Here is a 57,671-nt window from a genome sequence, read left to right on the forward strand (position 1 = left end):
CATTGTCGTGATCGAAAATATCTCCCGCTATTTAGAACAAGGGGATAAACCGCTGGTTGCGGCATTAAAAGGCGCGGGGGAAATTGGTTTTACCATCATATCCCTAACCTTCTCTCTTGTTGCTGTGTTAATTCCGCTGTTATTTATGGGGGATATTGTTGGCCGCTTATTCCGTGAATTTGCCATTACCCTTGCTGTTGCCATTTTGATTTCAGCGGTGGTATCCCTCACACTCACCCCAATGATGTGTGCGCGGTTATTAAAACCAGAATCGCAGCATAAACATAACCGTTTTGAGTTAGCATGTGAGCGATTCTTTGACCGCATGGTGGCAGGTTATGCCATTTGGCTGAAGCGAATTTTAAACCACCAGTGGCTCACGCTGTCCGTTGCGCTTGGTACTATGGTACTCACCGTCTTGTTATATATGTGGATCCCAAAAGGCTTCTTCCCATTACAAGACAGCGGCATTATTCAAGGCTCCATTGAAAGTCGGCAATCCATTTCGTTTTCTGCGATGGCACAAAAGCAGCAAGAAGTCGCGAACAAGCTCCTCGCCGACCCTGCCGTTGATAACGTCACCACCTACGTCGGCGTCGATGGCACAAACGCAACACTGAATAATGCGCGCCTTCAGATTACCTTAAAACCCCTTGATGAGCGTGAAGATCGCGTCGTTGCTATTATTGCTCGTCTGCAACAATCCGTAGATAACATTGCGGGAGTGAATTTATACCTACAACCAATGCAAGATTTAACCATTGATACGCAAGTGGCTCGTACTCAATATCAATTCACCTTGCAAGCAAGTACCCTTGATGAGTTATCGACTTGGGTGCCTAAGTTGATGAGTGAGTTAGAGCAGCAACCTGAGTTAACGGATGTGAGTAGTGATTGGCAAAATAAAGGGTTAGTCGCTTATGTGAATGTTAACCGCGATACAGCAAGCCGTTTTGGCATTACCATGTCATCCATCGATAACGCGCTGTACAATGCCTTTGGTCAGCGCATGATTTCAACCATTTATACCCAATCGAATCAATATCGCGTCATTTTAGAGCATGATACGCAAACCCGCGATGGTATGGATGCCCTGAACGATATTCGCTTAAAAGGTACCGATGGCGCTATAGTGCCACTCAGTACCTTAGTGAACATTCAAGAAGGCTATGGCCCATTGGCGATTAATCACCTTGATCAATTCCCTGCCGTGACCTTCTCATTTAATGTGGCCGATGGCGCATCCTTAGAATCCGCAGTCAATGCGGTTAAGCACGCGGAATCACAAATTTCGATGCCAAAATCCATTACTACGCAATTCCAAGGCGCGACGTTAGCCTTTGAAGCTGCATTAAGCAGCACCATTTGGCTAATCGCAGCCGCGATTGTGGCGATGTACATCGTGCTAGGTATTTTATATGAGAGCTTTATTCACCCCATTACCATTCTTTCGACCTTACCCACGGCGGGCGTGGGTGCACTGCTCGCCTTAATGATGGCAGGAAAAGACCTCGATGTTATCGCGGTAATAGGGATTATCTTATTGATTGGTATCGTGAAAAAGAACGCCATCATGATGATTGACTTTGCTCTAGCCGCAGAGCGAGAACAAGGCATGTCACCGTATGATGCCATCTATCAAGCTTGTTTATTACGTTTTCGCCCAATATTGATGACAACAATGGCTGCATTGCTAGGTGCATTGCCGTTAATGCTCAGTACGGGTGTAGGTGCCGAGTTGCGCCAACCGCTGGGGATTTGTATGGTAGGGGGCTTGATTATGAGCCAGATATTAACGTTATTCACGACCCCTGTGATTTATTTGTTATTTGACCGTTTGTCACATTACCTAAAAGCACGCCGTCAAATAAATAAGGCGCAGGTATCGTAATGAAACGCTTTTTCGCCCTGTTTATTAGCCGCCCCGTTGCCACCACACTGATTAGTGTAGCGATCACCTTGTGCGGTGCATTAAGTTTTCTCTTTTTACCTGTCGCGCCGCTTCCCCAAGTGGACTACCCTGTGATTAACGTGACAGCGTCACTTCCTGGCGCATCTCCTGAAACCATGGCATCTTCCGTTGCAACGCCTTTAGAGCGTTCATTAGGCAGCATAGCAGGGATTAGTGAGATGACTTCAAGCAGCGCACTGGGTCGCACCACAATCACCCTCGAATTTAATCTTGATAAAGATATCAATAACGCGGCGCGGGAAGTCCAAGCCGCCATTAATGCCGCCCAAACCCTGCTGCCTAGCGGTATGCCCAGTCGCCCACGCTACTACAAATCGAATCCATCCGATGCGCCAATCATGATTTTAACCATGACATCGCAAACCTTAGGAACAGGGGAAATTTATGATATCGCCTCGACACGCCTTGCCCAACGTATTGCACAAATTGAAGGCGTTAGTGAGGTTTCTGTAGGCGGTGGTTCACTTCCCGCAGTGCGTGTGGAATTAAACCCAACAGCGTTATTCAACCAAGGCGTATCCCTTGATGCCGTGCGCTCAGCCATCAGTAGCGCTAACGTGCGCCAACCCCAAGGCTACATTAACGATGACAAAAAACGGTATCAGGTACAAACCAACGATGAGTTAAAAAAAGCGGCAGATTACCGGCCAATTATTGTGCACTATAAGGCAGGCAATGCAGTTAAGCTCAGTGACGTTGCCAATGTCAAAGATTCTATTGAGAATGTCCGTGCAGCTGGAATGGCAGATGGCAAGCCCGCCATCTTGATTGTGATCCGCCGTGAGGCGGGTGCCAATATTATTGAAACCGTCAATCGCATACGGGCTGAAATCCCTGAATTTAGGGACATGATCCCTGCCGCCATTGACCTCAAAGTCGCACAAGATAGAACGCCGACCATTCGCGCTTCCCTTGCAGAAGTGGAACGTGCCCTGTTAATCGCCGTCGCATTGGTTATTTTGGTGGTACTGCTATTCCTACGTTCTGGACGTGCTACCTTAATTCCCGCTATTGCCGTACCTGTTTCGCTAATTGGTACTTTTACTGCCATGTATTTATGTGGCTTTAGTCTTAACAACTTATCATTGATGGCATTGACCGTTGCTACGGGCTTTGTGGTCGATGATGCCATTGTGGTTTTGGAGAATATTTCCCGTCATATTGAAAATGGCATGAAGCCCTTTATGGCTGCAGTCAAAGGGGTGCATGAAGTCGGCTTTACTGTCGTCTCCATGAGTATATCCTTGGTTGCAGTGTTTATCCCTCTCCTCTTGATGGATGGGCTGGTTGGTCGGCTTTTTCGTGAGTTTGCCATTACCCTTGCAACCGCAATTGGGATTTCATTAATTGTTTCCCTCACTCTGACCCCCATGATGTGCGCATATTTGCTTAAAAAACGGGGAAAAAATAGTAAAGCCAAACACCGTGGCTTTGGTCGTATCTTACTGTGGGTTCAAGAACGCTATGGTATTGCACTAAACTGGGTGTTAAACCACCGCCGTAGCGTATTAGCGATTTTGTTTGCCACTATTGGGCTTAATGTTTATTTATATATTACTGTTCCTAAAGCATTTTTTCCTGAACAAGATACAGGCCGTGTATTGGGCTTTGTCCGTGCCGACCAAAGTATCTCGTTCCAATCAATGAAAGAAAAAATGACCCGCTTTATGGAACAGGTTAAAGAAGACCCCGCTATCGATAATGTAACGGGGTTTACGGGCGGCAGCCGCGTTAACAGTGGTTTTATGTATATCTCCCTGAAACCACTTGGGGAGCGCACTGAAAATTCAGCGACCGTTATTAACCGTTTACGCACCAAGCTTGCCAACGAGCCAGGGGCAAACTTGTTTATGATGCCAGTACAAGATATCCGTGTTGGCGGTCGCCAGGCAAATGCCAGCTACCAATTTACCTTGCTTGCTGATGAGCTTAATGCGCTAAGAGATTGGGAGCCCGCCATCCGTAAAGCATTAGGTGAGCTTCCACAATTAACGGATGTGAACTCTGATAAAGAAGACAAAGGCGCAGAAATGGCCATCACCTATGACAGAGACCTAATGGCACAATTAGGAATAGATGTACGTGAAGCCAACAGTTTACTGAATAACGCCTTTGGTCAGCGTCAAGTTTCGACGATTTATGAAGCCATGAACCAATATAAAGTGGTGATGGAAGTCGCGCCTGAATATACCCAAGATGTGAGCGCCCTTGATAACATGTTTGTAATTAACAAAACAGGGCAAGCAATCCCCCTTTCCTATTTTGCTCGCTGGCAACCTGCCAACGCGCCACTTAGTGTGAATCACCAAGGGTTATCAGCCGCGTCCACGATCGGTTTTAACGTGGCGGATGGCTATACGCTAAATGATGCAATGGTGGAAATTGAAAAAACAATGACAGCTCTTGGAGTGCCTTCTACTGTACGGGGGACTTTTGCAGGCACCGCGCAGGTTTTCCAAGAAACCTTGAAATCACAGCTATTTTTAATTTTAGCAGCTATCGTCACAGTCTATTTAGTGCTCGGTATTTTGTATGAAAGCTACATTCACCCACTGACAATTTTGTCCACCCTACCGTCTGCAGGGGTCGGTGCATTATTAGCCTTAGAATTATTTGATACGCCATTTAGTTTAATCGCCTTAATTGGCATTATGTTGCTCATTGGCATCGTGAAGAAAAACGCCATCATCATGGTGGACTTTGCTATTCAAGCACAACGAACTGCGGGTTTAACGGCTCGAGAAGCCATTTTTCGCGCCAGTTTATTGCGCTTTCGCCCCATTTTGATGACCACACTAGCAGCGATTTTCGGTGCTTTACCCTTAGTTTTAGGCAGTGGTGATGGTGCAGAATTACGCCAACCGCTGGGGATCACCATCGTTGGCGGTTTAATCATGAGCCAGCTGCTCACACTATTCACCACGCCAGTGGTCTATTTAAGCTTTGATAGCTTGAGGCAACGTTGGGCAAGCAAAAAGGCAGCGTCACGCCTTAAAACGGAGAAACACCATGAAGCTTAGGTTTAACAGTGTGAGTACCCGCTTGTTTCTGGCTATCTTCGCCACCTGCTTGCTGCTTGTGGTGATCATGCACCAAGGCGTACGCATGAGTTTTCAACACGGCTTTGTTGATTATATTAAAGAAAATGATCAACAGCGGGTGGAACAAGTCTCTGCCGCCCTTGCGGAGCAATATCAAGAAATGGGCAATTGGCGCTTTTTATTAGGTGATGAGCGGACTTTTTTCCGCATTTTGCGCACTGTTGAGCACCAACAACATCGAGGCCCGATGCGCCAGCGATGGAGAACAATATTTTGGGTTTATGACACGCAAGATAGACTAATTTTTGGTAAGGACACCCCGCTGCCAAGCAAAGTAATCCGTGAGCCAATTATCACCGATGATGGCAACACCGTTGGTTGGCTTGTTGCCAGCTATGAAGATGGTATTAGCAGCGCGCTTGACCGTCGCTTTGACAGCAAACAACTGTATACTAGTTGGGTGATCGCAGGGCTTTCCCTATTTGTGGCACTGATAGCCACTATTTTTCTGGCTCGGAGTTTTTTAAAACCCATCAAACGGTTACTCGAAGGCACGAATCAGTTAGCACGTGGTGACTTTACCACCCGTGTACCTGAAGAAGGCCGCGACGAACTTGGTCAATTAGCGAAAGATTTCAACCACCTCGCCTCTACCCTTGAAAAAAATGAGCAAATGCGCCGTGATTATATGGCAGATATTTCTCACGAGTTACGCACGCCGTTATCCGTTTTACGCGGTGAATTAGAGGCGGTACAAGATGGCGTGCGCCAAGCAACACCCGAAACAATTAATTCCCTACTCAATGAAACTCACACGCTAATCAAATTAGTAAATGATTTACATCAACTATCGCTTTCTGACCGTGGTTCACTGATCTATCGCAAACACCCCATTGATATTATTCCCTTATTGGATATGGTCATCGGGCAATCTCGCTGGCGTATTGAAGACCAACAATTAACCGTTTCACGCCACTTTAGCGAACAAGCCATTGTATTTGCTGACCCAGACCGTATTAACCAATTATTCTATAATTTGATGGAAAATAGCCTTCGCTATACTGATTCAGGTGGGAAAATTGCCATTGATGTCACAGAGCAACACCATCAGCTGTCTATTGTTTGGCAAGATAGCGCCCCAGGTCTGAGCGCGCTGCAGTGCCAACATATTTTTGAGCGATTTTACCGTGCTGAAGGCTCCCGTAACCGCGCCAGTGGCGGCTCTGGTTTAGGGTTAGCCATTTGCTATAATATTGTTGAAGCGCATAATGGTTCTATCACCGCAGAGCCTTCATCCCTCGGCGGTGTCAAAATTACCATCACTTTACCGCTACAATTTCAGGAAAAAGGGATTTAACCATGGCAGAAAATCACAATGCACATGTTTTGATTGTGGAAGATGAGCCCAAGTTAGGCCAACTTTTGTTTGATTACTTGCAAGCAGCAAATTACCTCCCTACCTTATTAAGCCGTGGTGATGAGGTCATTCCTTATGTGCAAAATAACCACACTGACCTGATTTTATTAGATTTAATGCTGCCTGGCTTAGATGGATTATCGGTTTGCCGTGAATTACGCAAATTCAGTGATGTTCCCATTGTGATGGTGACGGCAAAAACGGAGGAAATCGACCGCTTATTAGGGCTAGAAATTGGTGCTGATGACTATATTTGTAAGCCGTTTAGCCCGCGGGAAGTGGTTGCTCGTGTTAAAACCATTTTGCGCCGTTGCCAAGTTGCCAATGAGCCATCTCAATCCCATCATTCAACGCAATTGATTATTGACGAAAATGCGTTCCAAGTGCGCTATGGCACAAAATTACTTGAGCTCACCCCTGCTGAGTTTCGGTTGCTTAAATTTCTTTCCGATAATGCAGGCACCGTGTTCTCCCGTGATCAACTCCTCGACATTCTCTACGATGACCATCGTGTCGTCACAGACCGCACAATCGACAGCCACGTAAAAAATTTACGCCGAAAACTAGAATCATTAGATAACGAAAAAACCTTTATTCGTTCAATTTATGGACTAGGTTATCGTTGGGATGATGTTTAAAGGCTAAATAGACGTACTTTTATTAAGGGATATTTGGTTTTTGGCGCAATTAGCGTTAAAATCACCGCCCTTAATACGCCATTTCCACGGAAATGGTGCTGACTTGATATCAGATAGAGACAAACCATGTTTACACCAGAACTTTTATCCCCTGCTGGTTCATTAAAAAATATGCGCTATGCATTCGCTTATGGTGCCGATGCCGTTTATGCAGGGCAACCCCGTTATAGCCTACGCGTTCGTAACAATGAGTTTAACCACGAAAACCTCGCTAAAGGCATTCAAGAAGCCCATGAGCTGGGCAAGAAATTTTATGTGGTGGTCAATATTGCACCACACAATGCCAAGTTAAAAACCTTTATTCGTGACTTAACACCTGTTATCGAAATGGGCCCTGATGCGCTAATTATGTCTGACCCAGGTCTGATTATGATGGTGCGTGAAGCCTTCCCTGACATGGATATTCACTTATCTGTTCAAGCAAATGCGGTTAACTGGGCATCGGTAAAATTCTGGAAACAAATGGGATTGACTCGTGTGATTTTGTCCCGTGAATTGTCTTTGGAAGAAATTGCAGAAATCCGCCAGCACGTGCCTGACATGGAATTGGAAGTGTTCGTCCACGGAGCACTCTGTATGGCGTATTCAGGCCGTTGCCTGCTATCAGGTTATATTAATAAACGTGACCCGAACCAAGGTACCTGCACTAATGCATGCCGTTGGGAATATAAAGTGGAAGAAGGTAAAGAAGATGATGTGGGCAATATTGTTCATGTTCATGAGCCCATTCCCGTGCAAAACATCGCCCCAACATTAGGGGCTGGCGCGCCAACGGATAAAGTGTTTATGATTGAGGAAGCCAAACGCCCGGGCGAATATATGACCGCGTTTGAAGATGAACACGGCACGTACATCATGAACTCTAAAGACCTTCGTGCGATTGAACATGTTGAAAACCTAACTAAAATGGGTGTTCATTCACTGAAAATCGAAGGCCGCACTAAATCTTTCTATTATTGTGCTCGTACTGCGCAGGTCTATCGCCGTGCGATTGACGACGCTGTCGCAGGTAAACCATTCGACCCAACGTTGCTATCCACCTTAGAAGGGTTAGCTCACCGTGGTTATACCGAAGGTTTTTTACGTCGTCATACTCATGATGCATACCAAACTTACGAATACGGCTATTCTGTGTCAGATACTCAGCAGTTTGTGGGTGAATTTACGGGTAAGCGTGTCAATGGCCTTGCGGAAGTGGATGTAAAAAATAAATTTAGCGTGGGCGATAGCTTAGAAATGATGACACCTGCAGGTAACATTGTGTTTATGCTCGATGCATTAACGAACCGTAAAGGTGAAGCCATTGATGTCGCACCAGGTAACGGCCATGTAGTATACCTGCCTATTCCTGAAGACGTTGATGTCAATTTTGGTTTGTTGATCCGTAACCTTGCAGGAACAACAACCCGCGACCCGCACCAAACTCAGTCAGAAAACCCCATTGCAAGCTAACGCTTAACGATAATTTTCGATAAAAATATATGATGACCTAGCCAAGAATTCATAATTTAGTTATTTGAATTTTTGGCTTTTTTATCGGTAATCGATAAACCAATTTCACTTTAAGTGCCATTTCGTATTTGAGAATCATTCTCGTTATTGACATTTTCTTTGAACAGTGCACTTAATATCCAATTTTATGCAACAGATCACATCAATTGGTTATTCAATATCGTATAGTCACTATCGAAAACGAAGAACTAGAAAGTCATAAAATAAGACTAGGAACCACCTCCTTGGCTGGCTCAATCTCCCTTGAGCTAGCCATTTCTTTTATCTAAACCTTTTCTCTTCCTGACCCACTCTTCTGTAAAAAAGATAAAACATTTCCTTTCTTAAATGAAATCCCCTTATACTCATTTTAGATAATAAACCCTATGGATGAGTATTTATGATTAAATATCAGTCAGCTATGATTATCCTCAACGGCAAGCAATCAAATAACCCTGATCTGCGTAAAGCCATCGCCCATTTGCGCCAAGAAAATTATTTAATAACAGTGCGGATTCCATGGGAAATACAAGACACTCATGATTTTATTGCCGATGCCATAGCGAATAATATTGCCACTGTCATTGCTGCTGGCGGAGATGGCACAATCAATGCAGTTGCAAGTACACTCATGCAATTTCCTGCTGAAAAGCGCCCTACTTTAGGTATTCTCCCTATGGGCACCGCAAATGATTTTGCAACGAGTGCAAATATTCCCTTAGATATTGAATCTGCACTCTCCCTCGCAGTGAAAGGCAAAGCCGTTTCCATTGATATTGCTCAGGTTAATGAAAAATACTTTTTTATTAATATGGCAACGGGGGGTTTTGGCACACGGATCACCACAGAAACGCCAGAAGCACTTAAATCTGCACTTGGTGGTGCGGCTTATGTGATAAATGGCCTTTTACGCCCAGATACCCTAAAAACAGATATCTGCCGTATTGAATCAGACAATTTTACTTGGGAAGGTGAAACACTGGTTATCGCAATTGGCAATGGGAAACAGGCGGGTGGAGGCCAACAACTTACCCCTCATGCACTTATCAATGATGGCAAACTTGATTTACTGATAGTCCCTTCAAGAGACGTACTACCCGCTTTATTAAGCAATTTATTTTCAACGGATAAAAATGAGCATTTAATTGAAAAGAGCTTAACCTGGGTAAAAATTTCTTCCCCTCACACGATGGTGTTAAACCTAGATGGAGAACCGTTATCAGGGGATTCCTTTACCTTTCATGTTCAAACAAATGCCATACAATGCAGACTACCACCACAATGCCACTTGTTAGCCTAAACGGTCTAATATCAGGAAACCTGACTCGAGTTTCCTGATATTCGTTTTGTTACCACCATGCATGGAAATGATGAACAGGCCCGATCCCTTGCCCCACTTCCAAGCTATCAGCTTGTTCTAGCGCAGCTTGCAGATAGGCTTTTGCCTCACTCACCGTCGACTGCCAATCAAGATGACGTGGGCGCAATGCCGCTAATGCCGCAGACAACGTACAGCCCGTACCGTGTGTATTTTTTGTGTTAATACGTACAGAAGTAAAGCGCCACTCCCCTTGTGGGGTAATTAGCCAGTCAGGGCTTTGCGCATCTGTCAGGTGCCCCCCCTTCATCAGAACAGCTTGGCAGCCTTTTTCAAGGAGCTTATAGCCTTGTGCCAACATTTCACCTTCTGTTTGCGCCACTTTTTCATCTAATAATACCGCCGCTTCAGGTAAATTTGGGGTAATTAATGAGACTAATGGTAATAATTGCTGGCGCAGAGCATCAACCGCCTCTGGCAACAGTAAGGGATCACCACTTTTTGCAACCATCACGGTATCTAACACCACAAACGGAATAGGATATTGTTTCAATGCGTTCGAGACAATCTCCACATTGGCTTGATTAAATAACATGCCAATTTTAGCAGTATCGATGCGCACATCACTGAGAACGGAATCAAGCTGCGCAGCAACAAATTGTGCAGGTAAATCCTGAACAGATTGTACGCCACGCGTATTTTGCGCCACTAATGCTGTCATCACGCTGGTTCCATAAGCCCCAAGTGCCGAGAACGTTTTTAAATCCGCTTGGACACCTGCACCACCTGATGGGTCTGTTCCAGCAATGGTTAACGCATTAATACGCATGAGTGACTCCCCTTTCTAATTAGAAAATACGTCAATATCATCGATGTAAGATATGGTTTATAACAAACAATAAAACCGCGTTAATTGTCTCATAACATTTAACAAATGCCAGCGGTTACTGACTGAAATTTAATGAGTTAGTGAATTAAAACCGTATTTTTATATCAGAAGGGTCAGCTTGTCTTATAAATAAACATTCGGTAAATGAATATTTTCAACACCGCGCGCGCGCAACTGAGCCGCAAACGCCTCCACTTCAGTTTGCGTGGCAGCGAGCCAATTTGCCGCTTCATTTTTAACACCGTGCTGCTGAAATGCGTTAATTTTTATTCGTGTTGCTGATGGCAATGTGTTGATGAATTCCGCCAACACATCGATGTGTTCTTGATAGTCCGTTTGCTGCGGAATATACAATAAGCGCAGTTCGTATAATTTTCCTGCATTTGCTAATAATTGAATTGTTTCAAAAACGCGCTGATTATCTTTCCCTGTTAATCGTAATGCACATTCATCGCTCCAGGCCTTTAAATCCACCATCACTCCATCGGTGTAGTCTATCACCCGTGCCCACCCCGCTTTTGCAAGATGACCATTGGTATCAATAAAACAGGTTAAATGATTTAGTAATGGTGATGCTTTAATGGCTTTAAACAAATCAATAATAAAGGGAAGCTGGGTTGTCGCTTCCCCACCACTGATCGTAACGCCATTTAAAAACATCACATTTTTATTCAAGCTGCTGATGGCCTCGCTCACGCTCAATGGTATTGTCATTGGGCTTGAGTTTTTTGTACAGGTTTGCAGGCACGTATCACAAAGCTGGCATGCCACATTGTCCCAAATGACTTTACCATCCACCATGGATAGACCACCATGGGGACAGGTAGCGACACAATCCCCACAGTCATCACACAACGCCATGGTGTATGGGTTATGGCAATTTAGGCAACGCAAATTGCAACCTTGCAAGAAAATAACTTGCCGATTACCAGGCCCATCAACACACGAGAAGGGAATGATTTTATTCAGTGTAGCGCATCGATTGCTCATGGCTAATCACTCGCTGTTGCCTTGCCGTAATTTTGCAATTTTTTGTCGCTTCCTCCCCTAACCATGTGGTATTACTTCTCGACCCTTCTGTTTTGAATTTTTCAATATCGGACAAACGTACCATATACCCCGTAACGCGCACTAAATCATTGCTAGCCACATTTGCCGTAAACTCACGCATTCCACAGCTAAATGCCCCTTTACACAACTGCAAGAGCGCTTGCGGATTTTGCTTGATAGTTTCATCGATCGTTAAGATGTCGCTGATCCCAGATAGGTAGTGTTTATGATGCGGCGCGACGGCTTGAATGTGTGAAACGGGGTCTGGTTCTTCCCCATAAGGCAACCGCGCTCCTGGCGTGGTGCCAATATCTGAACTGATCCCAGATTGAGCATGCAGCATCGCCCGCTGTTTATAACCATATTTAACGGGGGTCGACTCAACATAATCAGCAAGTTGTTCACTGATTTGATAAGATAACGGCAACGCGGGTGAATTTGGCTCATATTGGCCTTTTCGCCCATCTTTTTCCATTAACAGATTGACGGCTTCTGCTAAACCAAAAATACCAAACATCGGCGCAAAACGCCGTGGCTCAATCAATCCTTCGTGCACAAGGAAGCTAGTTTGGAAGAAGTTAGACTCTTCAAATAAAAACGCACTGCGCGTTTCGATGAGCTCCATTTGTAAATCGCAATATTTTTTCAGTTGATTTTGTAAGAAATCATCGGAGTTTTGGCTGCGTAAAGCCACTTCACGCAGGTTGATTCGCACCAATGTGCTCCCCCCACCCGCAACAGGCAAAGAGTTATAGCAACTGACAATACCATAACCTTGCTCATCGAATGCTGCACTATGCACAAGGTCATTGGCAATATGCGGCTTACTGCATTCACAAATGTTCTCAATGGCTTGTAAAAAAAGCGATTCAGGGGTTCTTTGCGGGTGATAAACAAACGTTAAATTTGGCGCAACCTGCTTTAATTCCGCATCAATACGCAGAATAAGCCGACAAATAATGTTGTCATCAGGCCCAATATTCGCGTGCATAAATGCATCAGGTAACGTGCGATCCAACATTACCCAAAAGCGTTTTAATTTCGGATAAAGTTGCTCTTCCGTCAACTCCCCCACATAAGGCATTAAAATTTTATCAAGGTACCCAAGAAAAACGGGGAATCCAGTGACAGAAGGCACATGGTTATAAATAATCATCAAATGATTAAGTGCATCGTCAAAGTCTTCTGCTGGGGCTAACTCTAAGTAGCTGGAGCCCTGTTTAAGAAACTTCACATAATCAGGTAAAACATAACGAGGCTTATAAGGCGCATTCCCTTCATACATGTCGCAAATAACACGCTCATTTAACGCTTCAGTTAAGGGCTTGCTCATTGAAAGATAGGGGATATTGCTTTCCGCCTCAATGGCTAAAAAGTTAGCTTTTTGTCTGGGTGATAATAACTTATCCGTGGCGATGGCCAAACATTTGGCTTGGTAATCGGTTAAAGGTTCTTGGCGCTTCATCATAGGAGTTCCTTATATGTCTAGGTGCAGTAGCACACCTTGGGCAGTCAATATGCCGCCTATAGACGCATTTCATCCCATTGAGCGCTTTCTTGGTTTGACGCCCGTCATACTTTTTTGAATTGTTTGCACGTTTTTTCTCATAAATGTCTACGGCGTCAACATTATTAATAACAACACCGTAAAAGCCTAAAATATTTTGAAATTACAATCTATTAGTAACAAGCAATATGTGTAGTAATCGTCATTTCTTATCGAGCCATGATGTAATTGAAGTCTAGAAACTGACCTCCCCCTCAAAATATCGCTCAAGCCCTCCGTGAACACTTTTTAGGAAAGCTATACACTGAAATAATGTGAATTTAGGCTAATATATACCCCATGAATAATTTTACTTGTATAACCTTGTTAGGATAGCCTCACTTAATTATTTTTTCTTAACAATTGAATAAATACTGTCATCTTTTGTGTATCTTAATTAAAATAATTCAGCTAATAATTATTATAAAAATGCTAATCTAACAATCATTAGCGAGCTAATTATCATTTATATCAGCGATAAAGAACTGGATCTTCAATGAGAGTTTATAAAAAAAGACAATGGGTCATCGGTGCCTCAATATTAATGGGTGCTTCCGTCTGCATGTCAACACCTGCATTGGCACAAAACCAATCAACCAATCTTTGGGATACTTTCAAAGGGAATGTCAGTTCCACTTGGGATTCCGATAAGTATGAACTGTATGTTCCTGCGGTCACATGGCACAACCGTGCAATGTATGACAAGAAGAAAACAGATGAATACAACGAACGTCCTTGGGGAATTGGTTTTGGTAAATACCGTTATGATGAAGATAATGACTGGCACGCTATTTATGCAATGGCCTTTAAAGATTCACATAACGACTGGGAACCAATTGGTGGCTATGCCTATCAAAAAATGTGGATCCCTGGCGATCTTGATGGTTTTCGAATGGGAGCAGGTTTCACGCTAAGTGTCACAGCACGCAAGGACATGTATTACATTCCAATCCCTGCACCGCTTCCTTTAGTTTCGGTGGAATATGACAGGCTTTCACTTCAAGCAACGTATATTCCAGGAACCTACAATAACGGAAACGTGCTATTTGCCTGGTTGCGTTGGCAGTGGTAAAAACCCTGTGATACAAAAAAGGCCAGAGATTTTATCTACTGGCCTTTTTTTAACGTTTAATTCTAGCTTTGTTGGCGTTTCGCGACATCTTGCTTCTTCGCACCAGAGAATTGATAGCCAATCCACAGCACACCAATCCATACCGGGATCATCAGAACAGAAACGCGTAACCCGTCCATCGTTAAAATAATCCCTAGAATTAACAATAAGAAAGCTAAGCACAGGTAGTTACCAAATGGATACCAGATACTCTTAAACTTAGTTGCTACACCTTGTTTATTCATTGCCGCTCTGAATTTCAAGTTCGAAACGCAAATCATAATCCAGTTCAATACTAATGTGGTGACGACTAAAGACATTAATAATTCGAATGCCTTTCCTTCCATCACAAAACTAATCAGTATCCCACCTGACGTTGCAATACCTGAAACCAGCAATGCCATAATAGGAACCCCACCTTTATTCACTTTAGATAAGAATTTTGGGGCATTATTTTGTTGAGCCAAACCAAATAGCATGCGGCTTGTCGCGTAAGCACCACTGTTATACACAGAAAGCGCCGCAACCAAGATGACAAAGTTTAAGGTGTTCGCAACCAGCAAGTCACCTAATTCATGGAAAATTAAGACAAATGGACTCGTTTTCCCATCAAGGTCAACCCATGGGTAAAGCGCTAACAGCACTGCAAGTGAACCGATATAGAAAATCAGGATGCGGTAAACAACTTGGTTGATGGCTTTTGGAATGCTTTTTTCAGGGTCTTCCGCTTCTGCCGCCGTGATCCCCACCAGCTCTAAACCACCAAACGAAAACATGATAATGGCAAGTGCCATCAGGAGACCATGAAAATCTTTCGCAAAGAAGCCGCCATATTCCCACAAGTTACTCACTTTAGCTTGTGGCCCACCGTGACCGCTTAGCAGGAGATAACAACCAAAGATTATCATCGCAACAACAGCGACAACTTTGATTAATGCAAACCAGAATTCAGTTTCACCATAAGAACGAACATTAATCAAGTTTACCGCATTAACGGCGATAAAAAATATCACTGCTGATACCCAAATTGGTAGCTCAGGCCACCAATGTTGCATGTATTTCCCTGCCGCAGTTAACTCCGTCATGCCGACAAGAATAAACATAAACCAGTAGTTCCAGCCAGATAAAAAACCCGCAAAACCACCCCAATATTTAAAGGCAAAATGGCTAAAAGAACCTGCAACGGGTTCTTGAACAATCATCTCGCCCAGTTGACGCATAATAAGAAAGGCAATAACGCCACACAATGCATAACCTAAAAGAACAGATGGCCCTGCCATTTGTATGGTTGTTGCAATCCCAAGGAATAAGCCTGTACCAACGGCGCCCCCCAATGCAATCAACTGGATATGCCTATTTTTCAATCCCCGCTTTAGCATTTGCTGCTCTTGCGCCATAACTTTACCCTTTTGTCCTATTACTTGCTTTTTATCGTCCAAAATTATAATAATCGGACAAGTTTATTTGAATTTTCTTATTAAAACCACATTCTTATGATGCTGTTTTTGCATTTAAAATACTTAAAGGTATTTTTGATTTATTGCCTACCTTTATTCATCCATTACGCAACGATACTGAATAATTATTATCGCGCTTCAATATCAAGTATTGTGCATTAAAAAGCAAATTCAAAATGGTAACAAGTCGGTTACACGACAAATTCCAACAATAAAGTTATCTCCACCTTGATCGCACACGTTATCCATAGCAAGTAAGTAAAGAAACAAGCAAACTAACAAAACACTCACGGTGATAACAATGATACGGCTGAACACTGGGCATTCCTTCAGAATAACAAAGATGATTTTTATCTTTCAAATGATTACAATGCTTATGCACTATCATTTTATGACTGTGCATTTTGGCTGCATTGCGGGTAAATTTTCGAATAGCGAATAGTACGCCAATTCATTACTTGAAATTTGAGGAAAATAAGCAATTGGCACATCTTTACAATAATTATGCTTATTTTAAGCGCTATCCTTTGTTAACTTATTCTGTTTGTGCTTTTTTTATTCAAAAATTGCTGAATATCGCACAACCAGCCTTTGTCATGGGGAAATGAAGTTGTGTATACTTCTACTACCGTAAAACAAGAAATTATTTGAGATGCCACAAGATAACCACTTAGCACTTGTCTATGCGTTGAGTAAATGGATAGAAGAACATTTGGGTCGAGTCATACATCTAGAAGAGCTCGCAGCCTACTCTGGCTACTCACTTTGGCATATGCAAAAAATATTCAAAGAAGTCACCGGAATTTCCTTAGGAAAATACATTCGCCAGCGCCGTTTAGCAGGGGCTGTTAATTTATTACGTAATAGTAGCCAATCTATCTTTGATATCGCTCTCGATTTTGGTTTTGGTTCCCAATCTCACTTTACCTATATGTTCCGTAAAGAGTATGGCATTACACCCTTTGATTTTAGGCAAAATGACCAAATTCAACTCGATGTAAAACAACCACTGCACTTAACCCGAGAGTATGAGTGAACATGTGTTAATCACATTAATTCTTTGAATTTACTAATTAATGTTCTAACACATTGTCATTTCAACCAAGCATCCAGTTTAATACCTTGAACAGCCGCTGAAATTATGCACTGTTCAAGGACACTTTTGCGTATCCATAACTTAATTTATACCCACTTAGATAATTTACATTCCGAATAATTAGAGTAAGGTACTGTGGTAATGTATTAACTTCAGGAGGCAGTGGATGTCTATCAAACTGGTTGCTATTGATTTAGATGGCACATTACTCAATCCCCAACACCAAATCTCCCCAGCAGTTAAAGATGCCGTCATACAAGCCAGTCAAAAAGGGGTTTATGTTGTACTCGCATCAGGACGCCCTTTTTCAGGGATCGCCCCTTACCTTAAAGAGTTAGGCTTAAATACCGCTAATAATTATTGCATAAGTAATAATGGCAGTGTTATCCATCAAGCTAGCGATGGCAGCCATTTAGTGGAAGTACCGTTAGATTTTGATGATTTTCAGTATTTTGAAGAACTTGCCAGAAATGTAGGTATTCACATGCATGCACTTGCGGACAATACGATGTTCACTGCTAATCGTCATATTAGCCACTATACTGTGATGGATGCCTATCTCACTAATACCCCATTGGTTTATTGTCCTGTCAATGAAATGGACACGTCCCTTGCTTTCACGAAGTTTATGATGATTGACCATCCTGAAACCCTAGAAACGGGTATTAGTTACATTCCTGAAAATGTCTTCGACAATTATGCCTTAACGAGAACCAGCCCTTATTTTCTTGAAATATCTAATAAAGCAGCGAATAAAGGTGCTGCACTTCAGATTATTTGTGAAAAATTAGGCCTTACACCCGATAAAGTCATGAGTATTGGCGATCAAAATAATGATATTCAAATGCTGCAATATGCCAGCGTTTCTGTCGCGATGGAAAATGCGGCTGAGCCCATACGGAGAATGGCAAAATTTGTCACCACAACCAATGAAGAAGATGGTGTGGCGATCGCCATAAATAAATTTATTAATGTGTAATCTCTAAATCAAACAGAAAACAGCCCACCTTTTGAGCTGTTTTCTCTCTATTTAACCTGCTTTTGCCTGGTCGCAAGAAAACAAATAATTGAACCAATTGTTACCATTAATACCCCTTGCCAAAAACCGAGTGTTAATGCAGTACTCAATAAAATGGATGCAAAGGCTGTTGAAATAACGGGTGTGAAATATGAAAGTGTGCCCAAAAAGGCCACATTGCCTTTGATAACAGCGAAAGTCCACAATGCATTCGCCCCACCTGTCGCAATAGCAGCGATAAGGAGAAGCGTCAGGCTATTTGTCGTAAGATTAAATTCACTTGGTGTGCTAAATAAATAGAGAATCCACAGCCCTATTGCCGTCATTATAAAAAATAACACCATTCCATTGTGCCCACCTGAAATACGTTTCGTTACATTGCTATAAAATGACCAGAAGATCGCGCCAATAAAGGCTAGAAAATAACAGAGTGGGTTACTTTGAATATTGGCTAAAATAGACTCAGTGGAAAGTGGCTGATCGCCAGAAATAACCCAGACAAGCCCCATAAACGCAAGAATTAACCCTATAGCAAGTAATACGGTAAAACGCTGGCGATTAAAAAAAACAGCTAAAGCGATAGTAAAACTTGGCCATAGATAATTCACCATTCCTAGCTCAATCGCTTGCTGACGATTATTGGCTAAACCCAGTGCTAGCACAAAACATATTTCATAGCTAACAAACAGTAATGTCCCCCAAAATAAATAACGTTTAGGGTATTGTTTTATCTTTGGAAGGCCCATTGCTAAAACTAAAACAATCGAACCAATGGTATACACTAATGCCGCGCCACCGACAGGGCCGAAGTTTTCGCTAACACTACGGATCAGCCCAACCATGGTGCTCCACAATAGGATAGAAATAACCCCATACAGTGTCGCTGCGTATTGACCTAATTTCATGATTTTCTCTGCCAGTTACCCCAAACAATATGTTCGATAACAAAATGGTTATTCTTTTAAAAAACCTTATAGCTCAACACATTGGAATGCAAGCACTTTTCTTTACATAAAAAAAATTCCTAGGTATTACCCTAAGAATTTTATGATTTAATATCTTATTAATTAACGGGAGCTTTCTTTTTCAACCCATTTTTCAACCTGATCTTTTTCCCAAATCCCTTCTTCAAATTGTTTTTTTAATTCAGGATGTTGGTTGATATCAAATGTGGGAATTTTCCCCGCGGCTAATTGTTGGTTGTAATCTTTGGCTAGTTTAAATGCGATCCCCGATAATAAAAGAATTGCAATGAGGTTTGTCACAGCCATTAACCCCATAGATAAATCAGCTAACTTCCAGATAAATGGCATTTCAGCCAACGCACCAAACATCACCATACCAAGTGCCGCTATACGGAAAATAAATAGCCCCGCAGTATGGTTATTCTCCAAAAAGATCATATTACTTTCTGCGTAAGCATAATTTGCAATGATTGACGTAAAAGCAAAGAAAAATATCGCGATCGCAATAAATGTGCTCCCCCAACTTCCCACCGCTGATGACAATGCTAACTGTGTCAATTCAATGCCATTAATTTTATCAACCCCACTATCTAATACCCCAGACGATAAAATAATAATCGCTGTTGCGCTACAAATCACGATTGTATCCATAAAGACCCCAAGCATTTGAATATATCCTTGGGAAGCTGGATGAGGTGGGTAAGGAGAGGCTGATGCTGCTGCATTTGGTGCTGACCCCATTCCCGCTTCATTAGAAAATAAGCCCCGCTGAATGCCTTGAGTCATCGCTTGGGCGACACCATAACCCACTGCGCCTCCTGCAGCTTCTTGTAGCCCAAAGGCATTACGAATAATCATCATAAACACATCGGGTAAGCGTTCGATATGGTGTCCAACAACCCAGAAAGCTAAAAGCAGGTAAGCGAGCGCCATAATAGGTACAACAAGCTCTGCCACTTTTGCTATTGATTTTAATCCACCAAAAATAATCACACCACTCAGAATAACTAAGCTGATACCGACATAAAGTGGGTTGAAGTCAAAAGCAACTGCGGTCGCTTGAGCGATTGAATTAGCCTGAACGGCATTAAATACTAACCCAAATGCAATAATAAGAAAAACAGAAAAAAGGATACCCATCCAACGTTGATTCAGGCCCTTTTGCATATAATAAGAAGGCCCGCCACGATAGTTTCCTTGGTCATCTTTTGTTTTATACAGCTGTGCTAGTGTACATTCGACAAATGACGTTGCCATTCCAAGTAAAGCCACTACCCACATCCAAAATATCGCACCAGGCCCCCCTGCTGTTAATGCGATAGCGACACCCGTTAAATTTCCTGTTCCAACGCGCGCTGCTAGGCTGGTACATAATGCCTGGAATGAAGAAATCCCAGAACTATCAGATTGTTTACTATTTTTCAGAATACCAAACATATGACTAAAATGCCTAATTTGAATAAAACCTGAACGAATCGTGAAATACAACCCTGCACCGAGTAGCAAATAAATGAGTAGCGAACCCCAAATAATATTCGTTAATGAATTTATAAATTCTATCAAATTACTCTCCTTTTTTATTAAATAAGCTAACGTAACTCGTTAGCAATTAATTTTGCCCCATATCAGCTAAACATTTAAATATAACCACTAAAATAAAAACAAAAATATAATTAATGTAAAATCCAATCTGTCATGAAATTATATTTTTTTATCTTTAATGTAAATTCATTTCTCTTCTCACTGTTCATTAACCGCCAAAAATACAAAAAAACCAATTAAGCCAAATGCAGAAAAAATAAAATAATCAAAAAAATCAAAGGTATAAAAACAAAAGAAAATTACCCGACTTAAACAATCAATCGTTTGATTTTTAGCTGATTATTTAGACCATTAACTATTTCAGTTAATGGTTAATCTTAATTCATTACATAAAATTAAATTAAATTTATTATTTTAAATATAAAACTCGCTTTTAAATTAAATTTAAAATAAGCAATAACCATTTTTAATTTAAATTTAAAATAGTGCTATTTTATTATTTCATAAAAAAACTCAGTACATAAAGTCACATTATGATAATCAAAAAACGAATATTGCTTATACTTTCTGATAACAATACACTGAACGTAAATTCGCTTTATTGACAAGAGGTTAACATATGGAAATTACGATTAAAGTATCTGATGACTCAATTGAACAGCTCCCTGCTAAAACTTATGATGCGTTTTGTGCAGAGCTAAAAGCGCGTGTTTTAGAGGTCTACCCTAGCAGTAACTTATTGATCACCCATGATAGTGGGCCAACAACTTTCTCAACTAAGGGTTTTCATAACGATAATGAAGCTCATATCGTTTTACATGAGCTTGTTGAAGATGTTTTAAAACACGGCCATTGGCTAAAAAATAATTAATCACCATTATTTACAGCAGCTGACAGTCGCTTTATAGCAACAGTCAGCTTCTTATCTCTTCCCTCCCAACTTTTATCTTCATATCCCTAAAGCCTGATCAAGATCATAGTTAACAAGGTATTTTCACTCTCTTCACTAAAATCGCTTTACCCTTAATCGTTATATGATAAAGTATATAACGTAATTTTCATTTACATTGCTTTTGCTAATTTATAGCGGCCAGTATTTATACTGGCTCTTTTTTATGAAATGGTGCGAAATGCAACACAACATCCCCGTTTTAGTCCTAATCTGCTATAGTAATTTCTAGATATTATTTAGAATAACTATTCATTGAGTGCAAACAGAGGTATGACTATGAAGCGTTTATTACTGGCTCTTTGCCTGTCACCAGCTATAACCATGGCAGCCAATGCCCCTTTAAATATTAGTGAACTGGCCAAGGATTATTGTGAAATAACAGGTCAAGCGCTAAACGAAGCATACAGCACTAACAAAAGCAGTAGTGACCTAACCCTTGAAACAATTGCAAAATTAAAAAATGAAAATGTCGATTTGAAAAAGCTGGAGACAGTTGAGACAGACCTTCGCCAAAACCTCACATCCGCTATTGATGCAATTCGTAGCAATAAATCTCAGTTCAAGAATGACGAAGAGTTTGCTAAATCATTAAATGACTCAATCTCTGCGTGTAAAATTCAGACTGAGTTACTCCTGAACAAGTCGTAATCAGAATAAATCTCATCGAGATAAGAGCGCAACAGTAAAATTGCGCTCTTTTTCATATTAAGGTGCTTTAGCACATAATTTTTCTATTGATAATTTTAGCTCTGATGTTTCACTCACAATCAGTTGAGTATGCTCTGAAATTTTACCATCCTGCACACTCACGTTGGCAACGAATGGAAGCATCTCATCTTGCGAAGACTTACGATATAGCCCACAAACTCGGTAGCTATTTCCCTCTTTATATTCACTCTTCAAAGCGATTCTGACGTCCTTAAATGTAATCTCGCCTGATTGGTTTAACTTCTTATCTACCAACTGCTTAGCTGTACTTTCAACGTCTGAATCACCAATAGTGCTATAAAAATGATAGCCAAAAACCCCTAGAGCTAACAATAAAACGATCAAGAGCTTTGTTTTTATACGTTTCAACCAGTTATCCTTCATATGATATGTTTGCTTAACTCATTATAATGACATAAGTGCCATAACAGTGAACAAAATGAGCCTTTGAGGCCGCTAGTTTGTGACTTCTTGTACGCATTTTATTATTTAATAACCAATAACATTTTTTAATGAAAATCATTTATTTTCATTAGCATTAGTTGTTTTTATATTATTTTATTAATCATTGATAAAAAAAACATTTTAAGTTTTTTCTTATCGATTTATACTTAACACATTCCAATATCTTTATTGTTAATTAATTTATGAAAGAAAAAATCGTTAAAAATTTAGTTGAATTAACTTATGGTACAAACAATGATGTTAAAATTGCAGCAATTAATGCACTCGGTGATTATAAATGTTCTATTGAACAGCAACATGCCATAGACCGCTTATTAAATCTATGCGACGATTACAATAAAGATATTGCTGTTGCATCAATCACCTCACTCAGCAAACTTGCTAAATTCTTTTCAGAAAACCCATAAATTAACGGTAATTTAATTATTTTAACAATTCATCTTCATTATGAAGAAATAATGAATTAAAGTTGTATGAAATATGATTTATTCATTTATATAAGTAAATTAAATTGAATTAATTTATTTAACTGCCAATATAATAATTAATAAATATTCTAAAGGGGATTAAATATGAATATTCTTAAACCGTTAATTATTTCGACAAGTTTATTGGCAGCAAGTTTCTCAACATTCGCATATCATGGTGATGGCTACGGAAATAGTAATGGTTCTTGGCATCGAGGCGGGTACCAAAATCAGCAACAGTATAATAATCGCCCTTGCGATAACTATCGCAATAATAACTATAATAGACACCACCAAGGTATGATGCAATATTCAACGTCAATACAAACAAGTCAACCAGAAGAAGCTCTTAAAAAAATAGTTGCAGATGTTCCTAAAGGTGAAAACGGCAAACAATATATGGTTAAAGTTGCCGTGGTCGAAATCACACCGAATACACCAGTACAAGCCCAGTAATTGAAAACTCAGGGTAGTAAATGCTACCCTGTTAGTTATTTGACCTGATTATTCTTACAGGCCAATAGGCTGATAACCTTGCCACTGTGGGACAAAGTGTTCTCCCTGTTTGTTTTCTGTTAGGTGAATATAAAAATCACCAACTTGCTCTAGGAATACGCAGTCATCCACATCTTTCAAATTATCTTTATGTTGTTGTTCACTGTTAACTAGCAACTTTTTAATTGCCTTTTGTTTTGCATCATCCGCTGTTTTCGCAACAAAAAGATCAAACTCGTGTAATTCTGCTAAGCTGTTTGGAGTATACCCGCCGACATTAACAAAATATAATTTATGGCTAGTTTTTGATGGTTCTCGGCTTAGGATCACATCAAAACCATCAGCCCATGTAATAACTGCATAGCCGTCAATATGAATCTTATCTTTATCACCAAACCAAGCTTCTCTCAATGTAGGCCAAGCATCCTCTGGTTTTTCTGCAATAACAAACTGGATATCGTGAACCTCTATATTTGATTTGCCTGCATTACCACCAATGTAAAACATAAATAATTTCATTCTTACTCCAATTTACCACCTTGTTATATAATAAATTATATAACCATTAAAATTCAATTTGCAATCTTCCATTTTGCAGAAAATAACAACCTAAATTTTTATCTATGGTTTTCATCATATTAGCTTTATTAGCATTACTCCTTCTACCCGAGATCACTATCAGCAACATAAAAAGTGAATAAAAAGTCATTTTAACCATATAATTATTTACTTTGAGGTTATTTTGAGTAATCTAATGAGCTCAAGAATAATAATTTCAGGGAATAATTATGGATCGTCGTTCATTTCTAAAATCCACTTCATTAGTAGCAGGTGGATTAGCGCTAAATACATTTATAAATCAAGCGTCTGCTAACACAGCATCGGTAAAACTACCTGATGCTAAGCATCCTTTATTGCTTAATTTCAATGAAAACTCATTAGGGATGTCACCAAAGGCTAAAGATGCAATTATTGCCGCGTTACCTAATTCTTTTCGCTATCCTGACGATGCTAGAGCTGAATTAATCACCAGTATTGGCTCTCTTTATGATTTATCTGATAAACATGTCAGCATCGGTAATGGCTCATCAGAAACCATTCAAGCCACTGTTGCCATGTTGGCAAATAAAGCTAGAAACCAAGGGATCAAAATTCAACTGGTTACCCCTGATCCTACATTTAATTATGCCGAGCTGTACTCACTTCCACTTGGTGTACAAATTACAAAGGTTCCTCTAAAAGCAGATTTATCTTTTGATTTACAAAAAATGGAGCAAGCGGCAAATAATTTTGATGGTTTATCCATGATTTATATCTGTAATCCAAACAACCCGACTGCCATGATTACCCCTCATAGCCAGTTAGATGGCTGGATGAGTAAAGCTCCCGATAACCAATTTTTTATTGTTGATGAGGCTTATGCTGAGTTTGTCGAAGACCCTAGCTTTGTCAGTGCAATAGAATTAGTTAAAAAAGGCCAAAAAAATCTTATTGTTACACGAACATTTTCAAAAATATTTGCGCTAGCGGGATTACGTGTTGGTTATGGAATAGCGATACCAGAGGTTATTACTGCCGTAGATGAATTTTTATCTATTGATAACACAAATACAGCAGGAGCTGTTGCTGCCCTCGCCTCATTAAAAGATAAAACCTTTATCGCAAACAGTCTTAAATCCAATAATTTATCGCGTAAAATTGTCGAAACTGCACTAAAAGAAATTGGACTCGAATATGCCCCATCACAGGCAAACTTTATTTTCCATAAAGTAAAAGGTGATGTAAAAGCCTATAAGCAACGCATGGCAGATGCAAATGTGATGGTAGGAAGAGAATTCCCACCCGCTGTAGGCTGGAACCGTTTAACATTAGGAACTCCTGAAGAAATGGAACAATTCGTCACAGTCCTAAAAGAATTTCACAAAAAAGGTTGGGCATAACATAGCCCCTCCAGCGCTACCAAAATAAAAGGAACAGGTATTGATCTCCCCCTTTTATTTTTTAAAAAGGGCCTTTGAAAATAAAGAAGGCCCCCACAAAAATAAGGGCAAAACCAATAATATGATTAACTGTTATACTCTCTCCTAAATATAAAACTGAAAAGAGCACAAAAACACAAAGAGTGATAACTTCCTGCATTGTTTTCAATTCTGCAGCACTATAAAACTGATGCCCCAACCGGTTTGCAGGTACAGCAAAGCAATATTCAACAAAAGCAATTAGCCAACTAAAAAATACCACCACATATAAAGGTTTCGTCGTAAACTTCAAATGTCCATACCAAGCAAACATCATGAACACATTTGAAATGATAAGTAAAAATACAGGGTATAATTTTGCTAGCATGTTAATTTCATAGTAAGAAGATAATTTTCATCATTATGAAATGAAAAAATCACGATTTCAATAAGGTGTAATTAGGCTAATTATTTCATTCTAAAATTTATTTCAGCTAAGACAAATGGAGAGTTAAATGTTTATTCAATATCGCTTAATGGATCTGACAGATAGCCTCAAAGTCGCTCATTTATTACAAGCTAATGCCCCTTCTAACCATGGTGAGCTTCTTGGCGAATTTCCACTTCCTAAGGTTAAGGATATGTTGATGGGAAGCTCAGGAACCATTATTGCGGTAGCGGCTCAAGACGTTATCGGTGTGGTTTTTAGCTTTAGGTCGTCATCGGCCACATTACCCCCTTTAGCTTCATTTATTATCGAACAGTTTCCTTACCTAGTTAAAAATAATTGGTTTTATGGGCCTGTTTGTATCAATAAAGAATACAGAGGCAAAGATATTCTCAAAACTTTATATGACAAAGTTTGCGCACTCAATACAGGTAAACCTGTTGCTTTTATTAACACAAAAAATTTACGTTCATTAGCGGCTCACCAGAAATTAGGTATGAGTGTTGTCGCTAACTTTATTTTCGATGAAATAGAATACTATTTAGTTATCGGCAGATAATTTTTTAGTACCACCCAGTACATTTTTATTTTAATTTGCTCACGTTTTGATAAACTAGATACATTATTGTATTAAAGAGTACATTTTATGACAGATTTTCTTACTGTAAACCAAAAGGCATGGGACAAACAGGCAGAGTCGCAACAAGCTTGGTCGACACCAGTGGATTCACAAACCATTCATGATGCTAAACAAGGTCACTGGCAAGTTCACCTTACCCCTACCCCAGTATCAAAAGATTGGCTAGGTGATATTAAAGGGAAAAAAATTCTTTGCCTTGCATCTGGCGGCGGTCAGCAAGCTCCTGTATTAGCAGCTGCGGGTGCTCAAGTTACCGTTTTTGACTTTTCAATAAAACAACTTGAACAAGATATAATGGTCGCAGAACGCGATCATTTAACATTAGAAACTGTACAAGGTGATATGCGTTCGTTATCTATGTTTGCTCGCGAAGAATTTGATATTATTTTCCACCCTATATCTAACCTATATATTCCAGATGTAAATCCTGTATGGCAAGAATGCCATCGTGTATTAAAAACAGAAGGAAAATTATTATCTAGCTTTTTTAACCCCGTAGTTTTTATTGGCGACCGGGATAAAAAATACCATGAGCAAGGCCTTATAAAACCAAGTTATACTATGCCTTTTTCGGAATTAAGCACTTTATCTGAAGAGCAAATTGCATACAAGACTGAACACCAAGAAGCCTTTGTGTTTGGCCATTCTTTAAATGATTTAATTGGTGGACAAATTAAAGCTGGCTTTCATATTGCAGGATTTGAGGAAGATTGGCAGCCACATCCACGTTTTATTGTTGACCGTTATTTACCAACATTCCTATCAACATTAGCGATTAAAATCCGCTAAAAATCCTACATTAGTTAGACTATTAGCTAATCAATGTTAATTTTCTAAGATAGGCTATTCACCACGGTGGCAATAGCGCTCCCAAACAGATTCAAATTGTTCAGGGGGAATAATATCATCTGTCTTTTCAACAAATGGAATTGAAATCATCACCTTACCCGTTTTATTCTTATGTAGCCTAACAATAAATCGCTTATAGCCATGGGGTAATTCATTTTCAAAACCAAAGACTTCACCGCAGTAGTATCCTGTTTCCTCACCTTCATCACTTTTCGTTAGTACATAATATTTTACATTTTTGTACGTTGCTGCCGACGGATATGCCAAGAAGTCTTCAACTGAGCTTCTCACTCTACTATCCGTATCTAATTCTGGGTCAATAGTCACTTCGGTCATGATCCCCGCTATGTATGCACACCCAGCAACAAGTAATAGAACTAAAGATCTTAATAACATTTTATATAGATAATCCATGAGAAAACAGTAAACATCATTATAGTTTATACTTATTGTTTTGCGACCTCAAAGCGAATCAGGCCATTTGTTTTTATAATCTACTGAATAAGTTGCCAAATATAAACTAAAATAGCAGCAGTAATTATCCATATTATTGTTGCTAAACTCAAACTACCCCAAGCCGTCATTTTCGTTGCAAATATATAAACTGTAAGTAGATACATAGCATAAGGAATTAATGACCATAACCCAAATAATGCAGTTTTTCTTAATGCCTCAGTGCCTTGCTCCTGCACAACAATCACATGTGCGATAAGCGCAAAAGTTGGAAATAAAGGCACCAACCCAGCAATATAATAAACTTTACTCCGTGAAAATAATGCAATGATAAGTACAGCTACAGCACCAATTAGACATTTTAAGAATAATGAAAACATAAGAGTTTAATTCCTTTTTACATTTAGCTTATTATCATTTCTTACTATTGAAAAGTTAACAGCATTATCAATTCAAACAATAGCTCATAAATTTTCTTTTCATTTTGTTAACCATTCCAAAAAATAAGTAAACACACTTAGATTTCATTCATTTTTATGAACTAAGTCATATTATTGCATGTAAAGTATCCATCACGAGTGCCGATACATTGAGTTAGTCCCTACGCCTGATGCTTTCGCGTGACTATATATAACGTTTTAGTCTATAGGATAATTTTGATTCACTTATCGCTAACAATGTTATGTCTGAAAGTCGTTATTTGTATGTATTCAAAACATACTGCTCGATGGTATGAAAGGAAATAATCAATGATGTCTGATACTTCAAAAAAAATTAAATTTAACTCAGCTAAATTTACCTTCACTGGCCTCAAAACGACGACGTTGGTCTGGTTTATTTCAGGACTGCTGATCACACTACTACTGTCTACTTGCTGGTTTTTCTTTAGCTCGTTAAAACAGTATCAAGCAACACTCAATGACCTGGATATAATTTATAATGAGCAAACTGAATTAAACAATACGTGGCAATCTCTACTTCAAGCACGCAATACCTTAAACCGCGCAAGCTCTCGCCATTTATTGATCATCAATAAAATGAAAACGTCGAATACTGACATCGACAGCCTTATTCAGTTTTACCATCAAAAAATGACACAAACCAATACATATTGGAAAAATTTTTCTGAAAGTTCCATGTATCAAAACAATGCAGCTTTCACCGATTTAGAAAAATCGTATAATACATTATATGCCGCACTGAATGAACTTTCTGTGTTCTTAGTTGAAGGAAAAACCTACGATTTTTTAAATCAACCCACACAATCATTTCAAGATGCATTTGAAAAAAATTACATAAATTATCACCAACAGCTTAATAAAAATTACCATGACATCGCTATTTCAAGCGAAAAGCTTTATCACCAAAGCATAATTGGTCTTATTGTGATCATTACAATAATCTCCATTGTCACGCTATTCATCCGTTTTATTTTGCAATTTTTCTTTATCCGCCCTCTCAACCAAGTTATTGATGGTATCGAAAAAGTCAGCCAAGGTATTCTTTATCATCAATTTGATAATAAAGGTCTTTCTGAAATAAAACTGCTCAAAATGCATGTCTCTAATATGCAAAGTAAGCTTATTGAAATTGTAAAAAATATTTATGACAACACTCACCATATTAAAGTTGAGTTGAATGATATTACGCAAATGAACCATGATTTGTCCATCCGAGCAGACCAGCAAGCCGCAGCAATTGTTGAAACTGCCGCCAGCGTTGAAGAACTCGACTCTTCATTTAAGCTCAATACAGCACATACAAATCAATCTTGTCAGCTTATGTCTGCAACGAGTATTACCATAGATAAGAGCAATGAGCTAATTTCTGATGTCGTCGAGAATATGGATGATATCGTCGACTTCTCTAAAGAAATCAGCAAAATTACATCTACAATTGATAATATTGCCTTCCAAACGAATTTGTTGGCGCTTAATGCAGCTGTTGAAGCCGCTCGAGTGGGTGAACATGGGAAAGGTTTTGCTGTCGTCGCTAATGAGGTTCGCGAGTTATCAATAAGCTGTACGCAAGCATCCAAAGAGATTAAATTACTAATCAATAATTCAAATGATAAAATTAATCATTGTTTCCAACTGGCGGCAGATGCTAACGATAATATTGTCTCTATTGCTCAAGATACCTCTAATATTAACGAAATGATCCAAAGCGTTGCCCTTGCCTCTAATGAGCAAACTCACGGTGTAAGCCAGATCCACCTAGCTATCAACGAATTAGATAACACGACTCAAGCGAATGCTTCAATGACACGTGAATTACAATCTTCACTAAAAGCACTCGAGTCTCAATCCAATTTACTGGAAGAGATAATTTCTATCTTCCACGTTGAAGCCGAAGATACACAACAATCTGACAGTATTGAGCAAAAAAAAGATCTACCAATTAAAAAACTCCACTAAATTAAATTATTAAACCGTTGGGCACTATTCATGGTGCCCATATTTTTATTTTCTTTCGTATTTTTTCTTCTTTATTCATGTTTGACTACCATTGAATATTTCTAACAAATTATCTGATATAACATGTAACGATTATTTCGAATAACGACGAGCCAATATGACAATTAAAATTACCGTTCTTGTTGATAATAACACTCTCATCGACAGTTATTTTTGCGGTGAGCCAGGTGTCTGCTATCACATTGAAGCTGATGACAAAAAAATATTATTTGATACAGGTTACTCTGATATTTTTATTAATAATGCCCATATACTCAATATTGACCTAGCCGATATTACCGACCTTGTACTGTCTCATGGCCACAATGATCACACATGGGGATTAGGTCATTTGATTCAGTATTTTGACCGTCGTAACGTTGAGGAAAACCACCCCAAACAGCTTATTTATCATCCAGATGCATTAAAACCAAAACAGTTTCAATCGAAAGTGATTGGAGCAAACACCCCAAAAAATGTACTCGATGCCTACTTCACTTGTATAGAATCTATAAAGCCATACTATTTATCTGATAACGTTATATTTTTAGGCCAAATACCTCGGAATAATAATTTTGAAGGAAAAGACCCAATCGGTATTATGGTTAATGAAAACCAACAACACGTTGATGACTATGTCCTTGATGACACCGCTCTGGCAGTTACAACAACAGAAGGACTGATTGTAATAACAGGTTGTTCTCATTCAGGTATTTGCAATATTGTTGAATATGCGAAATACGTCACTGGGATAAATAAAATAGTCACTGTAATTGGCGGTTTTCACTTACAACAAGCCTCAGATGATCTTTTAGAACAGACTGGCAACTACTTTACTCAACAGGACTTATTGCACATCCACCCATGCCACTGTACTGACCTTGCAGCAAAGATACACTTAGCTAAGCATGCTCCTGTTAAAGAGGTTGGTGCTGGCTTACAGCTCACTTATTCAAGTTAACTTGATTGCCCAGTAGTAAGCTGGGCATATTCTTGCAGCTAATCTGATGAACAAAAAAATTACCTTTCCATTCAGAAAATTATCTACATATAAATACGTTAAGTTCTTGACCCTAAATCACTGTCGTGTTTATTACCTTGAGTCATCCGCGTAAGCTCCTCGCAACGTACTATTTTATTATCTAAGACAGTAAAACAGGCAAATACTTCATACTCGCTGTAAGAGCCGTCTTTTTTCATTGCCTTTGCAATATGTTGAGTATGAACGCAGTTATCTCCCTCTGCGATAGATTTAATTGTTATCGTAATTGATTCAGTTGCTTCCTCTAACACCTTCATATGCGCAACGAACTCATCAAAGCCAATTTCTTTACCATCGACTATTTGAATGTAATCTCTAGAGAAAAACTGCTCTATAACAGATAGTGATCCGATTTGCGTTCCTAACACAGAATCTAAAGCTTGTTTAACCAACTGTATTTTTCCCACTATTTACCTCTTGTTTTTTATAAATGCCTTTACTCTGTTATATGTTGTAAACCAACGATTTCAAGGGAACACTTATATTTAATTAAGCATTCTATTAACTTCAGCATTTTATGCTTTTTATAGCCCAAATGTTCCCTCCACATTAAATCAGGCTCATGTTATTTCTTTGAGATACATTTTGTTTTTTTAATATTAAAACCATTTAACGCATATTAACACCAATAAATAACCTTATAATTCATACTGGTATATGGATTAATTTTATAAAAATTACTCATAAAAACAAAGAAAATATGGAAAAAATCATTTATTTTTAAGCCATTTACTCCATTTTTTGCTTTAGATCACAAAATTCATGTGTAATATCATATTCTTCGTAAATTTCACGCTTTTATAAAATAATGTATCTTGCTAATTCTTATGCTTTTATCCATAATCTTAAGCTATAGTATTTACCACTTTCAGTAACTTCATAGACTCAGTTTTTCCAAGTAATCTTGGATAAGTCCTGAAAACGATATCCCTAATTTATTGGGGGGGCAGTTTTATACATATCCCCCCCCTACTTATATAGGAAACATTTAATATAATCGTATGTTTTTACTGTTAAATGTAATCATGACATATATAAAGGAGGATTTGTGCTGGAAAATCATTTAAACATATTTATTCGAGCTGCATTTATTGAAAATATGGCCTTGAGCTTTTTCCTCGGAATGTGTACTTTCCTCGCGGTATCCAAAGAGGTTAAAACCTCGTTTAAATTAGGTCTAACCGTTGTTGTCTTACTCACTATCGCTACGCCCATCAATAACTTGATCTATAACTATGTTCTTCGAGACGGAGCTATAGCTGAAGGTATTGACTTATCATTTTTATCCTTTGTCACATTTATTGCTGTTCTAGCCGCTTTAGTCCAGATCTTAGAAATGTTCCTAGATAAATTTATACCTTCCCTCTATCACTCACTGGGGGTCTTCTTACCACTCTTAACTATTCACTGTGCTATTTTTGGAGCAACCATTTTTATGGTTGAAAGGAACTATACATTCACAGAATCTGTTGTTTATGGTGCTGGTTGTGGGATAGGTTGGATGTTGGCTATTATTGCGCTTGCGGGTCTTCGTGAAAAAATGAAATACTCTGATATTCCAAAAGGATTAAGAGGATTAGGAATAACATTTATTACCGTAGGTTTAATGTCGCTTGGCTTTATGTCTTTTTCAGGTATTTCGCTCTAATTTTGCATTGAATAGCACATTTCTAAAATCATCTCATTCTATAATGTTAAAAAGCCAATAAGGACATTACTTTTTAACATTTAAACTTGTTTGCTAAGAGGCTACCCCTTTCTTTCGTCCTAGCTTTTTCTCAATCCCCCTACTCTTTCTATCCGATCTGTAACTTCTATCACTTTTTTATTTTTACTCTAAATTGGATTAAAAGATAAATACTGGTATGATTCAATTGCCGACTCAAACGATAGGCACTTTATAACTATAATTATACAGATACATTTCCATTAGATACCCCTGCTTGCAGGGGCTTTTTTATAAAGAACAGTATTCACGTTGAAGTGCTATATTTGCTAATTACATTTTATACAACGAATAATATTGTAAAATTAGTCATATAATTAGATGAGAACATTTCTCTTTTCACTATATCCCTTTAGAACCCCTGTCCCCCTAGATGTCATTTCATCTTTCTTTTCATGCTACTTGTTACATTATTTAACCCTTTGTTAAGGTAATACATGGTTATTTAGCATACAGTAATACCAACTTTATCAAAATCATCAATTGGATATTTACAATTAAGGTGGCACTATGCGATTTAATTTGACCCAAATAAGTATCTTAGAAGAAAACTCCAAAATAATTGGTTTAGACCTCATTCTAAGTGGAGATGATAAATCTACTCACCATTTAAAAATGGATATCAAAGGGTTGGATATGATGAATCTCACATTAAGAGATATTGAGAAACAAGCAATTAAACAGGTTAAACATAATTTTGAACATTGCTCCAATGGATAAACTAGGCACCACATTCACTTTATCCCAATACATCTATCTCATACTGGCTTAGGCCAGACAAAACTCACCTTTTAATCAGAGGGTCATCTGAACCCCACCATCATCTAATACCCTCTAGGTATATGAGTATCTATGATTGAAAAATAATTAGTTAAAATCATCAAGTTTTAAAATGACATACCGATAAACTAAACTATTACGCCCAATTTTGATATAGAGCATCGATACGTTCCGATACAATGAACTCATTCCAAATAAGTAACAAAGCAACTAATACCTATTCTAGAAAATATTTGTAACAAATCTTTTCTACTGGTAAACTTTCATTTCAATATTGTTTTATCTATGTAAAAAATAATAATAAATTTTGTCTCAAATTGATAAAAAAGAATAATAAAAATATTGAATAAATAAAAAACCAAACAAGCATCATAAAATAATAGTTCATATTATTATTTATTAATACATGAAAAATGCTATCGCATATACACGTGATAAGAGTATTTGTGATAATCACAAAATTCGCTGTATAAAATACATAAAATTAACAAATTGGTTTATAAACTTATTTATCAATATGTTGAGACTACCTTACCACTAAAATCAAACGATTGTTTAATTTCATTTGATAGCTACCACCAATTAAAAATTGGAAAACAAGTATTTAAAACGATTGTACTTGATATAAATATTTGACTAGTTTTTATCTCAGAAAATTCTTAATAAAAAAGAGGTTGATATGAATCGTGCTATTTTAAATAGCAAAGTTAATACCTTAGTGGGAAATTATTTAAGGCAAAAACGGATTGAAAATGATATGACTGGTGCTGAAGTTAGCGAATTACTTCATGTTAGTCAGCAACAAATTTCACGTTATGAAAATGGTATTAATACAATTTCATTCAGTTTAATCCTACTGTTTCTTATCAAATTAAATATCAGTGTAGAATCTTTTTTTGTTTCTTTACTGAAGGAGCTGGAAAATGAAGGTGATATTATAGACTTAGGATTAAGTTTATATTTAAATCCATCATCTAGAGAAAATCAATATCTTTATATATAAAATGCCTCATCAACATCAGGATCAATAACTAAATCAGAACATATAAATGTTAAAAAACAATAAAAATCTTGGCCTATACATACAAAAAAACAGAATAACTAACCATATTTCAATTGAAAAAATGGCAAATTTATTAGACATATCAACAGATTTTTATCTGTCTTATGAAAATGGTGAAAAATCCATTTATGCAGACCATTTATTTTATATCGCTAAAATTTTAAATATCGATATCAGCCAGTTAGTTAACGTTTATTTAGAATAGCTAACTTATAGCATTTAAGCGTCAGAGGTTTATTAAAACCTCTGACCTTCAATAGTAAACCCACTAATAGCTCTTCTCCTCCTATTTTGTGAAAATATATCAATATGCAATAAAAAAACATGTCTTTTAATATTGGATAACGAGGTCACAACTTCGCATTTTATGTCTTCTACAATGTACAGCCTAAAAGTAGGAGAAAAAATGAACCCTAATAACAAAGTAAACGTTCTTAAACTCATTTCGGCAGAAATGAATAAAGTCATTGATTATTACTCAAAAAACACATCTAGCTCACCGCAAAGTACTGATTTAATATCATTACGTGAAGCTTATAATGAAGATAGAAAGTATTGGAATGCAGATGCCCCCATCATGCAATCAACTCATGATATTAACATTCAAACGCCTTATGGTTGTATCCTTACACGCATATTTCAGCCTACAATAACTACACCTGCGACATTATTTTATATCCATGGTGGTGGGTTTATTTTAGGTAATCTTGATACCCATGACAGAATAATGCGGTTACTAGCGCTATATACTGGCTGTACCATCATTGGTGTAGACTATTCTTTATCACCCGAAGCCCGTTACCCCCAAGCAATTGAGGAAATATCTATGGCATATCAGTTTTATGCCCATAATGCCGAGAAGTATAATATTAACATGGATCAGACAGGCTTTGCGGGGGATTCCGCTGGCGCAATGTTATCATTAGCGACAACACTTTGGCTTCGTGATAATAATATTGTAAATCATGAAATTAAAGCTAATTTACTTTGGTACGGACTTTATGGTTTACAAGATTCAGTGAGCCGTCGACTTTATGGCGGTGAGTGGGATGGATTAACACAGAAAGACCTTGAAGGGTATGACAGCGCCTATCTTGGTGAGTCAGGAAGTCGCGAAGCACCTTACTACTGTTTATTCAATAACGATTTAACTCATCATATTCCACCTTGCTTTATTGCCAGTGCGGAATTTGACCCACTTTTAGATGATAGCATCGCATTATTCAATACATTAAAAAACAATAAGATATCCTGCAAATATAAGATGTACCCAGGTACATTACATGCTTTTTTACATTATAGCCGTATGATGAATATTGCTGATGAAGCAATTAGAGATGGTGCTGAGTATTTTAAAAGACTTACCTCTGAAAATAGCCTCTAGAGCTAAATTCTGTCATTCAATTTTCTGTATTGTTTTATTTGATTAATACTTACAAGTAAAATTATCTTACAGAGCAAAACAGAGGTTATTATGCTAATTAGCCTAAAAGCGGTTACAAAAGAAAACTATGAATCCATTTGTCTTTTAGATGTATCTGATGAGCAAGAAAAATATGTTGCTTCAAACACTTGGTCACTGGTTGAAGCCGCTTATAATGAAAATTATACCGTAAGAGCTATTTACTGTGATGATGACCCAGTTGGTTTCTTTATGTGGGTACAAGAAAGCCCAATAAGAATATCAATTTGGCGGTTTATGATTGACCAACATCACCAAAATAAAGGAATAGGTAGACAAGCGCTTAGCCTCGCGCTTACAGAGATAAAACAAACACAATCAATCATAGAGATTGAAATATGTTATAACCCAAACAACCCTGTCGCCAAAAATTTTTATTCCTCATTTGGTTTCAGCGAGGTCGGTATGGATAAAAATAATGAAGATATGCTCGCGTTAATTTACCTTAAAAAAGAGCGATGAATTTTCCCCTTAATCTAGAGAAAAAAACCTCTGCAGCAGTAGCCATTATCTCAATATATGCATATCGCCCTCCTGCAAGGTATTCCTATTTATTAAGTTAATAGGTAAACACACAACCATTAAAGTAATTAATCTGTGAGAGTGATATCCGGTAGCTATAGACGAATAAAGGCCGCATTAGTGTTGTGATCCCACTAATTGGACGACTAATTACTGAAGGCTTTTTACTGTCGTAATTCATCTTTCCAATGTATAAATACAGTCATCAAAGATAACTCCTCCAATAGTGTAGTTATCTTTAATAACGTCTGTAAGGATAAACCCATTTTTTCTAGAACGCTAACTGATGCCTTGTTTCCATCCGTAACCACAGCTTGATACCGTGAAATGGCGGATAATTCAGGGAGTGCCAATAAGGCGGCCAATGAATCAGTAGCCAAAGACTTACCTGAGAACTCACACGCTATCATGTAACCAGCTTCAGCCACTAGCTCACAGCTTTCTTGAACTATCATTAAACCCGTTAATACCATCAACTAGTCTTAGCCGCGATTGCGCCTTCCATACCTTTAACGATTAAGTCAGCAGCTTCAGTCCAACCCATATGGCGCAGCAATACATAGCCTAATAGTTTATAACTAACTGATATTTATTATTATTAATGATTTATTGTCTTTAGTATGGTAAAAACATATTTTTTAAGTCCTTGATAACATAAACAATTAATTTAGTTTTGATAGCCACTATTTATTAAAATATAAGATATTATTATTGCGCTTAATACTAGTTATTGATTAAAACCTACCCCCAACGCCTAGACTCCATTAAATCAATTGCTATCGCATATATAGCAATCATGTGTTTTTCTTGCTCACCTTCTCTCTGCTCCTTCAAAATTGCAGATATGCGCTCTCCTGTGATGTTATGCTTTGACTCATTTAGCAACATAACAGCCCTGCCAACTACTTGGCATATCCGCATATAAATTACGTCTTTATCTGTGTCCATAATCACCTCTGTGTATTCACTCAACACTAACACCTTGTTGAAATAATACCCAGATAAGATTTGTATAGTTTTCAATCTAACCAACATTTCTATGCAAAAACTCAATGGACTCATTCAAAAGTTTTTTATATTCATCATCTCCTGATGCCACCATCCTTTCGGTTAACTCGTTCACTAGTGTCGACTTAAATACCATCATATTTCCAAACAACAACTTGACGGTTGCATATCCGATTTCAATCATTATTTCACTTGTTCGGCTATCAGCCATAACTCACACCTCTTTATTGTATGAAGCTTAGACAATTATTATCGAATTTCGTTTGTTTTAAATGCGTTACCACTATGAAGTTAGCCTTTGATAACAAATACCACCTAAAGAATAATAAAAATTCCTTATAGAACATAATTTATAACAAATTATATATTTCCACACCGAAAAATTATTCTTGCTACCGCATTATATTTATAAAAGAAATTTAATTTTTACGCTGTTAACTAAAATAATGCTAAATAAACTATAACTAGTTAAATATTTTTTAAGATAAAAATAGCCATCTTATTACAAATTTTATTCTTTGGGTTTCAGTCTATCAGCATTAGCAATGTACAGGGCAATAATAAGTATTAGTATTGAAACAGAGTAAATAATAAACAGCTGAGGGTCCTTATGTTCAACTATAATAAGCCGAATTACAGCTGTAATTGCAATATAAATAAAATATTGTAATGGGAAATGGTAATTTGACTGAAAGTACTTGATAATCAGCGCGACAAATTCAAAATATAGAAAATATATAATAAGCTCATCGACCAGCAAATAAATCGAAATGGAATCACTAGCGGAAAATAGTAGTTTCGATAAAACAATAGTTTCTTTTACTAAAAAAGAAATTAATATAATAGCAAGTAAAATCAGCGCAGCACTGCTAATCCACTGTAACACTCTACATATTAATTTTGATTGACTTAGCCCTGACATGGTAACTCCTCAGGAGTTTAACCTTTCTCATTAAAAATATAGCATCATTAAATATTTAAATGGACCACCATCGAGGCCTCGAACCTCGACTTTTAGTTTTGTCAGGACTAAATACTCTTCCAATTGAGCTAATGGTGGAATAAATTTATTTAGCTAAGTTTATAATATATGCGATAATTAGAATAAATATGATAATCAGTACAAAAACAACAAGCATGTTTTGTGAAAAATTCAAAATACTTTGATAAAGATATGACCATTTCATAAATAATACCTTAGAAATCTCACTTACCTTTCAGATAATATTTTTTAAATGCAAGAGTTATGGTAATGAGATACTTTAAATTGCTAACACTCAGAGAATTGTAATTTTTCAATTAATTACTATAAGAACTGAATTAAGAATGCTACTCGCTTTAAAACATGACATAGAGCATACACTGATTAATAGGATCTTTATTCACAACAACATAACACTTTAGAAAAGCTATTACACTCGATTGGTGTTAGTTTTTAGGGAAAATGTATCCACCACCGAGCTGGCTCCATGATGAACTATCGAACAAATAAATGACACCAAGAACGACGATAATTAGTACAGCCACAATGAGGATTTTTTTATAGATACTTAGAACTCGACTATAAAATGTTTGCTTTTTCATTCGTGTTTCCTTAGGAAAGTGATCCCCTTGGATACCACATCTATTTTTTAGATAAAAGCTTGCGGAGGCAAGATTTGCTACTCATAGCAATGGGGTATAATTATCAAACAAGCATACCACGTCAGCTTAAATAAATACGATTAATGCGATAAAACCTCTTTAAAAAGAGGTTTAAATGTGAATCAAATTATTTATCAGCTAACTTGAGCTTTCATGACGCTTTTACAAAAAATACATTTTGCACCATGTGGATTATTGGCCGAAACATCAAACTGTGAAGTTCTATACTGGGATCCACTACAGCAAGGACATTTAAAATACAAATAAATTTTTATAGTGCCACCACGTTTCCAGCTGCTGGGCCTTTCATTCCATTCTCGATGGTAAATGAGACTTGTTGGCCTTCAATTAACGATTTAAAGTCATCGCTCTGAATAGCAGAAAAATGGACAAATACATCTTTACTACCATCTGCTGGAGTAATAAAACCGAAGCCTTTATCGTCGTTAAACCATTTTACTGAACCAGTTAATATATTAGACATAGAAATTCCTTTAATTATTTAATATTTGCCATAAGGCATAATAGAGTTTGTTTTTAATTTTTACTTATGGGAATTAATTAGAAGGAATTCGCGATGAAGTGATATCAGGGATAACGCTAAATGGTGAACAACTTGAAACTGACTAACATAAATAGGTTTGTACTTCCAAAACAGTAAGGGCATTAAGCCACACCCCCCCGACTATAGCAAGTTTTATTTTTCACTCCACTTTAAGATAAATGATTATTTAACGAATTCCTTTTCAATACAAATCTTAAAAAGTAATTACTTTGAAAATAACGACTTTTTCTCTGAGTTAACACCTGTTTCACTAGAATAAATGTAAAAAATCTACAATTTTTAATTTTATTACTTATAATTTAGTGTTTCATGCTATTTTTTATGCAATCAGAGCATATCTTAACAATCTTATAGTGTGATTTTTTAGCAGCTTCAATAGCTTGCATAGCATTAAAAAAGTTACCAAGGTAAAATCTATTTGAAGCCATAGGCATATTCTTGCATCCAAGCTTATGTATTTTATAACCACCCTGTGGTTCAACTATAGTCTGAATATAATAATTCATTTATCTCTCCTTTATTTTTCAAAGGTGCTATACCAATGTTTTTCCACCATAAATTAGCCCTCGAATCTCAGCGTTGTTAAAACTCATTACTCATTTAGTTTTAGCTAACTGTGGAATAATTTTACATCCAATATACAAGTGCAAATGTAGCCAGAAGTAATACCGTTATAATTAGCACATTTTCTGTAAGTGATAAAATCCGATGATATAATGCAGATAAATTCATAGGTAATTCCTTAGGAAACAATTCCTTTGGATACCACATCTATTTATTAGATAAAAACTTGCGAATGCAAGGTTTGCTTTTTATGGCAATGGGGTATAATGATTTAAACCACTATAACACATTACCTATACTTTTACTTGGTTAATAACCTCTGAATACCAACTTTCATCGCAGAGTGATTTAATTGAAGTAATTATCTAATTGATTTAGCTCACTATTACCATAATAAAAAGATTAAATATCGTAAGTTAACTGTTTTATTCTTACTACTTTTTTATTCATCGTAACTAATATTTAATATAAATAAAAAACAATTATGGGTCTTTTAATCAGAAAGAAAACCATAATTCCTAACCATGTCATAGCATATTTAGGATGGAGTAACTTTATAGAAAAAAATTCTTGGCGTACATTATATTTACCAACACTTTGTTTTTGCGATATGCAACGTATCTTAGACTGTTAATTTTATTTAAATTCAAAACCTAATTAGATATTTATCAACATACTGTTTAAACTAAAATTTCTCAAAGGTTCATGTGCATGATGTGTGCCTAAAAAATACGATCTCCTGTATAAATCTATCCTATAAACAATACATTTTCTGCAATATGTTATCGCCTTGTATCTAGCTCACTAAAGATCATATAGTTACACTCCATACAAAAACAACCATCGAAGACTAATCGATAAGGTTATACATTTACAAATATTAACTGGCTATTATTTAAACAAAGGCGTAGATTTAAATGGCTCACTTAATAAGCTAATACTTACAGCGAGCATGCACGACCTGTCTACTCGACAATACATAATAAAACATCAGTAAACCTAGAACGTTTAGATCCCTATCTAACATAGGGGTCTTTTTTATTCTTTAAAGATGCTTTTCCCCATCTTTTCATAAAGAATTATAAAAATTAATAACTCTACACATACACCTATTAATTCTGGAACAATATTTCCTATAATATAATTATTTTCATCACAATAGTAAGCAAGTCCAACACATATAGTTAAAACCAATAAAAGAAAAATAAAAAAATGTTTTTTCTCTATTTTTGCTTAGTTTTTTGAGAAGATTTTGATAATTCGTTTTGATAACTTTTTGATAACCGTTTCAAATGTGACAATAAAAAACGGGAACTATTAAGTTCCCGTTCTTAATCACAACACGTAATAAATTACATGTGTGCGATCATTGCATCGCCGAATTCGCTACATTTCAGTAATTTAGCGCCTTCTAACTGACGTTCGAAATCGTAAGTTACAGTCTTAGCCGCGATTGCGCCTTCCATACCTTTAACGATTAGGTCAGCCGCTTCAGTCCAGCCCATATGGCGCAGCATCATTTCAGCAGAAAGGATGATAGAACCAGGGTTTACTTTGTCCTGACCTGCATATTTAGGTGCAGTACCGTGAGTTGCTTCGAATAATGCGCACTCAGAACCAATGTTAGCGCCTGGCGCAATACCGATACCACCAACTTGTGCTGCTAATGCATCAGAAATGTAGTCACCGTTTAAGTTCATACACGCTATAACATCATATTCCGCAGGACGCAGCAGGATTTGTTGTAAGAATGCATCTGCAATCACATCTTTAACGATGATATCTTTGCCTGTTTTAGGGTTTTTAATTTTAACCCATGGGCCGCCATCTAATAATTCGCCGCCGAATTCTTCTTGTGCTAATTGGTAACCCCAATCTTTAAACGCACCTTCAGTGAATTTCATAATGTTGCCTTTATGAACTAAAGTCACTGAATCACGACCATTATCAATTGCATATTCAATTGCCGCGCGAACTAAACGCTTTGTTCCTTCTTCTGAACATGGTTTGATACCGATACCACAATCTTGTGGGAAACGGATTTTTGTCACACCCATTTCATCTTGCAGGAATTTAATGACTTTGTCAGCTTCTGCGCAACCTGCTTTCCACTCAATCCCTGCGTAAATATCCTCCGAGTTTTCACGGAAAATAACCATATCGGTCAGTTCGGGCTGTTTAACTGGGCTTGGTGTGCCTTTGTAGTAACGTACTGGACGTAAGCAGATGTACAGGTCAAGTTGTTGACGTAGTGCAACGTTCAAAGAACGAATACCACCACCAACTGGAGTTGTTAAAGGACCTTTAATTGAAACGCGGTAATCACGGATTAAATCGAGAGTTTCTTCTGGTAACCAAACATCTTTACCATAAATTTGTGTAGATTTTTCGCCAGTGTAAATTTCCATCCAAGAAATTTTGCGCTCACCGTTGTAAGCTTTTTTAACTGCCGCATCAACCACTTTTAACATTGCTGGAGTGACATCAACACCAATGCCGTCACCTTCGATATAAGGGATAATTGGGTTGTTCGGAACGTTTAGTTTGCCTTTTGCATCAATGGTAATTTTAGCGCCTTCTGCCGGAACTACTACTTTGCTTTCCATTAACCTCTCCTTTCACTTGCGTATTTTGCTTGTTAATTTTTTGTAAGAGACGTGTCAATACTACTTCAATCTGCGTCGAACGCCAATGATTACTCACCTAAGCTTTAGTATGGATCGCATTAAACGCACTAACACGTGAATAAAAACAGAATAATTCCTTATAAAATCATATCATTACTGAAAAAGATAACTCACTCATACCCTACAAATCATCGAAACCTAATAACACTGCCTTGACGACTTTGAAACTCAATTCACATTAATTTTATCTGGAATAACATTAATAAACATTCGAACTGCTCACATAAATTGAGTTGTTTGTTATTTTTTCCTTTAATAAACAATAACTTTAATTAACAAATCCTCAATTTATTAATTTTATGATTTTAATGTTTTTAATCTCTAGTGAAGGTGAGCAAATAAAGAGCACGAATAAGCTAAGAAATAACTCCCACTAATAAATATCGCAATATAGGCAAATATAAAATGAATATAAAATCATTAATAACCAACTCATAAAAAGGTGATTATATGAAAAAACTTTCTATTTTTATTCAAAAAAAGAAAAATGAATATGCTCAACACCCTTTTTTCTTAAAACCCATCGACCCGCAGCGCCCTACAGCTGAATCTTTAGAGTTTCTGCCTAAAATAGCTTTTTTTATTATGAGCTTTGGTGATTTAAATAAATTTATTTTGCCTTTTACTTTTCCACAAAATACGTTAGAGGCAGCTGTTAATACACACGCACTTGAAGATGAAAATCATTGGCCATGGTATCTCAGTGATTTATGCACATTGAAAATGAATAAGCCACAACCTATAACAGATACTCTAGCGTGGCTGTGGTCACCACAAATGGAAGCCAATCGTAAACTCACTTACCAACTCATTGAAATGTTATCAAACCAGCCTGCAAAAATTCGATTAGTCATCATTGAATCAATAGAAGCCACAGGTCGTGTATTTTTTACTTATTTAAATGAAATTGCACAACATTCCCCTAATGCGTTAGTTTATTGTGGTGATCTTCATTTAAGTCGTGAAAGCGGTCATACCATGGGTAGTGAAGTTGAACTTATTGATACTATTCCTTTTAGTCATCAAGAATATACAATTTGCTTAGGTCTCATTGAGCGGATATTCGATATATTTAGTGAGTTCATTGATGAGATCAGCGAATAATTAATTAAAATATGAGTCATAACGCTTTGTGACTCATATTTCCCTACCCCCTAAGAATATTTTTTTTCGTTGATTTCCATTATACTTTCAGACGTACCTTTTTACTGGCACTACTATCTGGCTAACGACAAATGAATATACCCCCTAAGAAACGGGCTAAATTTGGCTCATCCCCTATAAAACAAAAACACGCCAAATCCACCAAGCATTTAGCAATTTCAGCTAGTCGCCAACCCGCTAAAGTACGCAAAGTTATTCTGTTCAACAAACCCTTTGATGTACTGCCACAATTTACCGATGAACAAGGCCGCGACACCCTAAAAAACTATATTCCTATTACGGATGTTTATGCCGCGGGTCGCCTTGATAGAGACAGTGAAGGCTTGTTAATTCTAACTAACGATGGAAAATTACAAGCGCGTTTAACACAACCCCAGAAAAAAACAGGGAAAATATACTATGCTCAAGTAGAGGGGATCCCTGATGAAAGTGCATTGGTACGATTTCGCCAAGGGCTGACGTTAAATGATGGCCCTACGCTTCCCGCAGGGATTGAGTTAGTCGAAGAACCTAAATGGTTGTGGCCCCGCAATCCGCCAATTAGAGAACGCAGAAATATTCCAACAAGTTGGCTTAAAATTACATTATACGAAGGCCGTAATCGACAAGTGCGTCGTATGACGGCAAATATCGGATTCCCAACGCTGCGCTTAATTCGCTATCAAATGGGTGAATTTAATTTAGGGGATTTATCAGTAGGTGAATGGATGGAGGTCAATGTTGTTTAAACCCAATGTCACTGTCGCAACAATTGTGCATGCTGAAGGCAAATTTCTAGTCGTCGAAGAGTGGATTAATGATAAACCCACTTGGAACCAACCCGCAGGCCACTTAGAGGCTAACGAAACTCTCTTGCAAGCTGCTGAACGTGAGTTACTTGAAGAAACTGGCATACAAGCGACGCCAACTCAATTAATTCAAATCCATCAATGGATTGCACCTGACAGCACTCAATTTATTCGTTTTTTATTTGCTGTCGAACTTGATGCTATTTGTGAAACCCACCCGCAAGATAGCGATATCGCCTGTTGTCACTGGGTCGACGCGCAAGACATTTTAGAAAGTGACTGCTTACGTTCCCCTTTAGTCGCTGAAAGCTTGCGTTGCTTTCAAACTGGAAATAATTATCCACTAGATATTCTTTCAGCTTATGGCTCCCACTATCAATAATCCCCCTTTGCTTGGTGAAATTGTCACCAAGCAATAATATTCTCTCTAACGCTGGTGCAACAAGGGGTCAACATGCTAAAGTATGGGGCTTGATTTTTCCGCCGTGAGACTATTTCCATGTCAAATAACAGTACCATGTCAGATAACAGCCAGAAAAAAGTCATCGTCGGTATGTCCGGTGGTGTTGACTCATCCGTATCCGCCTATTTGCTGCAGCAGCAAGGATATCAGGTGGCTGGCCTGTTTATGAAGAACTGGGAAGAAGATGACGATACGGAATATTGCTCCGCTGCAACTGACCTTGCTGATGCGCAAGCTGTGTGTGACAAACTCGGCATCGAGTTACACACCATCAACTTTGCCGCAGAGTATTGGGACAATGTGTTCGAACATTTTTTAACCGAATACAAAGCGGGCCGCACGCCAAACCCTGATATCCTGTGTAACAAAGAAATCAAATTTAAAGCCTTCTTAGAATTTGCTGCTGAAGATTTAGGGGCAGATTATATTGCAACAGGCCACTATGTACGCCGCCGTGATGTCAACGGAAAAAGCCAGTTACTCCGTGGTTTAGATGGTAATAAAGACCAAAGCTATTTCCTGTATACACTCAGCCATGAACAAGTGGCAAAAAGCCTGTTCCCTGTCGGTGAGCTTGAAAAGCCTGAAGTCCGCCGTATTGCTGAAGAAATCGGTTTAATCACCGCAAAGAAAAAAGACTCAACGGGCATTTGCTTTATTGGTGAACGTAAATTCCGCGACTTCCTCGGTCGTTACCTTCCTGCTCAACCAGGTCCGATTGTCACGGTTGATGGTGAAACAATTGGTCAACATGAAGGCCTGATGTATCACACATTAGGCCAACGCAAGGGCTTAGGTATCGGTGGAACGAAAGAAGGTTCAGAAGAACCTTGGTATGTTGTCGATAAAGATGTTGAAAACAATATATTAATTGTTGCACAAGGCCATGAGCATCCACGGTTGATGTCTATCGGCTTGATTGCGCAGCAATTACACTGGGTTGATAGAAAAACGCTAACCCAACCATTGCGCTGTGTGGTCAAAACGCGTTACCGTCAAGGGGATATCCCTTGTACAATTACGCCTATTGATGCAGAGCGAATCGAAGTCACATTTGATTACCCAGTTGCTGCTGTCACCCCAGGGCAATCTGCCGTGTTCTATATTGACGAAGTCTGCCTTGGTGGCGGCATTATTGAAGCGCGTATTCAGGAGTAGTTGTGGCGAAAAATTATTACGACATTACGCTTGCCTTAGCGGGGATCTGCCAAGCAGGTGCTATGGTTCAAAAGCTGGCCCACGAAGGCACATGCCTTGATAGCGATGCCGAAACAATGGTCAATAGCCTGACCAACATGAACCCAAGCTCCACATTAGATGTGTATGGTAATGCCCCTGCAAATCTCAAAACAGGTTTAGGTGCAATGTTAGGCATGCTAACAGGTGGTAACAGTGGTTTATCCGCCGAGATGACGCGTTATATGCTGAGCATGATGGCCCTTGAGCGTCGTCTAAATAAAGACGATGAAGCGATGAATAAGCTTGGGCAACGTATTGAGCAATTCGAGCGCCAAGCGAGCTATTTTGAACCTCTTTCTGAAGGTGTGTTTAATGCATTAGCAGGAATCTATGTTGATGTCGTCAGCCCTGCTGGCCCACGCATTCAAGTAACGGGTTCCCCTGACATTCTGAAAAACACCTTAGTTCAGGCTAAAGTTCGCGCAATTTTGCTGGCGGGTATTCGTTCCGCAGTACTTTGGCAGCAAGTGGGTGGAAGTCGCATCCAACTTATGTTTTCTCGCAATCGTCTGGCAAATCAGGCGAAAGAAATTTTGTCTCACCTTTAAATCTGGAGTTGCTACCAATGGAATTATCCTCACTGACCGCTGTATCCCCGATTGACGGCCGTTACGGTGATAAAGTCAGCGCTTTACGCACTATTTTTAGTGAGTTTGGCTTACTGAAATTTCGCGTGCAAGTTGAAGTTCGCTGGCTGCAAAAACTGGCTGCAACCGCTCAAATCAAAGAAGTTCCTTCATTTGATGCTGACGCAATCGCTTACTTAGATGAAATTGTTGCGAACTTCTGCGAAAAAGACGCAATGCGGATTAAAGAAATTGAACGCACAACCAACCACGATGTTAAAGCCGTTGAGTATTTTCTCAAAGAAAAAGTAGAACATATTCCTGCCCTGCATTCGGTTTCTGAATTCATTCACTTTGCATGTACATCAGAAGATATCAATAACCTTTCTCATGCATTGATGCTCAAAACAGCACGTGAAGAGGTGCTTTTACCTCAATGGCGTCAAATTATTGATAAAATAAAAGCAATGGCGCATGAATACCGCGACCTGCCATTGCTCTCTCGGACTCACGGTCAACCTGCTACGCCATCAACCATTGGTAAAGAGTTTGCCAACGTTGCTTACCGTTTAGAACGTCAATTCCGTCAACTACAACATGTTGAAATTTTAGGTAAAATTAACGGCGCAGTAGGTAACTATAATGCGCATATGGTTGCTTACCCTGAAGTGAACTGGCACGAATTTAGCGAAACGTTTGTGACTTCATTAGGCATTCAGTGGAACCCATTCACTACGCAAATTGAACCACATGATTACATTGCTGAACTCTTTGATTGCGTCGCACGTTTTAACACAATTGTGTTAGATTTCGACCGTGATATTTGGGGATATGTCGCATTAAATCACTTTAAACAAAAAACTATCGCTGGCGAAATCGGCTCTTCTACCATGCCACACAAAGTTAACCCTATCGACTTCGAAAACTCCGAAGGTAACTTGGGTTTAGCAAATGCTGTTTTAGGTCATTTAGCGAGCAAACTGCCTGTTTCCCGCTGGCAACGTGACTTAACGGATTCAACTGTACTACGTAACTTGGGTGTAGGCTTAGGTTATGCCTTAATTGCCTATCAATCTACTATGAAAGGCTTAAACAAGCTGGAAGTTAACGAACAGCACTTACTGGACGAGTTAGACCAAAATTGGGAAGTGTTAGCGGAGCCTATCCAAACTGTTATGCGTCGCTATGGTATCGAAAAACCGTATGAAAAACTGAAAGAATTAACGCGTGGTAAGCGTGTTACCGCTGAAGGCATGAAACAGTTTATTGATGGTTTAGAGTTACCTGAGCATGAAAAAGTGCGCTTAAAAGCAATGACACCCGCTAACTACATTGGTTACGCTGTCACTTTTATTGATGAACTGAAATAATCTTAGTTGATTTATTCAGGCGGCCAATGTGCCGCCTTTTTTATTAGCTCTATTTCTATATTAACCATAAATTCCCCAAAACAGCCTAATCACTCGAAAAAAACCGCTTTTTTTTTGCTTTGTTTGACTTATATTTACTTAATCCCTTGTCGTGGCTGAGATCTCTTTTTACCATGACGTTTCTAGTGCATGATTCATGATTATCTCGGTAGGCACTTTAATTTTTTACTATGAGGGTTTCAGATGCGTATTCTTATCGTCGAAGACAATGCGTTACTTCGTCATCACTTAACAGTTCAACTTAAAGAACTGGGTCATCAGGTTGATTCAGCTGAAGACGCAAAAGAAGCTGACTATTTTTTGCATGAAAGCTGCCCAGACATCGCCGTTGTCGATTTAGGCTTACCCGATGAAGATGGCCTATCAATGATCAAACGTTGGCGCAGTAATCATGTAAATATCCCCCTCCTAGTACTGACCGCCCGCGAAAGTTGGCAAGAAAAAGTCCAAGCATTAAATAGCGGAGCAGATGACTACGTCACCAAACCTTTTCAATTAGAAGAGCTTGTCGCTCGCATGCAAGCACTAATGCGCAGAAACAGCGGGTTAGCCTCTCAAGTATTGGAGTTGAATAACTTTGTTATCGACCTGTCTCGTAAAGAATTCACTGTAAATGGTGAAGCCGTTAAACTAACAGCTTTTGAATATACCATTATTGAAACCTTATTACGCAATAATGGTAAGGTTGTTAGCAAAGATTCATTAATGCGCCAACTTTATCCAGACGCAGAGCTTAGAGAAAGCCATACCATTGATGTTTTAATGGGAAGATTGAGAAAGAAAATTCAACAATTTCATAGTGATGAAGTTATCGTGACGGTTCGTGGCCAAGGCTACCGTTTTGATGTGAATGGCTAACATGTGGCTAAGCAAATTTAAAGTTAAACCGCTTTCGTTACGTGCTCGATTTTTGTGCGCAACGTCTGCTGTTATCCTTGCGTTAACACTGTCCTATGGCATCGTGGCCATACTTGGTTATTTAATCAGTTTCGATAAAACCACCTACACCCTACTACGGAGCCAAAGTAACCTAATTTATAGTCTGGCTCAGTGGCAAAACGATAAAATTGATATTCGTGTTCCTCCAAATTTCACGTTAAATAACCCTACATTAATCATTATTTACGATGAACAAGGGCAAGTATTATGGCGCCAGCGTGATGTACCTAGTGTTGAGCGCTTGATCCGCAATGATTGGTTAAAAAAAGAAGGTTTATACGAAATTGATACCGATATTCGTGAAACCCGCCAACTCCTTGATGACAATCCAGAATACAACAACAAGTTGGATAAAATAGAAAGTGATGATGAGCCGCTCACTCACTCCGTTTCAGTTAACCAATATGCCGCTGGAGAGAACCTGCCTCCTTTAACTATTGTTGTTGTCGATACATTGCCACAAGATTTACAAAATACAGGGCTAGTATGGGAATGGTTTGGTTATGTATTGCTCGCTAACTTAATTTTAGTCATTCCTTTACTGTGGCTCGCCGCCTATTGGAGCTTGCGTCCCATCAAGTCCTTAGTTTCTCAGCTAAGTAGTCTTGAAAAAGGCGAAAGGGATACCCTAGATGAAAACCCGCCTTCTGAGCTCAGAGGATTAGTGCGTAATTTGAATATTTTGTTAACTAACGAACGAAAACGCTATAGCAAATACCGCACCACTTTGTCTGATTTAACCCATAGCTTGAAAACACCACTTGCTGTTTTACAATCCACGTTGCGCTTACTTCGTTCAGGTAAACAAATGAACATCGACCAAGCTGAGCCCATCATGCTGGAACAAATTGGCCGAATTTCACAACAAGTCGGTTATTATTTGCATCGTGCGTCGACACAAGGTGATGAAAACCTGATGCTCAGAGAAATTTCATCTGTTCCATCAATATTAGATAGCTTAGCAAGCGCATTACACAAAGTTTATCAACACAAAGGCGTTTCTATTACCGTCGATATTTCCCCTGAAGTAACTTGGTTAGGTCAACCTAATGATTTTATGGAAGTGATGGGTAATATTATGGAGAACGCCTGCAAATATTGTTTGGAGTTTGTTGAAGTGACCGCCATTGTTGAACAAGACAGCCTAACATTAATTGTGGACGATGATGGCCCAGGTGTTCCTGAAAGCAAACGTAGCCTCATTTTCGTTCGTGGGCAACGTGCAGATACACTTCGACCAGGCCAAGGATTAGGCTTGTCTATCGCAGTGGATATCATTGATCAATATGATGGGGAAATCACCATTTGTGATAGCCCTCTCGGTGGGGCACGATTAGCCGTCACATTTCGGCAGCAATCTATGATTGAAGATAGTTAATATGTGATGTGAATCCGTTTATTCCCTACTTTACAAACCATTTCAGGTATACTATTTAAGAGGTTTTTTTCGCGGAGCTGTTATATTTTGATAATGCTTTTTCAATCAAAATCATCACACAGTTCCCACTTATTTAAGATAAGATCGATAGAGTAAAATAAGCCTTACTTAGGTTATTAAGACTAGAACAGCCATATTAATCTAGACATTGTAAAAGTTATCAGGAAAGCTCAACAGCTCCTAGGGACAATAAGATGGACTATACACTCAATCTTGACTGGCAGAGTTTTCTCGACAGTCACTGGCAGAAGCGCCCACTGCTTATCAAAAAAGGGTTTGCGCGTTTTATTGATCCTATCTCACCAGACGAACTTGCTGGTTTAGCGATGGAAGATGAGGTTGATAGCCGTTTAGTCAGCCATAAAGAGGGAGTTTGGCAAGTCGGCCATGGCCCATTTGAAAGTTATGATCACCTCGGTGAGGAAAATTGGTCTATTTTAGTGCAAGCTGTGGATCATTGGCATCATCCAAGTGCCGCCTTAATGAAGCCATTTCGTGTCTTATCCGACTGGCGTATGGATGACTTGATGATTTCTTATTCCGTACCTGGTGGCGGTGTTGGCCCTCATCTTGATCAATACGACGTATTTATCATTCAAGGAGAAGGCCGTCGTCGTTGGCGTGTTGGGGAAAAAATCCCAATGAAACAACATTGTCCTCACCCTGACCTTCTGCAAGTGCAGCCTTTTGACGCTATCATTGATGAAGAAATGGAGCCAGGTGATATCCTATATATCCCACCTGGATTCCCACATGAAGGCTATGCTATTGAGCCCTCATTAAACTACTCTGTTGGTTTCCGAGCACCGAATACACGCGAACTGATGAGCAGCTTTGCTGACCATTTAATTTCTAATGATTTAGGCAGTTATCGTTATAGTGATCCTGATTTATCGTTCCGTGATAACCCTGCTGAGATTTTACAAGGTGAGCAAATCAAACTGCGTGAAATGATGGAATCACTGATTAACGACCCTGATTTGTTTCGTCAGTGGCTAGGTGAGTTTATTTCTCAATCACGCCATGAATTAGATATTGCACCACCAGAACCGCCTTACGAACACGATGAAATCTATGATTTGCTAAAAACACAGCAAGAGACTTTATATAAACTTAACGGTCTTAGAGCATTACGTGTCGGCGATCAATTCTTCGTAAATGGTGAATGTTTAGAAACCACTTGCTATGAAGCTGCAGACAGCTTATGTCGTTATGATTCCGTTAATAGCCAAACTCTGGGCGAAGCTATTGATGATGTCAATTTTATCGCTCTTATGACAGCCTTAGTGAATAATGGTTATTGGTATTTTGACGACTAATTCGCTTTATTAAAAATAACATCTAAATAATATACAAGCTCATCCTAAAATGATGGGCTTGTAATTCTATAAATAAGAAATATTACTTCAAAAAATACGCTCTCTCTGCTGGAAAAAACCAGTCATAGAACCACTTTTCTTTACTTACCTCTATTTAATGGGCTTTATTGTCTATTTTATCACTAATAAATCGTCATTATTTAGCCTATTACCACCAAAAATGGCATCCATAGATAAAGCATTTTCAAAATTCATTTCTAAAATACTTTAAATTAACAACCAACTACCTTTGCAGACTTGCAATATAAACTTAATTTATATATTTCACGCTAGCATACAACATCATGAATATAGAAGTTTTTTTAGCTTTATCGATATTTTCGTTTGCTACATCAATCACCCCTGGCCCCAATAACGTCATGTTACTCACTTCAGGTGTTAATTTTGGATTTAAACGTACTGTTCCCCATAGCATTGGCGTTTCATGTGGCTTTTTTATTATGTTACTCGCTGTCGGCTTAGGTATGGGGACCATCATTCAATCTTCACCGTTGCTATACGCCATTTTGAAATATCTCGGTATTATCTATTTGCTTTGGTTAGCATGGAAAACAGCAATTAGTCACGCTATGACCAAAGCGAATAATAAAAAAAATAAACCATTAACTTTCATAGAAGCTGCGCTTTTTCAATGGATAAACCCAAAAGCTTGGATCATGGCAGTTGGAGGTATGGCAATGTATACCAACACTGTGGAACCCTATTTTTCAATATTGTTAGTCGCTGTGGTCTTCGCCTTGATAAATTGGCCTTGCGTTGCGATTTGGGCTTTGTTTGGTCATCAATTACGTGAACGATTATCGCAACCTCGCATATTAAGAAGATTTAACTTAGTGATGGGGATACTTTTGGCACTGAGTGGTATTTCTGTATTATTTCAATAAATCCGTGAAGCACACTCTAATAAATTTTGAGTGTGCTTCCTTAGATAAATAGTTTATGGCTGACGAGCATGAATTGCTGTTAATTCAGCGATTCGCATAATAACGTCTACCGCCTGTTCCATGCCCTCTTGGGTGATAAACTCATGTTTACTATGGAAGTTATATCCCCCAGTGAAAATATTTGGACAAGGTAAACCACGATGAGAAAGCTGAGCGCCGTCCGTTCCGCCACGAATTGGCTGAACAACAGGTTCAATACCACAATCAATCATGGCCTGTTTTGCTAACTCAACAACATGGGGATATTTCATCACCTCTCTTTGCATGTTGTAGTAAGTGTCATCTAATGTCAGCTCAATATAGCAACTTGGGTGAAGGTTTTCTCCAACCTTTTCAGCAATACGAATAATATTTTTCTTTCTCGCTTCAAAACTGGCGAGATCAAAATCACGAATAATATAGTTTAGTTCGGCCTTTTCTACCGTCCCCTTCATAGATGTGAGGTGGTAAAACCCTTCGTAACCATCTGTATTTTCAGGCACTTCATCCGCAGGTAACATGGAATGAATGCGGTTAGCTAAATTGAGCGCATTTACCATTACCCCTTTTGCATTACCAGGATGAGTATTATTGCCAACAATTTTGATACCTACGTTTGCCGCATTGAAATTTTCATACTCTAATTCCCCTACACCACCGCCATCAACGGTGTAAGCCCACAATGCATCAAACTGCTTAAAATCAATATGACGGGCACCACGGCCAATTTCCTCATCAGGGGTAAATGCTAAGCATATTTTCCCATGTGGGATTTTATTGCCCTTTAAACGTACCAGAGCCGTGATAATTTCAGCGATCCCCGCCTTATCATCCGCACCTAATAATGTTTTACCGTCAGTCATTATCAGTGTTTTGCCAATCATTTCATGTAATACAGGGAACATGACTGGCGATAAGACTTCGTCACCAATACCTAGCGCAATATCACCACCTCGATAGTTTTCTAAAACTTGTGGGCAAACATTTTTACCCGAAAAATCAGGCGCTGTGTCTAAATGAGAAATAAAACCAATGGTAGGAACATCCCAATCAACGTTCGATGGCAAAAAGGCCATTAAGCAACCTTGATCGGTTAACGTCACCTGATCAAATCCTAATTCATTCAGTTCTTTAGCTAGTGCTCGGGCAAATTTTAGCTGGCCTGTGCTACTAGGTACTGTTTTTGCATTCAGTTTTGATTGTGTATCAAAAGCAGTATATTCAAAAAACCGCTCCAAGAGTTTGTCCATACCCATCCCCCTAAAATATCAATAGCTATATTATGGGAAAGATCACAGATTCAATTATTGTTTCAAATCAGCTTTGCGGTTATTGCTGGTGCTTTTTTAGCATAATGCGTAAATTATATTTAATTCACGCATTTTATTTTATATACCTGTTTGCATTTTGCCCACAAAAGAACCCATAAATAATAAAGATAATACTCAATGTGTATTATCTCGTCGGTAATCAGTTATTTTTTCTTACCTAAAGCGTCAAATTAAGTTAACTATTAACCAACAACTGCATTATTAGCCAGTTATTTTTTTAAACAACTGTGCTATACAAGGTAAATAATTATTTGCTTATCATTTAGCAAATAAACAACATTAATTTGTTTCAGGGTAATTAAGGATATTATGTCAAATACTTGTTTAATTTATGGTGTTAGCAAAGGATTAGGTAAAGCACTTGTTGAGGGTGTACCTGGTCCTAATGATGTTATTTATGGCGTTTCACGCTCAAAACCGCCATTCGAGCAGAGCAACTTTTATTGGATCCAAGCAGATTTAAGTGATAACCAGTCCGCTAACATAATTAAAAACACCATTAAGCAACAACCTATTAATACCTTAATTTATAATGTTGGTATCTGGGAGAAGTTAGCCTTTAGTGATAAATATCAATTTGAAACAAGCGATGATATTGAAATACTGAATATGATCCAAACCAATATCAGTGCTTGCTTGCTCAATTTGAAAGCATTATTACCTAACTTACGTTTAGCAAAAAATAGCAAAATTATTTTAATTGGCTCAACCTGGGGATTAGATAACCATAAAGGCAAAGAGGTTACCTTTTCTGCCACTAAATATGCATTAAGGGGTATTATTCAGTCATTAAGGGAAACTTTAAGGGAAGACAAAATTGCTATTTCAATACTGAATTTAGGCTATTTAGCAACTGAATATCCGCTGTCTTTGCCTGTAGATGATGTTATTGAACAAAGTGGAGGTCAACTGATCCCCCTACAGGATGTGGTTAGTGCTGTGCGGTTTATACTCAGCACCAGCAATGCAACATGCGTAAAAGAAATCACTATGCCAGCCATGATGGATGAAAATGTTTAACTGATTTTTATAAAAAATCTGAAAAGGGAAACTTCGTTTCCCTTAATGCTTACTGCGCGATGTCTTTAACCTGTAATTCCATTATCAACTGGTTTATATACTCCACCACCACCTGACTTGCCAAACCGTAATGTTTTTCATCGAATTCACTTTCGACTTGGCTTGGCTCTAAGTTAAGCTCAACAGTATGAGCACCATGCAATTTTGCTTCATGGACGAAACCTGCTGCTGGGTATACATGTCCAGATGTCCCAATAGAAATAAAAATTGTCGCGTTTTCAAGGGACTGATAAATATAATCCATACCAATAGGCATTTCACCAAACCATACAATATGCGGTCGCAATGGTTGAGGAAATTGGCAACAATGGCAACGGTCTTCTACCGTTAAATCCCCTTTCCACTCCAATACTTGATTGGACCAATTACAACGTACTTTTAATAATTCACCATGCATATGGACTATGCGTTTACTTCCCGCTCTTTCATGTAAATTATCAATATTTTGTGTGATCAACAAAAAATGGTCACCTAACAACTCTTCCAGTTGCGCTAACGCAAAATGTGCCGCATTGGGTTTGATATTGTCCTGCTGAAGTTGTTTACGCCTTTCATTATAAAAACGTTGCACTAATTGAGGATCCCTTTCGAAACCTTCAGGTGTCGCAACATCTTCAACACGGTGTTCTTCCCATAATCCATCCGCAGAGCGGAATGTTTGAATACCTGACTCAGCCGAAATACCTGCACCAGTTAATACAACAATGTTCACTTTTTTCATATCATTTAGTCTGTTATCTATATAAAAAGACCGGTTGCGAAGTCGCTGGCGGCGTACACATTTATTTTTACGAGCTTTTTTTAATCTATGACGATATCGCAACATCGAAAGCTTCCCTTCATTCAAGCAACCAATGTATAACAACTCAGATAATTAAATTTGTTCTCTATCGCTGTTAATACACCACTTTTCTATATTATTTAAACATTAATATACTAGAGCGCATCACGCAGTTGAATGCAAATAAAAATATCGAGGGTATCGATTTTGTCACCTTTTTATCATAAATATTTCATCATTTATTCATAATTGAGCCACAAAAATCGCGCAACCGTAAAACAATAAAAAAACCTTTCTTGATAGTACCCCATACAGTTAGAATACATCCCGCAGATTTACTGCGATGATTATTCACCATTTAAAGGGGTTTCATGGAAAAGTTTTTCGAAAGAGCAATGTATGCTTCGCGTTGGATCTTAGCACCTATCTATTTTGGGTTGTCACTGACATTATTAGCTTTAACGATTAAGTTCTTCCAAGAACTCTACCATATTCTACCTAACATATTATCCATCCCTGAGGCAGACTTAATCCTTATGCTGCTCTCATTGATTGATATGGCATTAGTTGGTGGTCTATTAGTGA

Annotated in this window: 59 protein-coding genes, 1 tRNA gene and 2 pseudogenes (2 of these 62 cut by a window edge); 36 read left to right on the forward strand and 26 right to left on the reverse strand. The window is 38.3% G+C overall.

Annotated features, from left to right (window positions below; all coding sequences use genetic code 11):
- From PR808_RS12695 to yegS, 6 genes are all read left to right on the forward strand, one after another.
- On the forward strand, positions 1-1,891 hold the 3' portion of the coding sequence (locus PR808_RS12695; protein ID WP_206086502.1) for an MdtB/MuxB family multidrug efflux RND transporter permease subunit. 1,232 nt of this gene lie to the left of the window's left edge; only the last 1,891 of its 3,123 coding nucleotides appear in the window; its start codon lies beyond the left edge, outside the window; it ends in the stop codon at positions 1,889-1,891.
- Positions 1,891-4,992: a multidrug efflux RND transporter permease subunit MdtC gene (gene mdtC, locus PR808_RS12700; protein WP_272539426.1), complete on the forward strand. Its 3,102-nt coding sequence runs from the start codon at positions 1,891-1,893 to the stop codon at positions 4,990-4,992. Before PR808_RS12695 ends, mdtC begins: the two co-directional genes overlap by 1 nt.
- The gene (gene baeS, locus PR808_RS12705) at positions 4,982-6,370 is read left to right on the forward strand and encodes a two-component system sensor histidine kinase BaeS (RefSeq protein WP_272539427.1); all 1,389 of its coding nucleotides are present in this window, start codon (positions 4,982-4,984) and stop codon (positions 6,368-6,370) included. Before mdtC ends, baeS begins: the two co-directional genes overlap by 11 nt.
- A 2-nt stretch (positions 6,371-6,372) precedes the next feature.
- Entirely contained in the window at positions 6,373-7,068 is a 696-nt protein-coding gene (gene baeR / locus PR808_RS12710) for a two-component system response regulator BaeR (protein WP_272539428.1), read from the forward strand.
- Between the two features lie 126 nt (positions 7,069-7,194).
- On the forward strand, positions 7,195-8,580 hold the full coding sequence (gene trhP, locus PR808_RS12715) for a prephenate-dependent tRNA uridine(34) hydroxylase TrhP (RefSeq protein ID WP_206086495.1): 1,386 nt from the start codon (positions 7,195-7,197) through the stop codon (positions 8,578-8,580).
- A 439-nt stretch (positions 8,581-9,019) separates the two neighbouring features.
- Complete coding sequence (gene yegS / locus PR808_RS12720) at positions 9,020-9,919, forward strand: lipid kinase YegS (protein ID WP_206086493.1); 900 nt, start codon at positions 9,020-9,022, stop codon at positions 9,917-9,919.
- A 49-nt stretch (positions 9,920-9,968) separates the two neighbouring features.
- On the opposite strand, the gene thiD is transcribed toward yegS, so the two are convergent.
- The 3 genes from thiD to PR808_RS12735 all read right to left on the reverse strand — a co-directional run bounded on the left by thiD (position 9,969) and on the right by PR808_RS12735 (position 13,344).
- Positions 9,969-10,766 (reverse strand): bifunctional hydroxymethylpyrimidine kinase/phosphomethylpyrimidine kinase, encoded by a 798-nt coding sequence (thiD, locus tag PR808_RS12725; protein ID WP_272539429.1) that lies wholly within the window; start codon positions 10,764-10,766, stop codon positions 9,969-9,971.
- Between the two features lie 183 nt (positions 10,767-10,949).
- On the reverse strand, positions 10,950-11,816 hold the full coding sequence (locus PR808_RS12730; RefSeq protein WP_206086488.1) for a YjjW family glycine radical enzyme activase: 867 nt from the start codon (positions 11,814-11,816) through the stop codon (positions 10,950-10,952).
- Positions 11,788-13,344, reverse strand: a complete 1,557-nt coding sequence (locus tag PR808_RS12735) for a YjjI family glycine radical enzyme (protein ID WP_206086487.1) — start codon at positions 13,342-13,344, stop codon at positions 11,788-11,790. The genes PR808_RS12730 and PR808_RS12735 overlap by 29 nt, the downstream gene beginning before the upstream one ends.
- A gap of 574 nt (positions 13,345-13,918) precedes the next feature.
- Between PR808_RS12735 and pagP the strand changes: the two genes are divergently transcribed.
- Positions 13,919-14,494, forward strand: a complete 576-nt coding sequence (gene pagP, locus PR808_RS12740; protein ID WP_206086485.1) for a lipid IV(A) palmitoyltransferase PagP — start codon at positions 13,919-13,921, stop codon at positions 14,492-14,494.
- 62 nt (positions 14,495-14,556) lie between these two features.
- On the opposite strand, the gene PR808_RS12745 is transcribed toward pagP, so the two are convergent.
- Both PR808_RS12745 and mgrB read right to left on the reverse strand, forming a co-directional pair.
- Positions 14,557-15,930 (reverse strand): amino acid permease, encoded by a 1,374-nt coding sequence (locus PR808_RS12745; RefSeq protein ID WP_272539430.1) that lies wholly within the window; start codon positions 15,928-15,930, stop codon positions 14,557-14,559.
- 231 nt (positions 15,931-16,161) lie between these two features.
- Complete coding sequence (gene mgrB / locus PR808_RS12750) at positions 16,162-16,296, reverse strand: PhoP/PhoQ regulator MgrB (protein WP_432652755.1); 135 nt, start codon at positions 16,294-16,296, stop codon at positions 16,162-16,164.
- Between the two features lie 346 nt (positions 16,297-16,642).
- On the opposite strand from mgrB, the gene PR808_RS12755 reads away from it, so the two are divergent.
- Positions 16,643-17,026 carry a helix-turn-helix domain-containing protein gene (locus PR808_RS12755; protein WP_206086481.1) on the forward strand — a complete coding sequence of 128 codons (384 nt, stop codon included), beginning with the start codon at positions 16,643-16,645 and terminating at the stop codon, positions 17,024-17,026.
- Positions 17,027-17,252: 226 nt separating this feature from the next.
- Positions 17,253-18,065, forward strand: coding sequence for a sugar-phosphatase (yidA, locus tag PR808_RS12760; RefSeq protein ID WP_206086479.1), 813 nt, complete (start codon positions 17,253-17,255; stop codon positions 18,063-18,065).
- A 47-nt stretch (positions 18,066-18,112) separates the two neighbouring features.
- Here the strand turns inward: yidA and yddG are convergent, their stop codons facing one another.
- Together yddG and PR808_RS12770 are read right to left on the reverse strand one after the other, a co-directional pair.
- Positions 18,113-19,009 carry an aromatic amino acid DMT transporter YddG gene (gene yddG / locus PR808_RS12765; protein WP_206086477.1) on the reverse strand — a complete coding sequence of 299 codons (897 nt, stop codon included), beginning with the start codon at positions 19,007-19,009 and terminating at the stop codon, positions 18,113-18,115.
- Positions 19,010-19,171: 162 nt separating this feature from the next.
- On the reverse strand, positions 19,172-20,632 hold the full coding sequence (locus PR808_RS12770; RefSeq protein WP_206086469.1) for an alanine/glycine:cation symporter family protein: 1,461 nt from the start codon (positions 20,630-20,632) through the stop codon (positions 19,172-19,174).
- Positions 20,633-21,230: 598 nt separating this feature from the next.
- Here PR808_RS12770 and PR808_RS12775 point away from each other — a divergent pair.
- Both PR808_RS12775 and PR808_RS12780 read left to right on the forward strand, forming a co-directional pair.
- Complete coding sequence (locus PR808_RS12775; RefSeq protein WP_206086467.1) at positions 21,231-21,482, forward strand: DinI-like family protein; 252 nt, start codon at positions 21,231-21,233, stop codon at positions 21,480-21,482.
- Positions 21,483-21,839: 357 nt separating this feature from the next.
- On the forward strand, positions 21,840-22,211 hold the full coding sequence (locus PR808_RS12780) for a hypothetical protein (protein ID WP_241016902.1): 372 nt from the start codon (positions 21,840-21,842) through the stop codon (positions 22,209-22,211).
- Between the two features lie 57 nt (positions 22,212-22,268).
- Here the strand turns inward: PR808_RS12780 and PR808_RS12785 are convergent, their stop codons facing one another.
- Positions 22,269-22,640 carry a hypothetical protein gene (locus tag PR808_RS12785; RefSeq protein ID WP_272539431.1) on the reverse strand — a complete coding sequence of 124 codons (372 nt, stop codon included), beginning with the start codon at positions 22,638-22,640 and terminating at the stop codon, positions 22,269-22,271.
- Between the two features lie 278 nt (positions 22,641-22,918).
- Between PR808_RS12785 and PR808_RS12790 the strand changes: the two genes are divergently transcribed.
- Together PR808_RS12790 and PR808_RS12795 are read left to right on the forward strand one after the other, a co-directional pair.
- Entirely contained in the window at positions 22,919-23,143 is a 225-nt protein-coding gene (locus tag PR808_RS12790) for a HEAT repeat domain-containing protein (RefSeq protein ID WP_206086463.1), read from the forward strand.
- A 165-nt stretch (positions 23,144-23,308) separates the two neighbouring features.
- Positions 23,309-23,659 (forward strand): hypothetical protein, encoded by a 351-nt coding sequence (locus tag PR808_RS12795; RefSeq protein ID WP_206086461.1) that lies wholly within the window; start codon positions 23,309-23,311, stop codon positions 23,657-23,659.
- A gap of 54 nt (positions 23,660-23,713) precedes the next feature.
- Here PR808_RS12795 and PR808_RS12800 read toward each other — a convergent pair whose 3' ends face one another.
- Positions 23,714-24,217, reverse strand: coding sequence for a DUF1543 domain-containing protein (locus tag PR808_RS12800; protein ID WP_206086459.1), 504 nt, complete (start codon positions 24,215-24,217; stop codon positions 23,714-23,716).
- A gap of 269 nt (positions 24,218-24,486) precedes the next feature.
- On the opposite strand from PR808_RS12800, the gene PR808_RS12805 reads away from it, so the two are divergent.
- Positions 24,487-25,638, forward strand: coding sequence for a pyridoxal phosphate-dependent aminotransferase (locus PR808_RS12805; RefSeq protein ID WP_206086457.1), 1,152 nt, complete (start codon positions 24,487-24,489; stop codon positions 25,636-25,638).
- Positions 25,639-25,699: 61 nt separating this feature from the next.
- Here the strand turns inward: PR808_RS12805 and PR808_RS12810 are convergent, their stop codons facing one another.
- The gene (locus tag PR808_RS12810; protein WP_206086451.1) at positions 25,700-26,044 is read right to left on the reverse strand and encodes a DMT family protein; all 345 of its coding nucleotides are present in this window, start codon (positions 26,042-26,044) and stop codon (positions 25,700-25,702) included.
- A gap of 127 nt (positions 26,045-26,171) precedes the next feature.
- Here PR808_RS12810 and PR808_RS12815 point away from each other — a divergent pair, with 127 nt between their 5' ends.
- Positions 26,172-26,663, forward strand: coding sequence for an N-acetyltransferase (locus PR808_RS12815; RefSeq protein ID WP_272539432.1), 492 nt, complete (start codon positions 26,172-26,174; stop codon positions 26,661-26,663).
- An 87-nt stretch (positions 26,664-26,750) separates the two neighbouring features.
- A complete protein-coding gene (locus PR808_RS12820; protein WP_272539433.1) occupies positions 26,751-27,533 on the forward strand; it encodes a class I SAM-dependent methyltransferase in 783 nt (260 codons plus the stop codon).
- A gap of 54 nt (positions 27,534-27,587) precedes the next feature.
- Here PR808_RS12820 and PR808_RS12825 read toward each other — a convergent pair whose 3' ends face one another.
- Together PR808_RS12825 and PR808_RS12830 are read right to left on the reverse strand one after the other, a co-directional pair.
- Complete coding sequence (locus PR808_RS12825; protein ID WP_206086441.1) at positions 27,588-27,989, reverse strand: hypothetical protein; 402 nt, start codon at positions 27,987-27,989, stop codon at positions 27,588-27,590.
- Between the two features lie 98 nt (positions 27,990-28,087).
- Entirely contained in the window at positions 28,088-28,426 is a 339-nt protein-coding gene (locus PR808_RS12830; protein ID WP_206086439.1) for a GlpM family protein, read from the reverse strand.
- A gap of 369 nt (positions 28,427-28,795) precedes the next feature.
- On the opposite strand from PR808_RS12830, the gene PR808_RS12835 reads away from it, so the two are divergent.
- Positions 28,796-30,463, forward strand: a complete 1,668-nt coding sequence (locus PR808_RS12835; protein ID WP_206086437.1) for a methyl-accepting chemotaxis protein — start codon at positions 28,796-28,798, stop codon at positions 30,461-30,463.
- A gap of 157 nt (positions 30,464-30,620) precedes the next feature.
- On the forward strand, positions 30,621-31,463 hold the full coding sequence (locus PR808_RS12840; protein ID WP_272539434.1) for an MBL fold metallo-hydrolase: 843 nt from the start codon (positions 30,621-30,623) through the stop codon (positions 31,461-31,463).
- A 98-nt stretch (positions 31,464-31,561) separates the two neighbouring features.
- Here PR808_RS12840 and PR808_RS12845 read toward each other — a convergent pair whose 3' ends face one another.
- The gene (locus PR808_RS12845; protein ID WP_206086433.1) at positions 31,562-31,951 is read right to left on the reverse strand and encodes a nuclear transport factor 2 family protein; all 390 of its coding nucleotides are present in this window, start codon (positions 31,949-31,951) and stop codon (positions 31,562-31,564) included.
- Positions 31,952-32,592: 641 nt separating this feature from the next.
- Between PR808_RS12845 and nqrE the strand changes: the two genes are divergently transcribed.
- The 6 genes from nqrE (at position 32,593) to PR808_RS12875 (ending at position 37,037) form a co-directional block, all read left to right on the forward strand.
- Positions 32,593-33,192 carry an NADH:ubiquinone reductase (Na(+)-transporting) subunit E gene (nqrE, locus tag PR808_RS12850; protein ID WP_206086428.1) on the forward strand — a complete coding sequence of 200 codons (600 nt, stop codon included), beginning with the start codon at positions 32,593-32,595 and terminating at the stop codon, positions 33,190-33,192.
- A gap of 588 nt (positions 33,193-33,780) precedes the next feature.
- A complete protein-coding gene (locus tag PR808_RS12855; protein ID WP_206086420.1) occupies positions 33,781-33,990 on the forward strand; it encodes a hypothetical protein in 210 nt (69 codons plus the stop codon).
- Positions 33,991-34,729: 739 nt separating this feature from the next.
- On the forward strand, positions 34,730-35,053 hold the full coding sequence (locus PR808_RS12860) for a helix-turn-helix domain-containing protein (protein WP_206086416.1): 324 nt from the start codon (positions 34,730-34,732) through the stop codon (positions 35,051-35,053).
- 46 nt (positions 35,054-35,099) lie between these two features.
- The gene (locus tag PR808_RS12865; RefSeq protein WP_206086415.1) at positions 35,100-35,318 is read left to right on the forward strand and encodes a helix-turn-helix domain-containing protein; all 219 of its coding nucleotides are present in this window, start codon (positions 35,100-35,102) and stop codon (positions 35,316-35,318) included.
- 201 nt (positions 35,319-35,519) lie between these two features.
- Complete coding sequence (gene aes, locus PR808_RS12870; protein ID WP_206086414.1) at positions 35,520-36,497, forward strand: acetyl esterase; 978 nt, start codon at positions 35,520-35,522, stop codon at positions 36,495-36,497.
- Between the two features lie 90 nt (positions 36,498-36,587).
- On the forward strand, positions 36,588-37,037 hold the full coding sequence (locus PR808_RS12875; protein ID WP_206086413.1) for a GNAT family N-acetyltransferase: 450 nt from the start codon (positions 36,588-36,590) through the stop codon (positions 37,035-37,037).
- Between the two features lie 224 nt (positions 37,038-37,261).
- Here PR808_RS12875 and PR808_RS12880 read toward each other — a convergent pair whose 3' ends face one another.
- From PR808_RS12880 to icd, 11 genes and pseudogenes are all read right to left on the reverse strand, one after another.
- Complete coding sequence (locus PR808_RS12880) at positions 37,262-37,552, reverse strand: GNAT family N-acetyltransferase (RefSeq protein WP_272539435.1); 291 nt, start codon at positions 37,550-37,552, stop codon at positions 37,262-37,264.
- 23 nt (positions 37,553-37,575) lie between these two features.
- Positions 37,576-37,656, reverse strand: a pseudogene (locus PR808_RS12885) (hypothetical protein); the annotation flags it as partial.
- 182 nt (positions 37,657-37,838) lie between these two features.
- Positions 37,839-38,045, reverse strand: a complete 207-nt coding sequence (locus PR808_RS12890) for a hypothetical protein (protein ID WP_206086411.1) — start codon at positions 38,043-38,045, stop codon at positions 37,839-37,841.
- A 76-nt stretch (positions 38,046-38,121) separates the two neighbouring features.
- Positions 38,122-38,316 (reverse strand): hypothetical protein, encoded by a 195-nt coding sequence (locus PR808_RS12895; protein ID WP_117162315.1) that lies wholly within the window; start codon positions 38,314-38,316, stop codon positions 38,122-38,124.
- A 300-nt stretch (positions 38,317-38,616) separates the two neighbouring features.
- Positions 38,617-39,027 carry a phosphate-starvation-inducible protein PsiE gene (gene psiE / locus PR808_RS12900; RefSeq protein ID WP_206086410.1) on the reverse strand — a complete coding sequence of 137 codons (411 nt, stop codon included), beginning with the start codon at positions 39,025-39,027 and terminating at the stop codon, positions 38,617-38,619.
- Between the two features lie 60 nt (positions 39,028-39,087).
- Positions 39,088-39,165, reverse strand: a tRNA-OTHER gene (locus PR808_RS12905).
- Positions 39,166-39,533: 368 nt separating this feature from the next.
- Positions 39,534-39,689, reverse strand: a complete 156-nt coding sequence (locus PR808_RS12910; protein WP_180312531.1) for a hypothetical protein — start codon at positions 39,687-39,689, stop codon at positions 39,534-39,536.
- Between the two features lie 212 nt (positions 39,690-39,901).
- A pseudogene (gene ymcF / locus PR808_RS12915) lies at positions 39,902-40,024 on the reverse strand (cold shock small protein YmcF); the annotation flags it as partial.
- Positions 40,021-40,233: a transcription antiterminator/RNA stability regulator CspE gene (gene cspE / locus PR808_RS12920; RefSeq protein WP_123381878.1), complete on the reverse strand. Its 213-nt coding sequence runs from the start codon at positions 40,231-40,233 to the stop codon at positions 40,021-40,023. The pseudogene ymcF and the gene cspE, both read right to left, overlap by 4 nt.
- A gap of 380 nt (positions 40,234-40,613) precedes the next feature.
- A complete protein-coding gene (locus tag PR808_RS12925) occupies positions 40,614-40,820 on the reverse strand; it encodes a hypothetical protein (protein WP_206086409.1) in 207 nt (68 codons plus the stop codon).
- A 1,410-nt stretch (positions 40,821-42,230) separates the two neighbouring features.
- The gene (icd, locus tag PR808_RS12930) at positions 42,231-43,484 is read right to left on the reverse strand and encodes an NADP-dependent isocitrate dehydrogenase (protein ID WP_272539436.1); all 1,254 of its coding nucleotides are present in this window, start codon (positions 43,482-43,484) and stop codon (positions 42,231-42,233) included.
- 531 nt (positions 43,485-44,015) lie between these two features.
- On the opposite strand from icd, the gene PR808_RS12935 reads away from it, so the two are divergent.
- The 10 genes from PR808_RS12935 to PR808_RS12980 all read left to right on the forward strand — a co-directional run bounded on the left by PR808_RS12935 (position 44,016) and on the right by PR808_RS12980 (position 53,855).
- Entirely contained in the window at positions 44,016-44,669 is a 654-nt protein-coding gene (locus PR808_RS12935; protein ID WP_206086407.1) for a hypothetical protein, read from the forward strand.
- Positions 44,670-44,800: 131 nt separating this feature from the next.
- On the forward strand, positions 44,801-45,457 hold the full coding sequence (gene rluE / locus PR808_RS12940; RefSeq protein WP_206086406.1) for a 23S rRNA pseudouridine(2457) synthase RluE: 657 nt from the start codon (positions 44,801-44,803) through the stop codon (positions 45,455-45,457).
- Positions 45,450-45,899: an NUDIX domain-containing protein gene (locus tag PR808_RS12945; RefSeq protein ID WP_272539445.1), complete on the forward strand. Its 450-nt coding sequence runs from the start codon at positions 45,450-45,452 to the stop codon at positions 45,897-45,899. Before rluE ends, PR808_RS12945 begins: the two co-directional genes overlap by 8 nt.
- 135 nt (positions 45,900-46,034) lie before the next feature.
- On the forward strand, positions 46,035-47,138 hold the full coding sequence (gene mnmA, locus PR808_RS12950) for a tRNA 2-thiouridine(34) synthase MnmA (RefSeq protein WP_272539446.1): 1,104 nt from the start codon (positions 46,035-46,037) through the stop codon (positions 47,136-47,138).
- A gap of 2 nt (positions 47,139-47,140) precedes the next feature.
- Positions 47,141-47,767, forward strand: a complete 627-nt coding sequence (gene hflD / locus PR808_RS12955; protein ID WP_206086405.1) for a high frequency lysogenization protein HflD — start codon at positions 47,141-47,143, stop codon at positions 47,765-47,767.
- A 17-nt stretch (positions 47,768-47,784) separates the two neighbouring features.
- On the forward strand, positions 47,785-49,155 hold the full coding sequence (purB, locus tag PR808_RS12960; RefSeq protein WP_206086404.1) for an adenylosuccinate lyase: 1,371 nt from the start codon (positions 47,785-47,787) through the stop codon (positions 49,153-49,155).
- Between the two features lie 243 nt (positions 49,156-49,398).
- On the forward strand, positions 49,399-50,073 hold the full coding sequence (gene phoP / locus PR808_RS12965; RefSeq protein ID WP_206086403.1) for a two-component system response regulator PhoP: 675 nt from the start codon (positions 49,399-49,401) through the stop codon (positions 50,071-50,073).
- 1 nt (position 50,074) lies between these two features.
- On the forward strand, positions 50,075-51,532 hold the full coding sequence (phoQ, locus tag PR808_RS12970) for a two-component system sensor histidine kinase PhoQ (RefSeq protein ID WP_206086402.1): 1,458 nt from the start codon (positions 50,075-50,077) through the stop codon (positions 51,530-51,532).
- Between the two features lie 254 nt (positions 51,533-51,786).
- The gene (locus PR808_RS12975; RefSeq protein WP_206086401.1) at positions 51,787-52,911 is read left to right on the forward strand and encodes a ribosomal protein uL16 3-hydroxylase; all 1,125 of its coding nucleotides are present in this window, start codon (positions 51,787-51,789) and stop codon (positions 52,909-52,911) included.
- A gap of 344 nt (positions 52,912-53,255) precedes the next feature.
- A complete protein-coding gene (locus PR808_RS12980) occupies positions 53,256-53,855 on the forward strand; it encodes a LysE family translocator (RefSeq protein WP_206086400.1) in 600 nt (199 codons plus the stop codon).
- Positions 53,856-53,908: 53 nt separating this feature from the next.
- On the opposite strand, the gene pepT is transcribed toward PR808_RS12980, so the two are convergent.
- A complete protein-coding gene (gene pepT / locus PR808_RS12985; RefSeq protein WP_206086399.1) occupies positions 53,909-55,144 on the reverse strand; it encodes a peptidase T in 1,236 nt (411 codons plus the stop codon).
- A gap of 390 nt (positions 55,145-55,534) precedes the next feature.
- On the opposite strand from pepT, the gene PR808_RS12990 reads away from it, so the two are divergent.
- Entirely contained in the window at positions 55,535-56,245 is a 711-nt protein-coding gene (locus PR808_RS12990) for an SDR family oxidoreductase (protein ID WP_272539437.1), read from the forward strand.
- Between the two features lie 49 nt (positions 56,246-56,294).
- On the opposite strand, the gene cobB is transcribed toward PR808_RS12990, so the two are convergent.
- On the reverse strand, positions 56,295-57,128 hold the full coding sequence (gene cobB, locus PR808_RS12995; protein ID WP_206086627.1) for a Sir2 family NAD+-dependent deacetylase: 834 nt from the start codon (positions 57,126-57,128) through the stop codon (positions 56,295-56,297).
- 329 nt (positions 57,129-57,457) lie between these two features.
- Here cobB and PR808_RS13000 point away from each other — a divergent pair, with 329 nt between their 5' ends.
- On the forward strand, positions 57,458-57,671 hold the start of the coding sequence (locus PR808_RS13000) for a TIGR00645 family protein (protein WP_206086397.1). The gene runs 275 nt beyond the window's last position; the window shows 214 of its 489 coding nt (coding positions 1-214); the start codon lies at positions 57,458-57,460; the stop codon falls past the right edge of the window.

The sequence above is a fragment of the Providencia sp. PROV197 genome (genome assembly GCF_028479625.1).
Lineage (GTDB): Bacteria > Pseudomonadota > Gammaproteobacteria > Enterobacterales > Enterobacteriaceae > Providencia > Providencia vermicola.

What these genes read in the sequence shown, in the direction of transcription:
- mdtC (WP_272539426.1), top strand. Translation starts at nt 1,891, where the DNA reads ATGAAACGCTTTTTCGCCCTGTTTATTAGCCGCCCCGTTGCCACCACA.
- baeS (WP_272539427.1), top strand. Translation starts at nt 4,982, where the DNA reads ATGAAGCTTAGGTTTAACAGTGTGAGTACCCGCTTGTTTCTGGCTATC.
- baeR (WP_272539428.1), top strand. Translation starts at nt 6,373, where the DNA reads ATGGCAGAAAATCACAATGCACATGTTTTGATTGTGGAAGATGAGCCC.
- trhP (WP_206086495.1), top strand. Translation starts at nt 7,195, where the DNA reads ATGTTTACACCAGAACTTTTATCCCCTGCTGGTTCATTAAAAAATATG.
- yegS (WP_206086493.1), top strand. Translation starts at nt 9,020, where the DNA reads ATGATTAAATATCAGTCAGCTATGATTATCCTCAACGGCAAGCAATCA.
- thiD (WP_272539429.1), bottom strand. Translation starts at nt 10,766, where the DNA reads ATGCGTATTAATGCGTTAACCATTGCTGGAACAGACCCATCAGGTGGT.
- PR808_RS12730 (WP_206086488.1), bottom strand. Translation starts at nt 11,816, where the DNA reads ATGAGCAATCGATGCGCTACACTGAATAAAATCATTCCCTTCTCGTGT.
- PR808_RS12735 (WP_206086487.1), bottom strand. Translation starts at nt 13,344, where the DNA reads ATGATGAAGCGCCAAGAACCTTTAACCGATTACCAAGCCAAATGTTTG.
- pagP (WP_206086485.1), top strand. Translation starts at nt 13,919, where the DNA reads ATGAGAGTTTATAAAAAAAGACAATGGGTCATCGGTGCCTCAATATTA.
- PR808_RS12745 (WP_272539430.1), bottom strand. Translation starts at nt 15,930, where the DNA reads ATGGCGCAAGAGCAGCAAATGCTAAAGCGGGGATTGAAAAATAGGCAT.
- PR808_RS12755 (WP_206086481.1), top strand. Translation starts at nt 16,643, where the DNA reads ATGCCACAAGATAACCACTTAGCACTTGTCTATGCGTTGAGTAAATGG.
- yidA (WP_206086479.1), top strand. Translation starts at nt 17,253, where the DNA reads ATGTCTATCAAACTGGTTGCTATTGATTTAGATGGCACATTACTCAAT.
- yddG (WP_206086477.1), bottom strand. Translation starts at nt 19,009, where the DNA reads ATGAAATTAGGTCAATACGCAGCGACACTGTATGGGGTTATTTCTATC.
- PR808_RS12775 (WP_206086467.1), top strand. Translation starts at nt 21,231, where the DNA reads ATGGAAATTACGATTAAAGTATCTGATGACTCAATTGAACAGCTCCCT.
- PR808_RS12780 (WP_241016902.1), top strand. Translation starts at nt 21,840, where the DNA reads ATGAAGCGTTTATTACTGGCTCTTTGCCTGTCACCAGCTATAACCATG.
- PR808_RS12790 (WP_206086463.1), top strand. Translation starts at nt 22,919, where the DNA reads ATGAAAGAAAAAATCGTTAAAAATTTAGTTGAATTAACTTATGGTACA.
- PR808_RS12795 (WP_206086461.1), top strand. Translation starts at nt 23,309, where the DNA reads ATGAATATTCTTAAACCGTTAATTATTTCGACAAGTTTATTGGCAGCA.
- PR808_RS12800 (WP_206086459.1), bottom strand. Translation starts at nt 24,217, where the DNA reads ATGAAATTATTTATGTTTTACATTGGTGGTAATGCAGGCAAATCAAAT.
- PR808_RS12805 (WP_206086457.1), top strand. Translation starts at nt 24,487, where the DNA reads ATGGATCGTCGTTCATTTCTAAAATCCACTTCATTAGTAGCAGGTGGA.
- PR808_RS12810 (WP_206086451.1), bottom strand. Translation starts at nt 26,044, where the DNA reads ATGCTAGCAAAATTATACCCTGTATTTTTACTTATCATTTCAAATGTG.
- PR808_RS12815 (WP_272539432.1), top strand. Translation starts at nt 26,172, where the DNA reads ATGTTTATTCAATATCGCTTAATGGATCTGACAGATAGCCTCAAAGTC.
- PR808_RS12820 (WP_272539433.1), top strand. Translation starts at nt 26,751, where the DNA reads ATGACAGATTTTCTTACTGTAAACCAAAAGGCATGGGACAAACAGGCA.
- PR808_RS12825 (WP_206086441.1), bottom strand. Translation starts at nt 27,989, where the DNA reads ATGTTATTAAGATCTTTAGTTCTATTACTTGTTGCTGGGTGTGCATAC.
- PR808_RS12830 (WP_206086439.1), bottom strand. Translation starts at nt 28,426, where the DNA reads ATGTTTTCATTATTCTTAAAATGTCTAATTGGTGCTGTAGCTGTACTT.
- PR808_RS12835 (WP_206086437.1), top strand. Translation starts at nt 28,796, where the DNA reads ATGATGTCTGATACTTCAAAAAAAATTAAATTTAACTCAGCTAAATTT.
- PR808_RS12840 (WP_272539434.1), top strand. Translation starts at nt 30,621, where the DNA reads ATGACAATTAAAATTACCGTTCTTGTTGATAATAACACTCTCATCGAC.
- PR808_RS12855 (WP_206086420.1), top strand. Translation starts at nt 33,781, where the DNA reads ATGCGATTTAATTTGACCCAAATAAGTATCTTAGAAGAAAACTCCAAA.
- PR808_RS12860 (WP_206086416.1), top strand. Translation starts at nt 34,730, where the DNA reads ATGAATCGTGCTATTTTAAATAGCAAAGTTAATACCTTAGTGGGAAAT.
- PR808_RS12865 (WP_206086415.1), top strand. Translation starts at nt 35,100, where the DNA reads ATGTTAAAAAACAATAAAAATCTTGGCCTATACATACAAAAAAACAGA.
- aes (WP_206086414.1), top strand. Translation starts at nt 35,520, where the DNA reads ATGAACCCTAATAACAAAGTAAACGTTCTTAAACTCATTTCGGCAGAA.
- PR808_RS12875 (WP_206086413.1), top strand. Translation starts at nt 36,588, where the DNA reads ATGCTAATTAGCCTAAAAGCGGTTACAAAAGAAAACTATGAATCCATT.
- PR808_RS12880 (WP_272539435.1), bottom strand. Translation starts at nt 37,552, where the DNA reads ATGATAGTTCAAGAAAGCTGTGAGCTAGTGGCTGAAGCTGGTTACATG.
- PR808_RS12890 (WP_206086411.1), bottom strand. Translation starts at nt 38,045, where the DNA reads ATGGACACAGATAAAGACGTAATTTATATGCGGATATGCCAAGTAGTT.
- PR808_RS12895 (WP_117162315.1), bottom strand. Translation starts at nt 38,316, where the DNA reads ATGGCTGATAGCCGAACAAGTGAAATAATGATTGAAATCGGATATGCA.
- psiE (WP_206086410.1), bottom strand. Translation starts at nt 39,027, where the DNA reads ATGTCAGGGCTAAGTCAATCAAAATTAATATGTAGAGTGTTACAGTGG.
- PR808_RS12910 (WP_180312531.1), bottom strand. Translation starts at nt 39,689, where the DNA reads ATGAAAAAGCAAACATTTTATAGTCGAGTTCTAAGTATCTATAAAAAA.
- cspE (WP_123381878.1), bottom strand. Translation starts at nt 40,233, where the DNA reads ATGTCTAATATATTAACTGGTTCAGTAAAATGGTTTAACGACGATAAA.
- PR808_RS12925 (WP_206086409.1), bottom strand. Translation starts at nt 40,820, where the DNA reads ATGAATTATTATATTCAGACTATAGTTGAACCACAGGGTGGTTATAAA.
- icd (WP_272539436.1), bottom strand. Translation starts at nt 43,484, where the DNA reads ATGGAAAGCAAAGTAGTAGTTCCGGCAGAAGGCGCTAAAATTACCATT.
- PR808_RS12935 (WP_206086407.1), top strand. Translation starts at nt 44,016, where the DNA reads ATGAAAAAACTTTCTATTTTTATTCAAAAAAAGAAAAATGAATATGCT.
- rluE (WP_206086406.1), top strand. Translation starts at nt 44,801, where the DNA reads ATGAATATACCCCCTAAGAAACGGGCTAAATTTGGCTCATCCCCTATA.
- mnmA (WP_272539446.1), top strand. Translation starts at nt 46,035, where the DNA reads ATGTCAGATAACAGCCAGAAAAAAGTCATCGTCGGTATGTCCGGTGGT.
- purB (WP_206086404.1), top strand. Translation starts at nt 47,785, where the DNA reads ATGGAATTATCCTCACTGACCGCTGTATCCCCGATTGACGGCCGTTAC.
- phoP (WP_206086403.1), top strand. Translation starts at nt 49,399, where the DNA reads ATGCGTATTCTTATCGTCGAAGACAATGCGTTACTTCGTCATCACTTA.
- phoQ (WP_206086402.1), top strand. Translation starts at nt 50,075, where the DNA reads ATGTGGCTAAGCAAATTTAAAGTTAAACCGCTTTCGTTACGTGCTCGA.
- PR808_RS12975 (WP_206086401.1), top strand. Translation starts at nt 51,787, where the DNA reads ATGGACTATACACTCAATCTTGACTGGCAGAGTTTTCTCGACAGTCAC.
- PR808_RS12980 (WP_206086400.1), top strand. Translation starts at nt 53,256, where the DNA reads ATGAATATAGAAGTTTTTTTAGCTTTATCGATATTTTCGTTTGCTACA.
- pepT (WP_206086399.1), bottom strand. Translation starts at nt 55,144, where the DNA reads ATGGACAAACTCTTGGAGCGGTTTTTTGAATATACTGCTTTTGATACA.
- PR808_RS12990 (WP_272539437.1), top strand. Translation starts at nt 55,535, where the DNA reads ATGTCAAATACTTGTTTAATTTATGGTGTTAGCAAAGGATTAGGTAAA.